Here is a 53,170-nt window from a genome sequence, read left to right on the forward strand (position 1 = left end):
TTCCCCATAAGAAACTTTTGCTTTGAATGCCTATTTTCTGTTGCTCCCAATAAAGCGTAAAAACACTTAGGCCTGTCAATATGAATAAATCAATGGTCATTACATGGACAAATTGAGAGTGGTTAAAGGCTTGAGCATAAAAAGTGAAATCACCCTGGAGAAGTCCATACATAATAAGCCAAGTAGTACCGATCAACAACAGCACATGAAGATAGAGAGAGTTTAACACCTTCCTTAGTATGCTCGGGATTCGGTTTCTGCGTTTCTTTTCAGCGGTAGATAAGAAGAAAAAAGGCAGTATAGCGAAAGCTCCCAATACAAATGAACCCGCAGCAAAAGGCCAGGCAGGAAGACGGCTATGATCATGAGTAAGTAAAAGGATTAAGAACGTTATCGGAAACAGACCAAGCAGACTGAAAACCGCTAAGAGCAATGGATCAGGATCATTCATCCTTATTAACTGATTTAAGTAACCTTCATTCCCGTTGGGCGCGACCAGCCAGGCATAGAGAATAAACGCCGACCAAACCAGAAAAAACACAACCTGTCGTGTCTTCATTCCTGTTCCCAGTCTTTTTTGAAACGCTCCATTTTAATTTGCAACTGTTGAATCATGTCCAAAACTCTATTGAAGTCATCCATATCTACTTCATCAGCGTCCATCGTAGACACAACTTGATTCAACATTTTGATTCTGTTTTTTATGTAATGAAATTGATCTGACGGATGTTGTGCAGCTTTCCCCATACCTATCCCTCCCCTGTTGATTTACTCTTATTTTACCTTGCTCTGATCATAAGGAAAACTTTAAAGGCTTAATCTTTCTGTATAACCCATTGAATTTCTATAGGCAGTAGAAGAGACTTTAGGGGGACGAGTTGTTTTACAGACCAAAAAGTGGCTTTTCAGAACCAATCTTAATACTCCTAAAAAAAACAATGGATTAAAATAAAAAGACCTGTAAGAAAATGGATCTTACAGGTCTGGCATTTACTTATTGGATTTTTTTGGTGATAAAAACCATCCCAGGGCAGCAATAATGACCAGAACAGTATAGAAGCTTACCTTCCAAAGTGCTGAGTGCGCAAAATGTTCATCAATAACCTGGATGTTTGGGTGAGCAAGGGTAGAAACAACTAGTTTCACCCCTACCCAGCCTACGATAACAAAAGCCGCTATTTCCAGGCCGGGTCTTGAATGCAAGAGATTGACAAATATATTGGCTGCAAATCTCATAATAATAATTCCAATCATCCCGCCGGTAAGAATGACGGCAAATTGACCGCCATCCAGACTTCCTACATTCGGAAGTCCTGTCTCAGGCAGTGCAACTGCGAGAGCCACAGCTGCTAAAATAGAGTCCACAGCAAAAGCAAGGTCCGCCAACTCAACTTTTAAAACAGTAGCCCAAAAGCCCTTTCCTTTTTGGTCTTCCTCTTCTTCATCATCTTCTTCTTCTGGTTGTTCTTCATCCTTAGAACGCCATTTATCCCATAAATGTTTCCCTGATATAAATAATAGATAAGCTGCCCCGAGGGCTTGAACCTGCCATACATCCACCAGGAATGAAATAATAAATAAGGACCCAAAGCGAAGTAGGAAAGCACCAAATAATCCGTAGAACAAAGCTTTCTTACGCTTTTTCTCAGGCAGGTGCTTAACCATAATAGCTAGTACGAGTGCATTATCTGCAGCTAAAATACCTTCCAGTCCCACTAATACGATTAATACCCATCCATATTCGAGTAACAACTGTGCATCCATGCTTCTATTCCCCTTCACTATACGAAATGGGCTTGTACCGGGTAAAGGTTGGGTGCCCTCTCGGAATAATGGGTTACTAGTCCAGCTATCCCTTTTAAGAAATGCGTAGCTCCTACAATCCTCGTAGCCCTAAGCCAGGATCTATCAACTGTATGCGGCCTGTTCTATTTCAAGTCATTATATTACAATTATACCTAATCCTGGTATTTTTGTATTCCTTTTATGAATAGAGATTCCCTTACCGTCATTAAACAAACGTTTAATTAACGGATAGAATGCTTCAGAATCAGGCTTTTTCTTCAAATAACCGAGCAATTTCTGCAATAACCTTCACCGCTTTTTCCATATGATCAAGAGAAATATATTCGTACTTGCCGTGGAAATTCTGTCCGCCTGTAAAGATGTTAGGCGTTGGCAGCCCCATATACGAAAGCTGAGAGCCGTCTGTCCCTCCTCGGATAGGTTTAATCAGCGGTTCAATAGAGAGAATTTCCATAGCTTCAGCAGCCGTATTTACAATTTCTTTAACGGGCTCAATTTTGTCTCCCATATTATAGTATTGATCAGTCATGTCTATAGATATACGTTCTGCCCCATACTTATCTTTCATATCTTCCACTAATTGAATAAGTCTGCTCTTTCTATTTTCGAATAAATTCTGATCGTGATCACGTACTAAGTACGTGAGTGAAGCATGTTCAACATCTCCTTGAAAAGTATTCAAATGATAAAAACCTTCATACTTCTCGGTATATTCGGGTGTCTCTTTTTTGGGAAGGTTTTCTTGAAACTCTATAGCCAGTTTTAAAGCATTGACCATCTTATCTTTCGCAGTACCAGGATGTACACTGTTCCCGTAAAAATCAACTTTTGCAGTTGCAGCATTAAAGCTCTCAAATTGAAGCTCTCCAATTGGTCCTCCATCTACTGTATAAGCATAAGAAGCAGCAAATTTCTCAATATTGAATTTGTGAGGTCCTCGTCCTATTTCTTCATCCGGTGTGAAAGCCACCCGAATTTTCCCGTGCTTTATTTCCGGATGCTGAATTAAGTAGTCCAGTGCCGTCATAATTTCAGTTACCCCTGCTTTATTATCGGCCCCCAGCAATGTCGTTCCATCTGTAGTAATTAAGGTATGTCCTTTATAATTGCTTAACTCAGGAAAATCCATAGGAGACAGTTTTACTTCCTCGTTTAAAGAAATATCTCCTCCATCATAGGATTCAACTACTTGAGGTCTCACATTTTCTCCTGTGAAGTCAACAGCAGTATCCATGTGAGCAAGGAAACCGATAACGGGTACATCCTTCTCCGTATTAGCCGGAAGCGTTGCCATTACGTATGCATACTCATCAATAGAAACTTCACTCATGCCGATTTCCTCAAGCTCTTTTACCAACTGACGAGCCAGGACCCACTGCCCCTCTGTTGATGGCGTATTTGGATTGTTTTCATCTGATTGAGTGTTCACCTTTACATAAGAACAGAACCGTTCTAAAATTTCATCTTTCATTGTTCATCCTCCTTACCATCTTATATAATCTTCTTCCCATTATAAGCGTATAATGGTTTACATGATGTAAATGTATAACTATTATCCATCAGTTCTGGTATTCTTAACTAGAGTTTTCCTTTTATATCTGGTTTTATTAAGGCATGATCGTTCATTTCATTTTTCAACTAATGGCCTTATACTGTTAGAATCAGTTTCAAATATTTCTAAAGCAGGATTCATTCAGGTGATACTCTCGTTTTTATATTACTGCTGTGTTTTAATAGAGCCTTTTATTTAAGAAGGGATTGCCCCTTCCAGTAACGAATATTCATAAGAGCAGTTAATTAAATTTTACATAAAGGTGTGTAGTCTTTGATTCATAAACGCTGGTTCCAAACCATTGTCGCAGGTATCTTAATCTCGCTTCTCATACTTCTCCTTCATGAAATCCAGTTCTTCTTTGAACCGGTATTTACGTATATAGGTGCCATTGCGCTCCCTTTAATCGGCGGAGGAATATTATTTTATATTTCCAGGCCTGTTCTGCATCTTCTGGAAATATACAAGATTCCCAGGCTGATTGCCATTCTAATCATCTTTTTACTTTATATTTTAATTGGCTTTATCATCGTTCAGTTTATTGCTCCGATTGCCCAGCAGCAATTTACAAGATTGATTAACAATCTCCCGGGCATGATTGATATGTTCGGGGATACAATCAGCTACTGGCAGCAAAATCAGGATATCATCCCAAGCCAGTTTGACAGTACAATAAACAACGTCGTGGAAAATCTTCAAAGCTATTTACAGGACGCTTCCAAAATCATTATTAATGTTATCAGTCAATTGATTGGATTTGTATTCGCTCTTGTCCTCATTCCTTTCTTCCTGTTTTTCATGTTGAAAGACGGGGACAAATTTGTTCCTTTTATCCAAAAGTTTCTTAGCAAACGTGCAGCCCGAAGCTTTGGAAAATTAGCTCACTCGGTTGATCACACCCTCAACGCTTTTATTCTCGGGCAGATGACTGTAAGTATTGTGGTGGGACTGTTGTTATTAGTCGGCTATTTAATCATCGACCTGGACTACTCTTTAACACTTGCTTTATTCGCTATGCTTATGAACGTTATTCCTTTTGTAGGGCCTTTTCTCGCTGTCATTCCTGCGATGCTTGTAGGACTTCTGCAAGAACCAATCTTAGCTCTATGGGTAGCTGTCATTATGGTCATTGCTCAGCAATTGGAAGGAAATTTCGTCTCTCCTAACGTTATGGGGAAAGCATTAAGTATTCACCCGTTGACGATCATTACATTAATTCTCGCGGCTGGAAGTTTGGCCGGTTTTCTTGGTCTATTATTTGCAATCCCTACCTACGCTGTCTTAAAAGCCATCATCAGCCACTTCTATGAAGAGTGGCTGGAAAGAAGAAAAGAAACGCATGATTAGCCAGCATTCTATTAACCTACCCCCACCAATCATTATAGGAAGTGGGGGTTTCTTATGAATTCTTTAGAAAATGAGGGATCCCAAATGCAGTCATCACTTCCCAAGTTATGGACATGGCCATTTATATTTTTAATACTTGGTAACTTGTTCACGTTTATGAGTTTTCAAATGCTATTGCCAAACTTACCACCTTACATAGAATCGATAGGGGGAAGCAGCCTGCAAATCGGTTTAATTACCACCATGTTTGCTTTTGCTGCTATCCTTATCCGCCCTTTCATAGGCCATCTGCTTATGACACGCGCTCGGAAAAAGCTCGTTCTTATTGGCTCCATTTCTCTGCTTATTATGACGACATTGTACCCGATCACTCAGATCGTGGTTGTCCTTTTAATCATCCGCTTTGTGCATGGTCTGGCCTGGGGATGGTCCACCACAGTGAATGGAACGGCAGCAGTAGATTTAATTCCCCGCCGCCGTGTCGGTGAAGGTATGGGATATTTTGGTCTGTCTGTTACGGTGGGCATGATTATGGCTCCAAGCTTAGGAATTTACCTGTATCAAAACTTTACCTTTCAGCTTCTCGTCTGGATTGCAGCGGCTTTAGGGGCTGTAGCTCTCATTTTACTTTCAGCGACCAGCTTTGTAACACCTGACAGCGTGTATCAAAATCAAAAGCAGCCTCCTCCCTTCTCCTTTATAGGTTCATTAGTAGAAAGCAGAAGCCGTTACCCTGCTCTTGTAACTTTCCTTAATACTTTCGGCTATGGAGCAGTTGTTACTTATCTTGTTATTTTCGGCAATGAACAAGGGTTATCCGGTACCTTTCTGTTTTATTTTTTTAATGCCGTGCTGGCTACCATTTCCCGGCCGATCACCGGAAAATATTTCGACCGCAAGGGACCCTGGATGCTGATCATGGTCTGTTCGGTCTTATCCTTTATTGCCATGTGGATCCTCTCCCTTGCCAGTACGAATGTTCACTTGATTATAGCCGGTGCTATTTTCGGCATTGGATTTGGCTCTATGATGCCCGCGCTTCAGGCCTGGGTAATCTCTAAGACCACTACGGAACGAAGTGGCATTGCCAATGGCATGTATTATTCCTGTATTGATCTTGGCATTGGGTCAAGCGCCCTTATCCTCGGCTTTATTTACCAATTTGTCGACACAGCCACACTGTTTAAGCTTTCAAGCTTCTTGTTCATTCTTGTGCTCATCCTTACGTATATGGATTATCGTAAGCAGACAAAGCCCTGGGAACCGGTACAATAAAAAAACCATCATGTCCTTAATCGGACATGATGGTTTTTAGCGAATAACGATCTATTCTCCAGCTGCTTCAATTTCTTCCTGGAGTTTATCAAGGATTTGTCCATCTACCGTAGAAACTTCATTACGATAATAGTCACGTACAGGCATCGCTTTATCTTTAAACATTTGACGCTGTTCATCAGTTAACTCAACAACCTCTGTTGGGTTCTCTGTGTCCTCTTTTATCGTTTTTAAATATTCTTCGTTTTGTTTCTTCTGCTCTTCAAATACCCATTCCTGCATTTCCTTAGTGGTTTCATCTACCATGGTTTTCATTTCATCATTCAGACCTTCATACCAGTCCGTATTTACAGTCGTCATCGCTACATAGTTGTTATGATTAGACAATGTCATGTAATCTTGTACTTCGTAGAATGAAGCATCTCCAATAAAGAAAATCGGATTTTCTTGTCCTTCTACTGTGCCGCGATCAAGGGCTGTATATAATTCTGACCAGCTCATCGGAGTCGGTTCGGCACCATAAGCTTTATAAGATTCTAGAATTAGTGGAGAGGTCTGAGTACGCATTTTAAAGTTCTCGAAATCCGCTGGTTCCGTAATTTCTTTACTGGATGTCCATTGCATTGCGCCCTCTGTCCAGAAAGAAAGCGGTGAAATACTGTGTTCTTCATACTTTTCACGAAGATCCGTGTTTAAAGCTTCACTGTCGTTCAAAATCTGCTGGGTTTTCTCAACACTTTCCGGGAATAAGAAATGCAGCGCAAAGATCTGTCCTTCTTTTACCATATTACCAGTAAAACCAGGAGACATAACCGCCATTTCAACAGTTCCACTCTGCAACTGCTCCACCTGGTCGGTTTCACTTCCTAATCCTCCAAATTCATAAACCTCAATGTTAACAGCTCCATCAGATTTCTCATTCATGCGCTTCGCAAATTCTTCTGCGTATTCATATTGTACTTGTCCATCCACTTCCTCAGTAACGAACTTCCAATTATATGTCTTTCCTTCTCCGCCGCTGGCATTGTCTCCGCCATCGCCATTGCCGCCACAGGCAGCTAACAAAAGACCTAATACAAACATCATGGCTAATCCAACCATACGTTTCTTTTTAATAATGATAATGACCTCCCAATTTTTTATATAAACTCCCTCTTCTTGTTAAATCAATAGAAGGGAAAGCTCTTCAAAGAATATCAGTAAGAATGAAATAACTACCATCATAATGATATAGGGCGGTGTGCCCTTAATCACTTCGAGATAAGGCTTATTAAACACAGCACTTGCCGTGAATATATCCACTCCAAACGGTGGTGTAGCCGAGCCTAAGGCAGCCTGGAAGGTAATAACGACTCCCAAGTGAATAGGATCAATTCCGGCATCCATTGCTGCAGGATAAAAGATCGGAGTTAATACCAGAATGACTACAATCGGATCAACAAACATACATCCGATGAAGAAAAATACTGTGACCATAAGTAATACATAAACCGCGCTGGGATCTGCTCCTAGAACCGTTTCTGTGATCATTTGCGGTATGCGTGCAAATGAAATCACCCATGTGAAGGCCTGTCCCCCTGCTACCAGTACGAACACGGCAGATGTGACTAGCCCTGTGGACCTGGCGATCTTAGGTAATTCTTTAATATGAATGGAGCGATAAATCAGCACTTCCAGGACAAAAGCATAGAGTACTGACATACCAGCAGCCTCAGTTGGACTGAAAATCCCCGTATAAATACCGCCAATAATAATAACTGGAAATCCTAATGGCAAAAGCGCCTTTCTGGTCAACCGCCAGCGTTCGCCCCAGGATACTTTATTTGCTAAAGGAATATCAGCTACTTTGGCGTAAATAATACTGTAAATCGCAAAACTTAAAAATACGATAATACCAGGGATAATACCTGCAATAAATAGTTTACCTACGGATGTACCGGAAACCAGACCATAGATAATCATCCCAATACTTGGTGGAACAAGTAACGCGACGTCACTTGAATTAATAATTAATGCCATAGCTGTGGGGTCCTTGTAACCGATTTTCAAAAGTCGTTCGCGCATTGGCTTACCAATCGCTACCACCGTAGCCTGGGTTGACCCCGAGATAGCCCCAAATAAGGTACAGGCCGCAGCTGTTGTAACGGCATATCCACCGCGAATATGACCGATAAATGAGCCAATGAAATCGAGCAGCCGATTAGACGTTTTCCCCGTCGTCATAATATCAGCCGCAAAAATGAATAGCGGAACCGCTAAAAGGACGTACGGTTCAATTCCTGTAGAAAATTGCTGCATTAGAATCATAGGATCCAAGTTGGGAAAATAAATGAACAATACAATTAATGGCGCCGCCATAAGCGGAATCATCATTGGAAAATTCAATAATAGAAGGACCACCATGATCGTTAGTAGTGTGGCAACCATATCGTTATCCTTTCTTCTGCTGTATTTATTTTATCTATAAGTGTGTGCCTTCGTGGATTTCATGTTTCTCTTGATCATTGTAGTCTTTCGCATCTGTTCCAAGATAAACCTCGTCCCGATATTTAATATTTATCCACATATTTCTAAGGAATTGTACTCCGCCCAGTAAGAATCCAATTGGAATGAAAATGTATAAATAGTAAGAGGGCATCTGAAGAGCTGATGTAACTCTGCCAGACTCATATACATCGTATACGTAAAGAGCTGAAAAGTAAGTAAGTACAAATAATACAAGCGCTGTAACCAGCGGTATGAATATGGCCAGAATTTTCCTGACCTTAAAAGGAGCTAGATCATAGAAAGCAGACATGCTGATATGTCTCCCTTTCCGGGCTGCATAACTAATCCCCATAAAAGTAGCGACTACAATCGCGATTTGACTAACCTCATCTGCAAAAGGCGGAGTGTAAGTGAAGATCGCTCGGCTTAAAGCCTTGCCTACTACCATTAAGGCAATGATGATTATCGCATAACTGAGAATGAATTCTTCAACTTTAAGTATAATTTTGTCGACGATCTTTAATGGATTCAACTCATTTAGCCCTCCTAAATTGGAAATAAGTGAGGTTTTTGAAGCTCACTTACTAAACATCATACCGAACAAATGGAGAACACTCAAATTAACTTATACAGAATTTTTTGTATATTGTGTTCAAATTTAATAATGTAATGAGATTGTAATCAAATTCCTTGTATATCATCTTTATAGCTTTCTATAGATAGTATTTTCTCCAGATTTAATCATTTTATTTCCATTTACTAGTCAATAAAATGATAAACAATTGAATTCCCTACCCATTCATAACCGATCTTCTTATAAATGGAGTTAGATGAATGGTTATCAAGATCCGTATATAGAGAACAAAACTGGTACCCCTGGTCCAATAACTTCTTCGTAAGCGTCCAAACAGCCTGCGTAGCATACCCTCTTCTTTTATATTCATCGGGTGTAAATACGGCATTAATAGTAACCCCATGTGGGGTAACGCGAGCTCTGGCAGCCATAGAGACTGCTTCTCCATTGACTATCCAAAGGTACATACGCCGTGTGCGAATCATTTCCTCTGCCATTTCAGCAGTTCGCTCTTTTATCGTTCCTTCATTGGTTTCTTCTCCAAACCATGTTAACCATTTCTTAACGAGTTCAAAGTCGCACTCCTTAGCTTCGACTAGTTCCCCTTCGCTCATATGAATGGGCCGCAATTCATTTAAACGGTAGATGCCCTGTCGCATATGTATGATAGGGTTCTCCCCAGTGATGTTGACCCATGCATCAATAAATTGCTGAACAGCTTCCCCTTCCCCAAGAATTCCAGGAACTTCAAATTGATTTTCAAACAAGTAACGAGCTAAACTCTTAATATGGCTGGAAGTAACGGTTGCGATGGACGGTAAAATCCAAAGATGGGGCGGGGTTCTCATCGTCATAAAAACGGGACGCCCTTCTTCTTCAATTTTAATTAATATAGAATTTTCATCTGAAGATGATTCCTGTAGCCGCTTTAAAATTCCTAACGGCAGGTTATTTTCAGCTTCTCTTTGGAGAAGAAGTTCTTGAATAGATGTAGTAAACGCTTCCACACTATGTTCTTGTATTATTTTCATTTTGCTCCCCGCCCTCTGCTATATTTTTGCTTCTGTTTGATAAAATTAGACAAATTAGAAAATTAATACTATTATACTTTCTTGAGAAGTCTTCTACAATAGAAGAAAGGAGAGAGAATTCATGAATAAGAAGGAAATTCAGGATCAAATCGCCTTTTTAAAAGCTGATTATATAAGAATCCAAGGAGATTTGGACAAGCTGGAAGCGAACGGAGCTAATGTGGAGAACGCTGAGGCGCAATTAGAACGCATGGAAAAAGAGTTGAAGGATTTGAAGGTGCAACTGGCTGAAGCTAACGCCTAAACTTAATAGACCTTACCGCATATTATGAAAAGTAAGAGAAAGGACCGCTTAAGCAGCGGTCCTTTCTCTTATTTTTTCTGCTTTTTATTTCCGCTTTCTTTTCTCTGCTCTTCAAGTTTTTCTTGTATTTTTTCAAATTCTTTACTAGGAGGAGTCAATGCTACTACCACATCTCCATTTTCAGCCCTATTTTCGACCTCTGGACTAAAGAACTCAATCTTCCCTGAAGGTTTTTTGATAAACAGAATGACCGCTTCGCTATCAATATTATTTAAATAGTTTTCATATTTATACTGTTCCGTTATATTTGTTTTCCGGAACACATAACCACTTTCAACCATAATGTTCAATTCCTCCCAGGAGGCTCCTTCTTTAAACAGAACTCTTCCCCCAATGGTATGAACAAGGTTTTCCAGATTATCTCCTTCACGGTCACTCAAGCTCAGCTGATACAGATTATTTCGACCGAACTCCGGAACGAATGTGGTACATACAAGCGCGTTATAGGAATCAAGCTCCGTTGCCGCTATAAGGTACTCATATGGCGTCATATCCAGATAGTATTCCGTTTGTTCTGATAAAATCTCTCCATGGTAAGATTTTATCCCTGCGGATCTGGTACGTGACAAGCGTTCCCAGGAGGAATCAGCAATGAGCACGGGGACTTTCAAATCCTCTAATGTCTTAGCCATTCCCGTAGCAAATTGACTTCCTCCTGAAATAAGCACGCCAGGCGGTCCTTCCATAGAGAGACCCAGCTTCTTAGAGAGCCAACCAATTGAAAATCCATGTGCTACCACCGTTGTAAACACAAGGGCAAATGTAAGGGAGATGAGGATTGAAGCATCTTCAAAACCTGACTCCAAAAGGATACTCGCGAAGTAGCTGGCTACAGTCAAAGCTACTATGCCGCGCGGAGCTATCCAGCCGACGAGTAATTTTTCCGATTTCGATAGATCGGTCCCCATGGTGGAGAGAAAAATGGATAAGGGACGAACGATAAACAACATTAGTAAAACAAAACCGATAATTTGTAAATTAAAGATTTCAACTAAAGTTTCCTGCGTCAAAGAAGCTGTCAACATAACAAATATCGTTGAAATCAGCAGCAAGGAAATATTTTCTTTGAAATGCCTCATATCTGCTATAGATGAAATATGCATATTAGCCAATGTCATCCCCATCGCCGTGACAGAGAGCAGCCCTGTTTCATGAGTGATTTCATCAGCGATGGTAAAGCAGGCAATAACCACGGTAAAGACCACAGGTGACTTTAAAAACTCTGGGACATATCCGGTTTCAAACATCCAACCTACTCCCTTGCCGCATGCCCAACCTAATATTACAGCAAATAAGGAAGCCAGGAAGAATAGAAGAAGTTCAGAAGGGTTAACGTTTGTTCCCATAATAAACTCGATAATTTCAAAGGCAAAAACAGCTAGCAATGCTCCAATTGGATCAACTATAATACCTTCCCATTTCAATATCTTAGCAGGTCTGGGCTTTAATTTAGCCTGTCTTAATAAAGGGAGAATAACGGTTGGACCAGTAACTATAAACAGACCGCCAATTACAAAGGCTACTGCCCATGAGAGCCCGGCTACGTAGTGAGCAGCCAATGCGCCCAGGATCCAGCTTAAAAAAGCTCCGAACGTAACAATACGAAAAACCGGCCGTCCAAGTCCCCGTACCTCTTTCATATCCAAATTTAAGCTACCTTCAAATAAAATAACAGCTACAGCCAAAGAAATAATGGGTTTATAAAGTTCTCCAAAATCCTGCTCCGGATTCAACAAACCGAAGACCGGACCTACTAAAAGACCTACGATCGACATCACAACAATTGCCGGTAGACGAAAACGCCAGGCTATCCACTGTGATCCAACCCCAAGACTTCCAATTAACATAAATTGTAACAATAGTGAATCAATCATTAACGTTTCCCTCATCTCCAGTATGTTTATACACTCCGCGTTATGATATAGCCATATTCTATATCCAGATCTTAGTTCTGTAAACTAAATTGGCCGCCCTATAAAAACAATCATTCATTAGAAAACCTACTACTTATTATATAAAGCTCCTACTCCTGGTGTTGAGCTTACAGTTTAGCTCCTGTTTGTTGAAGACTTGATTTCGCGATATTTGTTGAGCGGAAAGTCCTTGTTATAGAAGCATTAAAGGTTAATCCAGGATGCATAATACTTCTATAGAAATGTGCGTTGTTCCCTATTCCATCATAGGGTGGGGAAGGAAACGACGAGACTCCTGCGGGAGAAGAATCCAGGCTAGATCCCACAGGGAGTGATAACGACTGAGGAGGTTTTTGATAAAAAGAAAGATTGACTAAATTCGCCCCGTCCTTTAGCAACGTCGATTGACCCTACATCGTGTAGGGCCGCAGGAAAGTGTTCAAATGTGGAATCACCCCGAAAGACACGACCAGCATAAGCCGACCATCAATAGGATTGCGGTTTTTCAATCCGTTGATGAGCGGCTTATGTCTCGAGTGTCTGGGTGATGGAACAAGACGAGTTGTTACCGGAGCCAGCCTCCTCTCTAAATGAGCAACGGACCCAAATTATCTCGCAATCAAGTCTTCAACTAATCGGCGCATGAGTTTAATAAACCTCTTATAATAATTTCACCAATATTTAGCAGCTTCATTATTTAAATTAAAAGTATTGACATAATTTTTTGACATTGATAGTATTACGGCGTTGTATAAGAATTCGATTATTTGATCTTCCTACACCCTAGTATGGTCCTGGGCGCTCATTCTTGGTTCGGAAGGTCTTTTTTACGCACAATATATACAGACATCTTAGGAGGAGCATATTTATGAGAGCTAGAGATACAGTATTCATAGGGTTTACACTGTTCGCCTTGTTTTTTGGGGCCGGTAATCTTATTTACCCTATATCCCTGGGTATTGAATCAGGTACTTCCTACCTTCCGGCTATAGCTGGTTTTGTACTAACAGGGGTGGGTCTGCCTATTGTTACGGTTGCAGCCATCTCTTATTTTAGAAATGGAGCTACTGAACTCGCTGGAAGGGTTCACCCTTTATTCGGCCTATTGTTCACTGCCATGGTGTATTTAGTCATCGGTCCTTTCTTTGCGATCCCTAGAGCCGCTAACGTCGCTTTTGAGACTGGAGTAGTCCCATTTGTGAGTGGGGGCTCTTTAATGCTATTGATATTTTCTATTCTATTCTTTGCCATTGTGTACTTAGTCAGTCTAAATCCCTCTAAGCTTGTTGATCGAATTGGACAAATCTTAACTCCGGCTTTGTTTCTTGCTATTTTAGGATTGGTGATAGGAAGCTTCTTCTTACTGGATGGAACTGTTCAGCCAGCTGGAGAAAAATATGCATCCCAGCCGTTTTTCTCAGGCTTTGTTGAAGGATACTTAACAATGGATGCCATTGCTTCGCTGGCATTTGGTCTCATTGTAGTCACATCTTTCCGCGATCGCGGCGTGACAGACCAGAAAGAACTGACTTTACGGACTCTAAAAGCTGGTTTAGTTACGGCTGTTGGTCTCGCTAGTGTATATGTAGGAATTGGGTGGATCGGCACAAAAATGGCTACAGAAGGCACATATGACAATGGAAGTGCCATTTTATCGGGTGCCGCTGAAATTATGTATGGGTCTGCTGGTACGATTCTTCTTGGTGTCATTGTAAGCCTTGCCTGCTTTACCACCTGTGTAGGGCTCACCGTTGCCTGCGGTCAATTTTTCTCTAAACGTATAGAAACTTTATCTTATAAACAGGTAATCCTTATCGTGACATTGATCAGCTTTGGCATTTCCAATATCGGGCTCAGTCAGATCATTTCCTACTCAGTACCTGTTCTTGTATTTGTGTATCCTATCACTATTGTGCTTGTAGCTTTAACTTTCGCGGGAGGGTTCTTTAATCACTCCGCCTACGTGTATAGAGGAGCTATTATATTTACTTCATTTATTAGCCTCTATGATGGGCTTGCCGCCTTTGGAGTTGATGTTTCTGCGTTTAAGCCTATGGTTCAGAACCTTCCTCTATCAGAGCTTAACTTAAGCTGGGTTCTTCCTGCGCTTATTGGAGGGGCAATCGGGGGACTAGTCCAATACGCTAAACGAGACGCTTTACCTTCTAAGAACTATCAAAACTAATGATAAAAATCACCCTTCTTTATAAAGAAGGGTGATTTTTTGCTTTTACTGATCAACTAGTGTGACACTTACTTTTACATCAAGGTTTTGGCCGCCTCCCCGGTAGACTCCCTGAAGAGGACTTACATCTGCGTAGTCCCGGCCGCTTCCTATACGAATATGCTCTTCCAGAGCTTCTACATTATTGGTAGGATCCAGTCCTACCCACCCGACCCCCGGTATCATAACTTCTACCCAGGCGTGAGTAGCTGCATCTCCAATTAAGGCTGAACCTTCCCCCACATACAAATATCCACTTACGTAACGAGCCGGGATTCCTTTGTCTCTTAGTACAGCGATCATAACGTGCGCATAATCCTGACATACCCCTGCCTTTAAAGGCCAGGATTCGTAAGCTTTGGTATTCACTTGAGTTACTGTGCCATCATAAACAATGGATTGATGAATAAAGGCCATGAGATCAAGGGAGAATTGGATCGGATCGGAAGAATCCCCCACCACTTCTTCTATTTCCTTGATTTGCTCTTTATACATAAACGTGTAAGGCGTTTCATTTAAAAAAGCAAGGTAATGACTGCGAAATAAATCGGAATGAAAAATGGTGCGCATCTCATCTGAAAAGTGGATCATCTTAATGAGAGGACTCTTTTGAATACTGACTGTTGACTGGGTTTTGACAGTTAAATGCTGGTGCTTTTCCGGAATAAAGAAGGTTTCTACATAATTTCCCCAGTAATCGACATGTTCCTTCATCACTGAATTTGGGAGTACTTCTGAACGATAAGCAGATAGCCGCTGACATTCATCCGTTGTGGGTTTTAACCGTATATGATTCATACTTTGATCTACAAAATTCTCATAATAAAACGTGTTAATATGTTCGATTTCATACTTCATGAACTTTCCTCCTGCTAATGATAACCTACCTCACATGTACGGGCTCAATCAGATAATAAGTTTCAGAGAACATTCGGCTGACAGTAAGACAGCGATCCTGAAAATGATCCAGAAAACTCATCAGTTCCTCCATATCCATGTGCTCAATATCCGCTTCCTTTATTTCTTCCTGTATTGTTTCAAGCATTTGGAATAGATCTTTTGAGTAATGAGATATTTTCCCACCTTCAAGACGTTGAACAGCTTCCATCACGTGATCCATGCAATAGCGAATGGATCTTGGAAATGATCTTTCCTTGATCATGAAGTCAAGCACATGTCTCGACTCCATCGTAGGCGGATGTTCTTTAATATATGCATCATATCCATGCAGAAACTGAAGGGCTGTCAGCCAATAATAATAATTATTCGTTCCAAAGCTAGACTCTTTCCTATTTTTTTCACAGATAACATTTAAGACACGTGCCGTTTTATCAGCTCTCTCGATCCATTTTCCAACTTTTATAAAAGTATAAGGAATTCCCCTGCTCATTGTTGATTCGATAATACCTTGCGCCGTCATTGAAGTAGTTTTTACCTTTTTCAGATAATCCTGTGTATGCTGCCTTGTGTTTGGAAGCTCCTGCCAATCTTTCTGAGCTAAATGGAATTCGTTGAGAACTTCCCATAATTCATTAGGTATGATGTCTCGGGTAGCCCTCGCATTTTCCCTCGCATAATTCATACTGTTCATAAGAGAATTTACATTCATTGGACTAATGGTCAGATACTGAATAATGGTTTCCCGGTCAATACGTTCATAACGATCCATATAATCAAGCTTAGAAGCACAAATATCCAATACTTCACCCCAATCACGGTCCATGACCTCTTGATCAGATGCCTCCAGCATGTGGATTAGCTGTACACTAAGTACTCTGGAATTATTTTCAGCCCGTTCAATGTTACGAGCCATCCAATATAAGGAGTCTGCTACACGACTAAGCATGTGTCTCTCCTCCTTCCGACAAAATCCAAGTGTCTTTTCCTCCGCCGCCCTGCGAAGAGTTGACTACTAACGACCCCTCTTTAAGAGCTACTCTTGATAAGCCTCCAGGAATGACATGAGTATTATCTCCAGTCATCACAAACACACGTAAATCTACGTGACAAGGATAAAAACGACCTTCCTGATAAGCAGGAGCTCTTGAGAGTTTAATCGTCGGCTGGGCAATATACTGATGAGGAGCTTCAATAATTTTTCTTCTGAATTCATTTTGTTCTTCCGGCTCTGATTGCGGGCCAATCAACATATCGTATCCACCCGAAGCCCCTACATTTTTTATAACTAATTGATCAATGTTCTCAAGAACATACTCAAGTTTTTCAGGATCACTTAGGAAGTAAGTTTCTACATTAGGAATAATAGGCTCTTCGTCTAAATAAAAACGAATCATATCAGGGACATAGACATAAATAGCCTTATCATCCGCAACGCCATTGCCTATTCCATTCAGGATTGAAACATTCCCTTTTTTATAAGCCCTGAGTAAACCGGAGACTCCTAAAGCCGAATCCGGACGAAACGCCTCGGGATCAAGGAAATCATCATCAATGCGTCTGTAAATAATATCTACTCTCTTTAATCCGCGTATTGTCTTCATATAAACCACATCTTCTTTTACAATTAAATCTCTTCCTTCTACTAGCTCAATACCCATTTGCTGCGCCAAAAATACGTGATCATAATAGGCTGAGTTATAAATTCCCGGGGTCAGTAATACTGCCGTAGGGGTAGAATGGGGCTCTACATTTGGCGGGGTATGGCTAATAACTGCTTTATGAAGTTCAGAAACCTGATGTTCCAGGGTTTCAATTGAATGTTCAAAGAATAATTCCGGGTACACTTGTCTCATCACGTATCGATTCTGAAAAACATAAGACATCCCTGAAGGATTTCGCAGATTATCCTCCAGAACCCGGTAATCCCCGTTTTCATCCTTAATTAAGTCTACACCGGCCAGAAACACGTGATTATTTAAAGGGACGTTTACTCCCCCGATTTGTTTATTGTAATAATAAGAGTTATTTTCGATTAGGTCTCTAGGTATTATGCCTGCTTCTAAAATTTTTTGATCGTGGTAAATGTCTTCTAAAAACAGATTGAGGGCTTTTATTCGCTGCTTCATTCCTTCTTCAACTTTATTCCATTGAGGTTCAGGAATAATAATAGGCACAAAATCGAACGGCATCGTTCGCTCCGTACCCCCGGTATGATTATAAACCGTAAAAGTAATTCCCTGCCTCAGAAAATTTAACTGAGCCGTTTCATGCTTCTCGCGCAGCTCTTTTTCAGAAAAATTTTCCATTAATTGATAGAAGGATCTGTAATGACGTTTAGGATTTCCATTGTCCTCCATCATTTCGTCAAAAAATACTCCAGTATTATAGTGGTTTAGCAACAACCTCTCCTCCATTCTGACGATATGTTTACTACTTACCCTAAGTTTACCGCAACTACACAAAAATTGTAAGAAAATTTAAACAAAAACCACCTCCCGCTGTTATCATAAACAGCGGGAGGCGGGGTATTCACTGAGCCTATTCCATAGTAATAACTATTTTTCCTTTAGCGTGGTGACTTTCACTGGCTTCATGAGCTTTTCTTATGCCTTCTTCACTTAGTTTATAACGGTTTCCTATGACAGAAGTTAAACGGCCTTCTTCCATCATTTCTGCCATTTTAGAAAGACGTTCACCATTTGGTTCCAACCAGACAAATCCAGCTTTCACTCCGTGCTGCTTGGCTTTTTCTTCATCCGGTGGCTGAACAATTGAAGCTAATCGTCCGCCTTCTTTCAGAATACCAAAACTTTTCTCCTGGTTTTCTCCTCCTAAAGTGTCGAGCACAATATCAATTTCACTAAGCACCTCGGAGAAATCTTCTTGTTTGTAGTCAATAAAACGATCGACACCAAGCTCTTCTACCCAGGCCTGATTCTTGCCACTGGCCGTAGTTGCTACATAAGCCCCCATTTGCTTAGCCAGCTGGATGGCATAATGGCCCACACCGCCAGAACCTGCGTGTATAAGAACCCAGTCTCCTTCTTTAATCTGAGCAAAGTCCACTAGACACTGCCACGCTGTCATACCTGCAAGAGGCACTGCAGCCGCTTCCTCAAAAGGGATATTCTCAGGAATGCGGGCAAGTTGTTCTTCATCAATTACCGCGTATTCAGCATAAGTACCTAATCGCGTAGTAGCTGGACGTGCAAAAACTCGTTCTCCTACTTTGAATTGATCGACATCCTGACCGACTTCCTTAATTACTCCGGCTGCATCCCAGCCTAGAATAATTGGAAAATCAAAATCCAGCATCTCTTTCATATAACCTTCTCTTACTTTCCAATCGATCGGGTTAATTGAAGTTGCTTTCATTTCAACTAAAACCTGACCCGCTTCCGGTTGAGGGGTCTCTACTTGTTTCTCTATTAATTGGTCTTTACCGCCGTATTGTTCAATTACAATAGCTTTCATTTAATTACACTCCTTATTTATGAAGGGTTACACACCCCTCTGTTTTCCCCTATACTAAATTGTAAAACGTGATAAGATGAGGAAGGGTTCCAGTACTTATAATCACACAATTTATAGAATTTACACCTCTCTATTTTTCACATAAAAGGATGATCATAATGATGCAGCAGGCTGAGGAAATTTTACAAAAATACTACGGCTATTCTTCTTTTCGGAAAGGACAGAAAGAAGCGATCAGTCATGTACTCCACAACCGTAATACATTGGCTGTCATGCCTACAGGTGGAGGCAAATCGTTATGCTATCAAATTCCAGGCTTAAGTCTTGAGGGGACAGCTATTATTATCTCTCCGCTTATATCCTTAATGAAAGACCAGGTTGATGCACTGAATTCCTATGGAATTGCAGCAACTTATATTAATAGTTCTCTTTCAGCCGGTGAGCAGAGACAGCGTCTGCATGATTTAAGGCAAGGGAGTTATAAGTTTGTATATGTTGCTCCTGAACGATTTGATTCCCCTCAGTTTTTGTCAACGATCCAGAGTATCCCATTATCTCTCATAGCCTTTGATGAAGCCCATTGCATTTCGCAGTGGGGACATGATTTCAGACCCAGTTATCGTTCCATTGTACCCACCCTGTATCAAATCACTAATTTACCTGTTTTAATGGCGCTCACCGCTACGGCTACCCAAGAGGTAATACGGGATATTAAACACCTGATTGATGTACCAGAAGAATCGATCGTCAATACGGGATTTGCGAGGGACAATTTATCATTCCGCATTATAAAAGGCCGGGATAAAAGAGATTTTGTAGAAGAATATTTAAAAACCCGCCCTAATGAATCCGGCATTATCTACACCGCTACTAGAAAAGATGCGGACAGTTTACAGCACTACTTATCCAAAAAAGGGTACTCAGCCGGAAAATATCATGCTGGGATGACAGAAAACCAGAGGAAGCAGGCTCAAGTGGATTTTGTCCAGGATGAAATTACTACAATTATCGCAACCAATGCTTTCGGTATGGGGATCGATAAATCCAACGTGCGATATGTGATCCATTATTCAATGCCTATGAATATCGAATCCTATTACCAGGAAGCTGGACGTGCGGGTCGGGACGGTGAGCCGGGCGACTGCGCTCTTTTATTTTCCAGTCAGGATATAAATCTCCAGCGATTTTTAATTGACCAGTCTCCTTCAGAAGAAAAAAAGAAAGAGGAATATGCCAAGCTTCAGGCTATGATTAACTATTGTCATACCCATACATGTCTGCAGCAGTATATTCTCGATTATTTCGAAGACCCCTTTCCTTCAGAACCTTGTGGTAAATGTTCCAACTGTACACTCGTAGGCGAGATTCAGGACATGACCCTTGAAGCCCAGATGGTTTTATCCTGCGTTAAAAGAATGGGAGAACGTTTCGGTGCAGGTTTAACTGCTAAAGTACTGAAAGGGTCTTCCGATCAGAAAGTAAAACAATTCAGATTTAACACCCTCTCCACATATGGCATTATGTCCAGCTATACTGAGAAGGAACTGACACGGTTCATCCATTTTCTGACAGCGGAAGGATATCTCACTCCTGGACAAGGTCGTTATCCTGCTCTACAGCTGACAGATGAATCCATCGCGGTCCTTAAAGGGGATCAACCAGTGGAAATGCTCGTGGAGTCCACCACTGCTAAACATGAAAGCAACTACAATGCAGACTATTTTGAAGAGCTGCGGCAAATCCGAAAATCAATTGCAGATGAAGCTGGGCTTCCACCATATGTTATATTTTCGGATGCGACCCTTAAAGAATTCACCATTTATTTACCTGAAAACAAAAACGAAATGTTAGCTATAAAGGGAGTCGGAGAACGGAAGTTTGAGCAATACGGAGAAACGTTTTTAGAGGCCATTCGTCCATGGTCAAAGGAAACAGATTCTAAGCCCGTTCCTGACAAAAGTCCTTCTGTCTCCATTAGAAAAAAGGATTCGAATGATGAACGCCCAAGTTACCAGATTACATTCGAGATGTGGAAAGAAGAAAGCAAAGAGATCCAAGAAATTGCAAAAGAACGAGATTTAAGTTCTCAAACGATAGAAAACCACTTGTTCCGAAGTGCTCGAGAGGGACTGGAGCTAAATTGGGATCGCTGGTTTAACGAAGAGCAAGAGACAAAGATTCTTAAAAAACTTGAAGAAATGGAAGAAAAAAAATTGAAGCCATTGAAAGAGGCTTTGCCCGAAGATTACACGTATTCTATGATTAAAGCGGTACTGAACAAACATGAACTTATGAAGTGATTCATTTTATTCCACGGAGGGGATAGTATGACAAAATCTAAAATTACATTAGAGACGGCAGCAAAGCTCGATCAAAACGATGTGCTTCATAACTTTAAAAAGGAGTTCTACACAGACGACAATCGCTTTTATATGGATGGCAATTCCTTAGGTTTGCTCTCAAAAAGAGCAGAGAAATCTTTAGTTTCATCTCTTGAAGATTGGAAGACCCATGCAATTGGAGGATGGACTGAAGGAAAAGAACCCTGGTTTTATATGTCCGAAAAATTAGGCGCTAAAACAGCTCCACTGCTGGGGGCCAAGCCTGAAGAGGTCATCAGTACTGGTTCTATAACGTCCAACCTTCATCAACTACTGTCTACATTCTACCGCCCTCAAGGGCAGCGGACGAAAATTCTGGCCGACGAACTGAATTTTCCATCTGATATTTATGCTTTAAAAAGTCAACTGGAACTCCACGGAATGGACCCAGATGAACATCTAATTCAAGTAAAGAGTGACAATGGGGCTACGTTGTCGGAAGACAATATTATTAAGGAGATGAGGAGCGATATTGCTCTCCTTCTCCTCCCCTCTGTTCTTTATCGAAGCGGGCAGCTTCTGGATATTGAAAAGATTACAAAGGCAGCCCATGAGCAGGAAATTATGGTTGGCTTTGATTTAGCCCACTCTATAGGTGCTCTTCCCCATAATCTTGATGACTGGGGCGTCGACTTTGCGGTCTGGTGCACCTATAAATACTTGAACAGCGGGCCAGGTGGTGTTGGAGGCTTATATGTAAATGAAAAGCACCTGGGTAATAAACCTGGCCTTGCCGGGTGGTTCAGCTCAAATAAAGACAAGCAGTTTGACATGGCGCATGACTTAACCCATGCTGAAACAGCGGGTGCCTATCAAATGGGGACCCCGCACATTTTGAGTTCCGCTCCTCTTCTGGGTTCTTTAGATCTCTTTCAAGAGGCGGACATTAAAAATATCCGCTGCAAATCTCTTGGAATGACCAGGCTGATGCTCGACCTTGTTTATCAGGAACTCGATGGTTTAGGGTTTCGGATCATTACCCCATTGGAGGATGAGCGCCGCGGGGGACACATTAGTCTAGTCCATTCAGAAGCAGCAAGCATTTGTAAAGCTCTTAAAAAAGAGAATGTTGTGCCCGACTTCAGAGCTCCGGATGTCATTCGACTTGCTCCTGTGGCACTCTATACTACTTATAAGGAAGTATATGAAGTAATGATGATCTTAAAGGATATTATGGTTAACGAAACCTATAAGAAGTACAAAAATGAACGAGATATAATTGCTTAAGGAGGATTTCATGAAACTCATAGATATAACCATGACACTAAACAATGAAACACCAGCCTGGCCCGGTGATGAACATTTCCATTATGAACGCACGATGACAATGGAGCAAACTGGATCCGTTAACATCGGACAATTTAAAGCAAGCAATCACACAGGCACACATTTGGATGCCCCTTTCCACTACGATGACAATGGACTGAAAATAGCGGATCTCCCTCCTGAACGTTTTATCGGTGATGCCTTAGTTGTAAATATGGAAGGAAAAACCATCATTCAAGCAGAGGACCTTCGTGCATTTGAATACTCAGGTGTAACGAAGCTTCTCTTTCGTACAACAAGCTGGAACGACCGCAACGAATTTCCTGAGCATTATACCGTCATAAGCAGCGATGCAGCTGAATTTCTACATTCTCAAGGTATCGATCTTATTGGAATAGATACACCATCTGTGGATCCTGTAGAGAGTAAAGATCTTGCAGCTCATCACTCCTTATATAAACATGACATTTTGATTTTAGAAGGCTTGGAACTTGATCATGCAGCACCAGGTGTGTATGAATTAATGGCTTTCCCATTAAAAATGGGAGAAGCTGATGGCAGCCCAGTGCGAGCAATCTTACGGCAAAAATAAAACTCGAGCGCATATGAAAACCATATGCGCTCGAGTTTTTCTTATTTTTTCAGTAAATTTTGTTCTTTTGCCATTTGCTTAGCCACTTTTGGAGCCAGCCAAATCATTGGCAGTAAGAGAAGCGAAACTGGAACAGCTGTTACTACGATAAAGTTCTGAAGTTGTGTAATTCCGCTGTCCCCGGTAATGAGAAGTATAACCGCTACTGATCCCATTAAAATAGCCCAGAATACACGAACCCAGCTTTGAGGATTGCCTTCACCAGTTACGGCCATAGCAATCGTATAAGACATAGAATCACTCGTTGTAACAACAAATAGAATCGTTAAGATTAAAAACAACGGTGAAATTACGCTGGCAAGCGGAAACTGCTCTGTAATAGCAAACATGGCTGCCGGGTTACCTGCAGCATTAAGAGCATCCGATACAGATCCAGGATTATTTAGTTCAAAGAATATTCCAGATCCGCCTAATACGGTGAACCAGAATGTTGAAATGACTGGTGCAAATACGGATACCGCAATTATAATATCACGAATTGTACGGCCTCTGGAGATACGGCTGACAAGAATAGCCATCATTGGTCCATATCCAATAAACCAGCCCCAGAAAAAGACGGTCCATCCGGATAGCCAGCCTGTATCCCCGCGGAAGGTACTCATCGGAATAAACTGATCGATATAAGTTCCAAAACCTGAGATAAAGTGATTAAAGATAAATCCTCCAGGCCCGAAGATTACGATAAATATCATTAAACCAATGGCTAAGCGAACATTAAAACTACTTAGATATTGAATTCCTTTATAGAGTCCCGTTACTGCAGAAATAGTAGAAATTAATACCACAGCAAAAATAATGGTGAACTGAGTACTGAACTGGTTGGGAATACCGAATATTTCCTGTAGTCCGTAGCTTGCCTGCAGTCCAAGAAAACCTATCGGTCCAATAGTACCTGCGGCTACAGCTATAACAGAGAACGCATCAATTAATGTACCGAACCAGCCATGGCGGATCTTTTCACCAAAAACCGGATACAAGAGAGTACGTGGTTTCATCGGCATGCCTTTATGATAATGACCATACATCATAACAACGGCACTTATCGTTCCGAGGATGGCCCAGGCCAAGAAGCCCCAGTGCATAAAGCTTTGAGCAAGCGCAGGGTTAATAGCTGCCTGCGTTCCAGCTTCGATTCCTGATTGATGAGGAGGAACGGTGAGGAAGTGGTACATAGGTTCAGCTGCTGCCCAGAATACTCCTCCACCAGCAAGTAAGGTTGCCATAATAATGGACAACCATTTGTAGAGACCAATTTCAGGCTTATCCATATTCCCCATTTTAATGTTTCCGTATTTAGAGAAACCTAACCCAATACCCACGAAAAACGTTGCAAGCATAAGCACCTGCCAAAAAGCTCCGAAGTATTTCGCTGACCAGGCAAAGCTTTCATTAACAATTGTTTCTATTAAATTAATATCAATAAGTGCTACGACCACAAAGAGTACTAAAATTCCTCCACTGATCCCGAAGACCGGCCAATCAATTTGACCTGTTTGTTTGTTATTCATTGATGAACTCCTTTTTAGTATGATGGATGCTTTTAAACACAATTAAATACTCTAACACTATCCTTATTATGGTGTAAAGTTTAAACTTTTAGCCTTAATTAATGGAATGATGGAGCTTTAAACGTAAGTTGACCACGACAGTGTGTCGTGGCCGTAAATTATTCTGCTTCATCGTACTCTATATTTTTGTCCTTATGACGCTTTTGACATTCCTTACAAAGTTTAACTTCCGCCTCTTTTTTAGAGGTTAATAATTTACCACAATTACTGCATTTCCCAAACTCGTTAGGGTTTGCCTGGAAACCTGGAAGTTCGTTTTCTGGTCCTGGCATTCTCACCACTCCTCTCTGTAAATTTGGATATGTTTTTTCATTCCCATAATTCACTTTCTTCAATCATCTTGTTAGTTCTTCGGCTGCCATTAGCCCGGAAAGGGTTACTCCAAGGGTCCCAGCACCTGGGAAAACGGTATCTCCACATTGGTAAATACCTTTAATCCCGGTACGAATGGAATAGTTCCCAAGCCAGCTGTACTTACCGGTGGGCGCATATCCCCCTACTTTCCCCTGATCTCTTCGCAACCACTTCTGAAAAGTAACCGGTGAACCGGGTAACACAAGATCCAGATGATCGGAAAATCCAGGAAAGTAATGATTTACTGTTTCAATTAACCGTTGAGTCATGTCCTCTTTCGCAGCCTCATAATCTTCGCTCTCCCACCACTGAGATACGTTTGTATGAGTAGAAATCGTTAATGAGCGCATGCCTGGTGGCGCCATTTGAGGATCAGATGGATCTGACAGGGATAGTAAGAACTGCCCTCCATCATGCAAATCATCGGGGTGATTGGGATCGATAAATTGATGATAAAGCACATCGGTATCTTTAAAAACGTCTTCTTCCACTCCCGCGTGAATGATAAAGGCTCCCCATGCTTCTCTTGACTTTTCTTTTTCCGGCTTAATATAGGTTTGATCTCTTAATTCTTCTGACAATGTCTCATGTAAATTGTGAACAGAGTTATTTAAAATGACATAATCTGATTCAAACACCTTATTTCGTTTAGAATGCAAATAATAACCTGAACCATGCTTTTCCACTACACGGACAGGGTGGCGTAAAAATACCTCATTTCCCCTCTCTTTAATATACTTCGATAATTGTTCTGCTACAGAAGCCAGTCCTCCATGTACAGCAAACGCTCCTTTGTGAAACGTCTGTAAAGCCGTAAATCCCAGAAAAGCGGGACACCTTTCTACACTTGTTTGGACACTGTCCATTAATTCTCCATTTATAAAAATTTGAAAAAGCCGATTTTGGTGAAGGTTATATTTTTTCAATCGGTCATAGACGGTCTGTTTCATGTAAGGAAGTAATTGAATGGAGTTGCGACTGATCATGGGAGTTAATCGGATCCAGTCACTTAATGTTTTCGGCGGAAAAACAGGAAGCCTCTCAACCACAGCATCTACCATTTCTCCCACGCGAAAAACTTCATCATAGAAAGCTTGAATTCTGGAGGAATCTTCAGGGAAATGATGTTCAATTTCGTTATACCATTGTTCTTTCTTACTATAATAGTGGATGGTTCGATCGGGCATATGGATATCCATGATTGGGTTCAATAATGTCATGGGAGGTTTCTCTAAACCAAGAGAGGTGTACAAACGGTCAAAAACACCCCCTGGCTCAAACCCCATTCCCACAGTTGCTCCCGACTGAAATCGATAACCCCCTCGTTCATATTTGCCTGCACTGCCGCCTAATTCATTAGATGCTTCCAGGACGGCTACACTCATTCCTTTTCGAGTCAACTCTGCTGCTGCTGCGAGTCCACCAAAACCTGCTCCTACTATACAAACGTCATACTTCATTGTCATCGCCTTCCTTTGGTTTACTCTTTCCCTCTCTTTATTCATTTTAAATGAGTATGAGCCTATTGAAGATTCCTTGGGATTCTATCTTCCAGGGAAGAGGTTTTTATTTACTCTCTCCTCTCACAAAAATCATAAAAAGTGAACCAACAGGTACAAAAGCAATAAAGTTATACCACTATAGGGCCGGTTATTGTAGAACTCCGTTTCGAGATATTAGTTATAGTTAAGGACCTGCGGGGGACGATTCCACTTTCCGGCCCTGCCCGACGCAGGGCCGTAGGAAAGCGAGTTATTTCCCCACTAGCCCTCTTCCCCATAAAGTAACGGACCCATTTATCTCGAAACAGAGTCTTCAACAAACGGGAGTTTATCTTTAATATCAGCACATTCTAACAAAGCTGTGATTACCACACTCACAAAAAAGAAGACGACCTGGTTCTCTACCGGTCGTCTTCTCTGCTTCATTTTATTCGAAGGAAATAGCCCAGCTGCCTTGGCGCATGACAGCTTCTTTAGTTCCGTCTTCCAATATCCCATCAATATCCAGTTTGTCGGATCCCATCATAAAATCAACGTGAGACAAACTATGATTAATACCATTTTGATCTAGTTCCTCTTCACTCATATCAGAGCCGCCTGTCATATTGTTTGGATAGGCTTTTCCTAATGCTAAGTGACAGGAAGCATTTTCATCATACAAAGTATTGTAGAAAATTAACCCAGACTGAGAAATTGGTGACTCATGTGGTACAAGTGCCAATTCACCCAGGCGACGTGAACCCTCATCCGTATCAAGCAAATGCTTTAATGTCTCTTCTCCTTCTTCAGCAGAAAAGTCTGTCACTTTACCCTCTTTAAAAGTAAGAGTAAAGCCATCGATTACATTCCCTCCGTAGTTCAAAGGCTTCGTACAGGTTACTTTACCATCTACTCCGTATTTATGAGGAGCGGTGAACACTTCCTCAGTCGGCATATTTGGATTGAACTGAATATTTTCCTTCTCCGTTCTGGCAGGTCCGCCTTTCCAAATATGTCCTTTTGGAAGAGCTACCTCTAAATCAGTGCCAGGTGCCTTATAAACCAGCTTACTGTACTGTTTTTTATTTAAATATTCTCGGGCTTTAATCAATGTTTCATTGTGTTCTTCCCACGCAGCTATCGGATCTTTCTGATCGACGCGGACAATACTGAAGATCTGCTCCCACAGCTTATCCTGAGCCGTTTCTTCGCTTTCTCCCGGGAAAATCTTTTGGGCCCAAGCAGGAATTGGAATACTTACAATGGACCACTGTAGACGGTCGTTCATCGTGTAATTTCTGAATGTCGACATTGCTTCTGACCTTGCCTTATTAGCTGCTGCCACCTTACCTGCGTCGATACCTTTGAGTAGATCAGGGTCAGTAGAACGGATAGAAAGGATAGCCGCCCCTTGTTCAGCAAAATAAGTGAACTTTTGCTGCTGCCATTCTGGCACTTCGGATAATGTCTCTTGCGATGCATGTTCATACTTCATACGCGTGAGTTCATCGTCACTCCAATTAATATGTACATCCTCAGCTCCCATTTCAAAAGCTTTCCTTGCAACAACACGAGTAAATTCAGCACCTTCGATGGTAGAATTAATCATTAATTTTTGCTGCTCTTGTAAGTTGACTCCTGTTCTTAGAGCTAGTTCTGCATATTTTTCCAGTTTATCTTGGCTTGGCATTCTCATTTTGTACTTCCTCCCTATCGAATAATTGTATCCGTATTCATTATTCCATATTTACATTCCTATGTCACAATAAGAGACCCGGTATTGTCCGGGTCTCTTAGTATTATCCATCCTTCTCGATTTCTTCCACAATTAATGAAAGTTCTTCCCAGCGCTCCATCTTTACTTCTAAGTTGTTTTCCAATTCTTCTTGCTTTTTGTAAAGCTTTTGCACCTTGTCGAAGTCACTAGCTGCGCCTGAAATCTCTTCTTCCACTTCCTCAAGTTGAGTTTCTAAAGTGGCAATTTCATCTTCAATGGTTTCCCATTCTTGTTTTTCACGATAGGTAAGTTTACGTTTTCTGTTTGATCTTCTGGTTGCCTCCTGGGCAGACACATTTTTTCTTTTGCTATCCTCTTCTTTCGCTTCTTCGCGGCGCTGTTCTAGATACTCTGAATAGTTTCCATAAAAACGTCGGATTTTTTCCCCTTCAAATGCAACGATCTTGTCAATCGTCCTATCAAGGAAATAGCGGTCGTGAGAAACCGTAATAACGACTCCCGGAAATTGATCCAGATAATCTTCCAGTACACTAAGCGTTTCTGTATCTAAGTCGTTGGTAGGCTCATCTAAAAACAGCACATTTGGTTCACTCATGAGTACGCGAAGCAGGTAAAGTCTGCGGCGCTCTCCACCTGATAGGCGTTTAATATACGTCCATTGCTGAGGTCTCGGGAATAAAAAGCGCTCGAGCATCTGCTCCGCAGTAACTTCGTCACCATCAGCGGTAGTAATGACCTCAGCCACTTCTTTAATATATTCGATAACTTTAAGGGATTCGTCCAGTTCCTCGTGATCTTGAGTATAATACCCAATCTTAACAGTCGAACCAATCTTCACCTTACCAGCATCCGGCTTGATTCTTTCAGCCATAATGTTTAGAAGTGTCGTTTTTCCAGAACCATTAGCTCCTATAATTCCTAATCGCTCCCCTGGTACGACGAGATAATTAAAGTTCTCTACAATTTGGCGGGACCCAAATGCCAGAGATATGCCATCTAATTCAATGACTTGATTCCCTAGTCTTGTCGATCCGATGGCCATATCCACCTGCTCTGTCTGCGTATCAAACGTCTCATCCTTCATGGCTTCCACGCGCTGTTTTCTTGCTTTCTGTTTAGTTGTACGGGCTTTCACACCACTTTTAAGCCACGCTAATTCTCTTTTTAGTGTATTGCGGTGCTTTTGTTCAGCCTGACGTTCCCACTCTTCTCGTTCTGCCTTTTTCTCTAAGAAAGTTTCATAGTTTCCTTCATAAATATATAAACTTCCTTTATCCAGTTCATAAATTAAGTTGGTTACTCGATTTAAGAAATATCTATCGTGAGTAATGACCATTAATGCACCTTTATAAGAGGCCAAGTATTCTTCCAGCCATTCAATGGTTTCATTGTCTAGATGGTTGGTAGGTTCATCCAGCAGCAGCAAATCAGCAGGCTGGATCAGTGCCTTTGCGATAGCTACTCGCTTTTTCTGCCCGCCGGACAAGTCTTTCACCTGTTTCTGGTACGACTCAATTCCAAGCTTTGAAAGCACAGTCTTAGCCACGGTATTAGCTTCCCAAGCATTCTTTTCCTCCATTTTTTGCTGCAGGTCCAACATTCGCTGCTGAACATCGGGGTCTTCAGGATTTTCAGAAAGTTCAAGCATCACCTTCTCATACTTTCTCATCACCCTCATGATGTCTGAATCACCGTAATAGATCTGTTCAAGCACAGTCTTATCCTCTACCAGGTCTGGATCTTGAGGTAAATATTCAACCGTAAAATCTTTAGCATGATCGATCTGCCCACTATCCGCTGTTTCCAGTTTGGCCAGAATTTTCAACAAAGTAGACTTGCCTGTGCCATTTACTCCAATTAGCCCAATTCGCTGCTGATTGGTTATGGTAAAAGATATATCTTCAAATAAATCCTTATCTCCGAAACTTTTGCTCATATGATCAATTGATAAAATACTCATCACGCTCATCCTTTTTACACGAATCTTTTCCCATCATATCACATGAGCTCAGCTAAGTGCTGAGTGAAGCTCACCTGTGTAAGTTCTTCCTTGTAAGGACTAAAAACCCCAGGACTTTAAAAGTCCCGGGGCAATCCTTACCTTTGTTGAGCTTGTCTTTTTTCCGTTTCCTCTGCTTCAATCGGCTGATCACGTCTCCAGTACTCCATTCCTTCAACACCTGGAAGGTGATCCTGATAGAAGACCGGATCGTTCCCTGCCTTACGCTGCTTCCTGTAATCTTTTAATGCGTCGTAGGCAACGGAGGATAATCGGAAAATGGCGTAAAGGTTAATTAAAGCCATAATCCCCATTGTTAAATCTGCAAGCGACCAGACAAGACCAAATTCTGCAACCGCGCCAAACATTACCATAAACAATACAGCGATACGGTAGATGAAAATATTGGATGAACTGGATTTAATAAACTCAATATTTGTTTCACCATAATAATAATTTCCAATGATGGAACTGAAAGCAAATAAGAATATAGCGATCGCAATGAAGATCGAAGCCCATGTTCCTAATTCAGATTCAAACGCTGACTGGGTGAGCTGAATGCCATCAAGATCAGTACCTACATAATCACCTGCAAAAAGAATGATGACAGCAGTAGCACTACAGATAAGTAAAGTATCTGTAAACACACCAAGCGTCTGGATTAACCCCTGTTTTACAGGATGCGTCACTTCAGATGTAGCTGCGGCGTTAGGTGCACTCCCCATCCCCGCTTCGTTGGAGAATAGTCCGCGCTTAATACCTATTAAAATCATACCGCCGAAAGTACCGCCGGCTACCTCTCTAAACCCGAATGCTCCTTGAAAAATTTGCCCCACCATATTCGGGACTTGACCAAGATTAATGAAAAGCACATAAGCAGCAAGAATGATATAGAAGATTGCCATAACCGGAATAATGTACTGAGTAACCTGTGCAATGCGTTTTAATCCTCCAAAAATAATTAAAGCCACAATCAATGTTAAAATACCGCCCATTACCCATTTTTGAATATTAAATGAGTTTTCAAAAGCAAGGCGAATCGTATTCGACTGAACGGAACTAAAAACAAGACCATAAGTAAATGTAATCGTGATGGCAAAGAGAATACCCAGCTTACGGTTTTTCAGCCCTTTTTCCATATAATAAGCCGGACCGCCCCGATATTGATCATTATCGGGAATCTTATAAATTTGCGCCAGTGTACTCTCTATAAAGGCGGACGCTCCTCCAAGTATCGCTACAAGCCACATCCAGAACACAGCGCCTGGACCGCCTACGGTAATGGCAGCTGCCACACCAGCTAAGTTACCTGTTCCCACCCTGGAAGCCGTACTAATTGCAAATGCCTGGAACGGGGATGTACCTTTTTTCCCTTCTGCCGAAATTGACCGCTTATCAAACAACACCTTAATCATTTCAGGAATGTAGCGGAACTGCACAAAATTAAGTTTGATCGAAAACCATAACCCACAACCTAGCAGGGCAGCCACAAGTATGTAACCCCACATGTAAGTATTCAAGGTTTCAAGTAAAGCACCCACGCTTCTCCACCTCCACATTTTATTCAAATAATTGCCAATTATGGGACATTTCCCAATATAATAAAGAATTAAACCGCTTTCTAATTAAAACACCCTTATTAATCTACCAATAAACCCAGTTAGACTCAAATGAAAAATTTTTACAAACTCCGCTACGTAATTTTTCGTCATGAAAAGCAGACTTTAACAAAATAAGTTAGAGTTTAACCGTAAATGAATGAGCAAGATAGGTTTTAATTTTTCTATTGACTTGATAATTATTTTCATTACAATAGTAAATGGGATTGAAAATCATTTTCAATAAGGAAAAATAGTAGACTACATATGAGGTGAAGGAAATGAAAAACAAATGGTTTTTAGTAAGCATTATGCTGATTGTATCCATCTTTGCTTTAGCTGCATGCGGCAGCAGTAACGATGAAGGCTCCTCCAATGAAAGTGAGGATACTGAAGAAAGTACCTCTGATGAAGGTTCCTCTGAAGAGAACGCTTCTCAAGAATCAGAAACAGGGGGCGAAGTTAATCTATACACGGGCCGTCACTACGAAACAGATCAGGAGCTATACGATACATTTACAGAACAAACTGGTATTAAAGTTAATGTCATTAAAGGCGACGATGATGAACTGATTGCACGTCTTGATCGTGAAGGAAAGGCTTCAGAAGCTGACTTGTTAATGACTGCTGATGCAGGACGTTTATACAGAGCAAAATCTCAGGACCTCCTGCAAGAAGTCAGCAGTGATGTTCTAAATAACAATATTCCCGAGAAACTTCGCGATCAGGAAGGTCAATGGTTCGGACTTACAAAAAGAGCGAGAGTTATTGCCTATCATAAAGAGCGCGTAGATGAGGAAGACATTCAAACTTACATGGATCTTACAAAAGATCAATTCCAGGATAAAGTGCTGATCCGCTCTTCTTCTAACATTTATAATCAGTCTCTTCTTGCTTCTATGATTGCTTTAGAGGGTGAAGAGAAAGCAAAAGAATGGGCACAGGGGATCGTGGATAACATGGCACGCGAACCAAAAGGCGGAGACCGTGACCAAGCTAAAGCTGTTGCAGCCGGCGAAGGTGACGTAGCAGTTATGAACACTTATTATTTAGGAAAACTTCTGAAGTCTGAGGATCAAGAAGAAGTAAAAGTTGGAGAACAGCTTGGCGTTATCTTCCCTAACCAGGATTCCACAGGTACTCACGTTAATATCAGCGGAATCGGGATGACAGCCAGCAGTAAAAACAAAGAAAATGCACAGAAATTCATGGAATTTCTGACGACAGAAGAAGCGCAGAAACAATTCGCAGAAGCTAATTACGAATACCCTGTGAATCCAGATGTAGAGCCATCTGAGCTTCTTAAGAGCTGGGGAGAATTTAAAGAGCAGGACATTAATCTTTCTAAGCTTGGTGAAAACAACGACAAAGCAGTTAAGATTATGAACGAAGTAGGCTGGAAGTAATACCAATGCGCAAGTGCCGTACTCTTAGAGTACGGCACTTGGTATATATACAAAACAATTGAGAACTGTTATCATCTTTATAGGTGTTCACTCTTGAATCCACTAGACACAAGGCTGCCTGATGGATTGAGGATTGAACTCAACGATGCCCTAAAGGACGTGTCCCGATTGAAGCTGTTCCGTAAGCTGCCTGGGTATATGAACATATGGTCTCTGTTTAGCTTGATCATTGTCATACTCATCTTGCTTCCAAACCTAACTATTCTAATTAATTTTTTTACGCAAGAAGCTGATAACTGGGCTCACATTCAGGAGTTTATCCTTCCCGATCTGCTTAAAAATACAAGTTTGCTAATCATATTTACAGGAGCTCTCACGATTTTAATTGGAACGAGTTTAGCCTGGCTTGTCTCCGCTTATGATTTTCCTATGAAAAAGTTCTTTAAATGGGGTCTTATTCTCCCTTTAGCTATCCCGCCCTATATCGCGGGATACACGTACAATGGCATTCTGAATTATACGGGAGTCATCCAGTCAACTCTTCGAAATCAACTAGGATGGGAAGTCAACCAATCCTATTTTGATATATTAACTCTTCCAGGAGCCGTTTTTATCTTTACCCTCTTTCTGTTTCCTTATGTTTACACGATCACAAGAGGGTTTTTAATGAATCAATCTGCTTCTCTAGTTGAGAATGCCCGGCTGCTTGGTAGGAACCCCTGGGAAATCTTCTTCCGTGTGGTGCTACCGATTTCACGAAGTGCAATTGTCGGAGGCGTAAGCCTTGTCCTTTTGGAAGTATTGAATGATTACGGTGTTGTGCAATACTTTGGAATTCCTACTTTCAGTACGGCGATTTTCCAGACGTGGTTTGGAATGAACGACTTGAACTCAGCTATTAAATTATCTGCTACACTCATGTTTATTGTGTTTGGTATTCTCATTCTGGAAAAAGTTCTGCGAGGCCGTAAGAAGTACAGTTATTCTCAAGCTAAAGTGAGGCCGCTGGCTCCAATAAAACTTAAAGGAGCTAAAGCATGGTCCGCTTTCAGTTACAGTCTGATCATCTTTTTACTCGGGTTTTTGATTCCGTTTATTCAGTTAGTCGATTGGATGTTCCTAACATTTGATAAAATTGCCTCTCCGCAGTTTATGCAGCTTATTTGGAACTCGCTGCTCGTTTCCTTTACAGGAGCAACTGCCATAATCATATTTGCTGTGATCATTGCGAACTTTTCACGAATGCACCAAAGTATTCTCTCTAAGTCAGCCGCACGGGTTACCATACTGGGATACTCTATTCCAGGTGCAGTCATCGCTGTTGGAATAAGCACCGTTTTCATCCAGATTGATAACTTGTTGTTTAGTTTTTACGAATCTATTGGTATGGAACCTACTTTATTCTTAAGTACCAGCTTGTTCATGCTGGTTTCTGCATATGTGATTCGCTTTCTTGCTATTGGGTATAACTCTATGGAGTCTGGCTTTGAAAAGGTCGGCAACAAATTTACGGAAGCTTCCCGTATGCTCGGAATGAATTTAACTAAAACCTTCTTTAAAGTAGACCTTCGTATGGTTAAAGGTCCTCTAATCAGCGGATTTATTCTAGCTTTTATTGAAATATTAAAGGAACTGCCTTTAACTCTGATTTTAAGACCATTTAACTTTGATACTTTGTCTACTAAAGCCTTTCAATACGCAAGCGATGAACAAATCCATGAAGCTTCGCTCGCCTCTATTATTATCGTTCTTATTAGCGGAATCGCCATCTATATTTTCCATCAAGTATTAGAAAAGGAGCCAAATTGATATGTTTATCCAAATCGAAGATCTTTGCTTCAGCTATGGAAATTCAAAAAATAATACCATACAAAATTTCAATTTAACTATTGAACAAGGTGAAATCATCTCGATTCTTGGAGAGAGCGGCAGTGGTAAAAGTACAGTACTTCGATTACTTTGTGGACTGGAAACCCCAAGCTGCGGAAAAATTAAAATCAACGACCAAGTGATGACTGACGATCGCCGTTTTATATTACCCGAAAAGCGCGGCATTGGAATGGTATTTCAAGACTATGCTCTCTTTCCTCATATGAATGTGAGCGAAAATATCCAGTTTGGACTAAAAGGCTTTGGGCGGAAAGCTAAGCAAAAACGGGTTCAGGAGGTTCTTGAACTCGTTAATATGGAAAGTTATGCCAAGCGATATCCGCATGAATTAAGCGGTGGTCAGCAGCAGAGAATTGCTCTGGCTCGAGCACTTGCTCCTAAACCTTCTTTACTGCTTCTGGATGAACCTTTCAGCAACCTGGACGCGGATCTACAAATTAAGATACGCAATGAATTGAAAGAAATTATTAAGCAAACTGGAATTACTTCCATTTTTGTAACCCATGATCGTGAAGACTCAAGAGCTATAGCAGATCGCATTATAACGATGAGAGACGGAGCAGCTCACGACTGGAACTCCATTTGTACATCTCGTTACGACCAAAAAGCCAATCAAAAAGAGACCGTCACGATTACCTAGCTCCTTCCATACAAAAACGCTGCCGTGTTAAACGGCAGCGTTTTTATGTTATCTATTTCTTTTCCAAGGCAATTTAGTTCCGAATTTCTCCGCAAGCTCTTTGGACTCTTTCCTTCTTTCTTTGCGGTATTCATGACGTCTCTTCGCTCCGTCATGCAGCCACTGTTCTTCTTCTGTCTCTGGATAGACACCTGGTACAGTGGAAGGCTGGTTGTTGTCGTCTACCGCAACCATTGATAGAAAAGCAGTGGTACAAACTTTGCGGTCGCCTGATAGTAAATTTTCAGTAGTCGCTTTGACAAACACTTCCATTGAGGTGTTATGAGTGTAAGTAACAAAAGCCTCTACACAGATTGTATCCCCTTCTTGAACCGGCTGCAGAAAGTCAACTGAATCCGTTGAAGCTGTTACAACCGGCTTCCTGCAGTGTCGCACCGCAGCAATAGCGGCTACATCGTCAATATATGCCATTAACCTTCCTCCGAATAAAGTTCCGTGACTATTCGTGTCAGGTGGCAGTACGTGTGAGCTTTTTACAGTAAGTGAATCTATACATGGTTTTGCGTCCATTAATTTCGTCTCTCCTTTTCTATGGAATCGTTCTCTGATGATAGTATACCATGAACGTCTAAATTCAACCTTCAGGGGGCAAATGAATTTCGAATAAGGCCCCCGGCCGATCTGGGTTGTTTGCGGCTCGAATTTTCCCACCGCTCCGTTCAATAATGGCTCTTGAAATAGCCAGACCCAATCCTGTTTCCCCTTCTTTTCCTTTAATAAAACGTTCAAATAATTGAGGCAGGAGATCCTCAGAAATCCCTTCCCCATCATCACTGACATGAACTTTAAGACCTTTGTCGTCTCTGTACGTATGAATATGAATCTGATTTTGGGCGTGGCGGATAGCATTACTTAAAATATTTATAAAGGCTTGCAGTACCCTCTCCTGATCTACATTAGAGTAGAATAAATCATTTGTATCCACCTCAATTTCCACACCTTTTTCCTGAGCTAACGGCAAGAGCCTGTCCTTAGCCTGATGCACTAATTCTATAATCTCGGTGCGTTCAGGGTGATATACATCCTCACTGCTGTCCAATTTGGCGAGCAGAATCATTTCATTTACTATTTTTTTCAACCGATCCGTCTCACTAACCATCACATTCAATCCTTTTTCGGCCGCTTCTCCTTCGAACACACCATCACGTATCCCTTCCGCATAGCCTTGAATAGACATCAGCGGTGTTTTCAGTTCATGTGAAGCATTTTGAAAGAATTGTTTCTGAGAGTGTATATAGCGTGCCAGTTCCTCTGCCATATGACGAACACTTTGTTCTACTTCTTTAATTTCACCAGTAGCTTCTACAGGACGTACATCCTTGAATTGCCTTTTTTCAATTTTTTTGACTTCTTGTTTTAACTTCGTCAGCGGCGTCACCAGTCTCCGTGTCAGGAAGTAGCTGACTACTATAGCAAGAACCAACCCAATTAAGAAGACAACCACCATTCGAAAAGCAAATACCGATTGAACGGCCTGCAAATCATTTAGTGGTGTCGCCATCACTAGAACTTCATCATTTTCTTCAGATAATGGAAAGTCATAGATAACGTACTTCTCTCCCCCGCTTTCCCACACTTCCTGGTTTTTCAATTCACTTTCATATTCCTGCATCCACGTACGTGCTATTTGAGAAGGCATCGTACGAAACAATATGGTATTTTCATTCACATTGAACAATAGGATAGGATAATTTCGATCCTGAAGAAGCTGAGACAACTGCGGACTCCTGGAAGCGTCTTCTTCGTTAATGATATCAATTAGAAGTTCTGCTCTCGCTTTAAGTTGTCTTTGTTCATCCTGGATCAGCATGTCCATTAAAAGGGAATAGATAAAAAAAGCAGTAATTGACATGATAATAATGATCAAGGCAGTAAATGCTGCATTCAATTGATAAAGAAGTTTCATGAGGAGTGTCCTTTGTCACGCAGCCTATAGCCATATCCCCATACGGTTTCAAGGGGAAGCTGCTTCATCTTTTTGCGCAATCGCTTAACGAGATCATCAACGGCCCGGTCACTGCCGAAGTAGTCTTCTCCCCAAACTTTCACTAATAACTCCTCCCTGGAAAATGCACGGTTTACTTGAGAGGCTAAAATCCGGAGCATTTCGAATTCCTTCGTTGTTACCTCCACTTCTTCATCCTGAAAATAAGCTCTGCGTTCTTCTTCATGGAGAAGGAGTTCACCGCTTTCAATTCTATTTTCCATGGAATGCTGCTCTGGCTGCATTACTTCCCAGCGCTTTAAATGACGTTTTACTCTTGCCACAAGCTCACGAGGACTGAAAGGCTTGGTCAAGTAATCATCTCCGCCAAGTTCCAATCCAAGGATTTTATCTACTTCTTCATCCTTAGCTGAGATGATAATAATTGGAACCTGGGAGCTCTCTCTTACTTTTTTACAGAACTCATAGCCATCCATTCCAGGAAGCATAATATCCAGCACCCATAAATCAGGCGATTCCCTTTCAAATATTTCCCACGCTTTCTCTGCTGTCTCAACGGCTGTTACTTTCAATCCCTCTTTTTTTAAATATCCTTCTACTATATCTCTGATATTTGGATCATCTTCTACCAATCCCACGAATTGATTCATCCGGACCACCCTCCTAAAGATCAGGTTTCCTCTATCATCTCATATTTTTATTCTCTCCTCCCGTTTTACACACTTTTTCCACATTTTCTCCAAAATCATTCCATATATGAGTCGTAGAATAAGAATTGTACAAAGAAACGCAGCACGAATTAGTCAGCAGCACTTATTCCTTTAAGGGAGGTCATTGCATAAAATGATGGACGAAGAAAATAAAAATCAAGCTAAACGAAGTTATAAACGTACAGGATTAGCATTCAGTGTGTTAGGAGCAATTATTGCTGTTTTCATAGTAACCACAGTTTTTCAATGGAAAGGCGTTTCCATAAACGTTAATACAGATAAGCCTACCGCTCAAGCTGATGAATTGAACCTGGGCGAGGCTCAAAGCGCCACTACCCAGGCAATCAATGAGGCTTCCGAAGCAGTAGTTGGCGTCAGTAAAATGAAAGAAACGCCTCAGGGAACTCAAAAAGCCGGCACAGGTTCTGGGGTCATTTACAAAAAAGATGGTGATCAAGCTTATGTCGTAACAAACCATCACGTGGTAGAACAGGCTAGCAGTCTGGAAGTTGTCATAAGCGGAGGTAAAAAGGTAGAAGCCGAACTCAAAGGCAGTGACCCCTTAACAGACCTCGCCGTTTTACAAATAGATAGCGAACATGTCAAAAAGGTTGCCGATTTAGCTAAAGCAGAAGACGTAGAGGTCGGACAAACAGCCATAGCCATAGGTAATCCGCTTGGCATGGAATTCGCAGGTTCCGCTACGAAAGGTATTGTCAGTGGTCTTGAAAGAAATATCCCTGTAGATCTTAATGGAGACCAGCAGCCAGATTGGCAAACCGAAGTTATTCAAACGGACGCAGCGATTAACCCGGGAAACAGCGGTGGTGCGCTTGTTAACCTTCAAGGTGAAGTTATAGGTATCAACTCCATGAAAATCGCTAAAGAAGAAGTCGAAGGTATTGGCTTCTCCATTCCAATGAACGTAGCTAAACCAGTCATTGAAGATCTGGAGACAAATGGTGAAGTAAAACGTCCTTATATGGGTGTATCTCTTCAAGATCTCAGCCAAGTTCCCGGATCTATACTGCAGAGAGATCTAAACCTGCCTGCTGATGTAACTAAAGGCGTTATTGTTCAGGCAGTTGCTGAGAACTCTCCTGCTCAAAAAGCAAACCTAAGTCAATACGATGTAATTACTGAGATTGATGGCAATAAAATTGATTCACTTATGGATCTGCGCCAAATTCTCTATAACGATGTAAAAGATGGCGAAACTGTTGAGCTAACCGTTTACCGAGACGGAGAACCTATGAAAGTAGATCTTAAACTTTCTTCCCAATAGTTAATAAATCCGGTGGGAGACAATTGAAGGAAGTGGACTTAGCCCGGCACTTCTGAGGTAGTCGTCGTTCTTACCACCAGGCATGCTAACTATTTTCAAAAACCATAAAAACCTCTCTCTTGTAAGGGTATCCATCGATCGCTCGTGGATACCCTTTTTTTGTTCTGATAAACACAAAAAAAACCACTAGCCTGCGGGGGTAGTGGTTTATAGGTCTTCACTGCTTCTTATTTTCTCACTCGAATTCGCACTTCTCTCATTAGCTCATCTTCACGAGCCGTGATGAATACGTCCACGATCTGACGAATAAAAAAGGGACCTTCGGGATGATACCCTCTCTTTTTCACATACTCTAATAATTCTTCATACAAGGAGGTATTCATGCTATTTCTAGTATAAAGAGTGGCATACATTCCTTCTTTTAGTATGATTGTTCGGTCAGCGTTGATTTGTGTTTCTTCTGCAATAACGCTGTATATCCCTTCATATTCAGGAGAATCTTCATCTCCAATGTTTTCCAAAGACCTTATCAATCCAATACTCCCTGCCATTGAAGGTGAAAGTCCAGCTTCATATATTCTATTTTGAATGATCGTATTCAGATCATCGTTTGTCTTAATTCTGCCTTCATTTTCAATGAGTTTTGTTTCAGAGTAATATTGAATCCTTGGCTGATTTATATAATTAGTATTCGCTGCTTGCTTTAAGGCTTGAATTTTTCTATGCAGCTGTTCATTTCTTCTGGAAAGTTCTTCAATTTTGTCACGATTCACCTTTTCCTGTCTTTTTAATCCATTTATATAATCTTCTAATGTACGTTTCTTACCTGGATCAGGCATCGCTTCGTGTTCTTCATTTGAAGAAAAGGGTTTAATAGGAATGTTATAGAATTCTGAATTATGATCTATGCTGCTTTTCTCCACAATTCCACCCCCTTTAGGTTAGTATTCTCACTCTCTACTATATCCATAAACTAGTACATTTTATACGGATTCCACCTAAAAAAACACCAAAAGTTTACAATCACTGCCCTTCACTAACTTAGCCGACCATTTTCCCTTAAATATAATCCCGGTTATATCTCAAGAGTGATAGTTACACTAAAGCTCCCGTTTGTTGAAGACTTGGTTTCGAGGTATTTGTTGAGCGGAAGGTCCTCCGGGGGACGATTTCGCTTTTCGGCCCTGCACGATGCAGGGTCGTTCGACGTTGCCACAGGACGTGGCGATCTTAGTCGAACTTCTTATATGTGCTGAGCTTCCTCGGGCTTATCAGCCCTGCGGGATCTTACCGATCATGTTCATCCCACAGGAGTCTCCATCATCCCCCTCCTGACCTTGCGATATATGGAGCTCGAAATCTTATTCGAAACGCACCGGTTTATGGTGGAGATTAACTATTAAAAATAAGCGTACATGGGTGGATAATTCCCGTTATAGAAGCATTTGCGGCAGATCCAAGCACCTCTCCACCGCCTATAGAAGGGTCCGTTTACCAGATATTGCTGGGGTGGCGGAGAAAACAGCGAGACTCCCGCGGGAGAAGGAGCTAGGCGAGACCCCACAGGGAGTGATAACGACTGAGGAGGCTTGCCAGTTCCCCCGCAGGAAAGCGAGTTGTTTCCGTAGCCATCCTTCTCTCTTTCTTAGAAACGGACCAAATATATCTCGAAACTGAGTCTTCAACTAATCGGCCCTTTAGTGCAATAAGTATTTTATGAAAAATAATCCATAACGTTTATTGAAAAGAATTAAAAAACCAACAGTCCCCCTCTCATATGAGGGGGACTGTTGGTCGATTCCTGATAATATAAACTGTGTATGCTTATAATATGGGAGAAAGCAGCCTCGCAATAGCCTCCTTGAAGCGAATCCATTTAGAGCGCGAATGATATAACTTATCCGTAAGCTCGGTAGATTCAGTTAAATCCTCATGAAAACGATCGCTTAAAGCCTTGGCAATATTCGGATGGTAAACAAAAGCGTTCGCTTCAAAATTCAAACGGAAACTCCGCACATCAATATTAGCGGTACCAACAGAAGCAATATTACCGTCTACTACAATAGTTTTGGCGTGTAAAAAGCCCTTTTGGTAAATATAGATTTTTGCGCCTGCATTAAGCATATCCCCAATATTAGAAAATGTAGCCCAATAAACAAAAGGATGATCTGGCTTATTAGGGATCATAATTCGAACATCCACACCTGAGAGTACTGCTATTCTAAGTGCATCGAGCAGACTATCATCCGGTATGAAATAAGGGGTCTGGACGTACACATACTCTTTTGCGGACAAGATCATTTTAATGTATCCGTGTTTAATCTGTTCCCATTCCGAGTCAGGTCCGCTGGATACGATCTGAACTCCTGTACTTCCCTTCGGTTCCGCCTGATAATATCGATCTTCATAAACAATGTCTTTTCTTGACGCCTGGTTCCAGTCAAGAATAAACCTGGTCTGCATGTTACTGACCGCATTCCCTTCGACCCTCAAATGGGTGTCCCTCCAGTAACCGAACCTTTTGTTAAAACCTAAATATTCATCTCCAATATTAAATCCGCCAATATAACCTATTTTTCCGTCTATTATGGCTAACTTACGATGATTACGGTAATTTATTTTCAGATTCACTTTAGGAATAAAAGAAGGAAAAAAAGATTCTACTTCAACTCCGGCGTCCCTCAGTCTTTTGACAAACTTCCTTTTAAGTAATCGAGATCCCATATCATCATACAGAAGCTTAACTTCTACATTCTCTTGAGCTTTTCGAATCAATACGTCGGCCAGGCGGGTACCTAGTTTATCGTCCCTAACAATATAATAGAGCAAGTGAATATGGTCTTGAGCACTTTCAATATCCTGAATAAGTGCGTGAAACTTTTTTTGTCCATCAGTGAATACTTCAACTTCATTATTATCTGAATAAAGGGCATCATTATTTTTTAAATGTAAGTAGATAAGATCTTCGTAAGGAACAATATCTGGATGATTGATTTCTAGTCGGTCTTCTTTTATAGCTTGCAGTTGATCCTGTACAGCGGCTAATAAACCTAAACGGCTCTTTTTATCCCAAGTAAATATTTCTTTATTGCTTAAACGTCTTCCAAAAATTAAATAAAATATAAATCCTGCTATAGGTAAAAACAAAAGCACCATCAACCATGCCCAAGTGGCACTTGCATCCCTACGCTCTAAAAAGATGATGGCTAAAGCCAAGAGTACGTTTAAACCTAATATAATACTTAAAATATACGGGATAATATTCACCTGGTTCACCACCTTTTCCCTAAAAAACCATTGCTAATCAACTATATCATATTTGGATTTATTCACTATATAAAAAAGAGATATGCCGATCATACTCTAAGCATATCTCTTTTCCCAGTGTATCCACATTAATTTTTCATTAAAATGCCCGCTTGCCATAAAGCCTCTTCAGCTTCATCTAGAGCTTCCCTGCTATCTGCTGAAATTGTGTGGGTATGAATGCCATCGGTCAATTCTAGCAAGAATGAAGCATTTGTAGATTGAACCTCGTCAATAAATTTCTTAACATCACGCCGATTTGAAATTCTAAGCTGAGCCGTTAAATCTCCGTAGATGGGGTGCTCTACTACGACTTCGTATACATGCACTCCATGATCTACAAGAATATTAAGTTCTTCTTCTGTTTGCTCTGCGTTATGCTGACATACGATTGTCCTTTGATAAGCGAGACTTTCTTTGTTATCGGTCATATACATGTAGCCCTGACTCGTGGCTACTATTGGTTCATTCCTTGCTTTAAGTAATGAAACGTCCCCTACTATAACTTGTCTTGTAACGTTCATCTCTTCAGCAAGAGAACTACCCGTGATTGGATCATTTGTCTGCTTCAACAAGGACAAAATGTGCTCTCTTCTCTCACTTGCTTTCATTTTCTTAGAGGATGGGCTCATATAGACGGCTCCTTCATGCAATCTTCGTTTTCTTATTGTAGCATAAGTTAAACTTTCACTGGTAGAGCTTCAAAATTATGAAATTTTAAAGCCGCTAAGCTTCCATTGTTCAATAGAAAAGCTGCTTTCTCCAAGTGAAGTGAAGAGAATATCTTCCTCTTCAGGCTGAGGAAAGATCCTGGAAGTGAAAACTTCCTCTCCATTATTTACAAAGATTTCAAGAGAAGACTGATCAATAAATAAATGTAGATTCCTTAGTCCTTGTGGAAGCTCTACACGGCGGAATTCCGTCTTTTCCTTATTTTCTAGATGCGGTCTGGATAAGGTAAGAATTCCATCTTTATAACTAATAGCTGCATACTGAAATAATTCAACAGCAAATTGATCCTCAATCTGTTCAAATTCGAGATTCAGTTCTGTTGCTCTTCCTCCAATACCTCGCACAGCTTTTTGATCATTTTCAATCGTAATGGAAGCATGAATAAGAGCAGGCCCTCTCATTTCCTTCAGTTCATTAACTGGTTTCTGGATAATTTGCTCCCCGTTCCAAGTCAATTCCCTCGGTAGTGTTAAACAATGAACCCACTGCTTCTCTACGGTAGGATGTGCCTGCTCATACTGGTCAGGGACACCCATCCAGCCAATTAGAATTCTTCGGCCCTGCTCATCCATAGTTGTCTGAGGAGCATAGAATTCAAAACCACGGTCCAGCTCACGGAAAGGACCATGTTCAAGCTTAGGCTTTTCATAATTAAGTTTCCCAGCAAAATATCCACTCTGATACGTGTTGGCGTAGTGCATTCCTTCCTCTTCCAGGCCTTGAGGTGAAACCATTAATATATCCTGGTCTTCAAGCTCAAAGATGTCGGGGCACTCCCACATAAAACCGAATTCACCAAGGTTGTTTTCCAAACTTCCTGTAACAGAGCCAAGGTACTTCCAGTCGTATAAATTTTCTGATTGGAATAAGACGGCTTTTCCTTGGAGGTCTTTACTTTGAGCTCCTATTACCATATACCAGTGCTCGCCATTCTTCCAAACTTTAGGATCTCTGAAATGAGCGGTATAGCCTTCGGGAAGCTCAGCAATTACTCCCTGCTTTTCAAAATTCACCCCATCATCGGATACGGCCAGACATTGATAAGTTTCACGGTTTCCTTCCTCATCCTTTACATTCCCTGTATAGAATAAATATAGACGACCATTATGAGAAATGGCACTACCTGAATAGACACCATTTTTGTCATACCAGTCAGAAGGAGTTAAAGCTATATCTTCATGTACCCAGTTAACAAAGTCTTTCGATGTGTAATGACCCCAGAATTTCGCTCCGTGTCCTGTATCAAAAGGCATCCACTGATAGAATAAATGATACGTTCCCTTCCATTGCACAAACCCGTTTGGGTCATTCAGAAGCCCAACCGGCGGCATGTGATGGAAGAGAAGCCGGTATGGATCAGACTCTACTTCTTCTTTATACTTATCTATTTCTTCTGCTGCTGCCTGGCGCAGTTCCTGATCTCTTTCAGCCATCAAAAAATCCTCCTAATTCAAATAATCCTCAACTTCTTGTTTTGTAGGTAAGGCGGTCATTGCCCCTTTTGTTGAAGCAGCTAAAGCTCCTGATACGCTTGCAAAACGAGTGATGTCTTCCAGTTCTTTTAACGACAGCTTATCAACCGTACCATGTTCACTCAGTTGGTATAACAATCCCGACACAAAAGCATCTCCTGCTCCTGTCGTATCTACCGCTTCAACCTTCATGGCAGGCACCTGAGTATGACCTTCCCCTGTATAAACGTGACTTCCAAGTGCCCCAAGAGTTACATAAAGGACAGGAATATGATACTTTTGTAATTTTTGCACGCCCATTTCAATATCAGATTCTCCAGTTAGAAACTCCAGTTCTTCTTCCGATATTTTAACAAGGTCTGCTTCACCCATCATCGAAAGAATAGTGTCTCTAGCTTTTTCTTCTGAATCCCATAACCCCAGTCGCAGATTAGGATCATAAGAAACCATCAATCCTTTTTCTCTCGCCTTCTTTACCGCAGTTTTCGTTGCTGTTTTGGAAGGTTCATCTATCATGGAAATCGAACCAAAGTGAAGCACATTGTGGTTCTCAAAAATTGCTTCATCTACTTCCGACTCTTCAAGAAAACGATCAGCACTCGGATTGATATAAAAATCAAAGCTGCGTTCGCCTGACTGGTCCAGTGTAACAAAAACGACGCCCGTACGCGTATCTTGTGTTAAATACATATATTCTGTACTCACCCCATAATCACTCAGGGTCTTTTTCAGAAACTTACCCAGTACATCTTCTCCTACTTTACCTAGAAATGAAGATCTAGCTCCTAAACGAGCGAGTCCAACCGCTACGTTTGCAGGAGCTCCTCCTGGACTCTTTTGAAAGTTAATATTTTCATTATCCAGTGGTATAAAGTCTATTAAAGCTTCCCCTAGAGTAATAACACCTTTATTCAAAATAAGCACGCCCTTTCTGTATATAAAAAAGACCAGGTTCTTCCATTCACTCCCCTGATCCAATCTTTTAATTATTATACCTTTAATTCTCCCCTTCTTTCCATTCTCTCATCGATAAATTCAAGTATATACAAAAAAACCTAAAGCAAATGGCTTTAGGTTTTTGTCGGATTGTTTATTTTGTTTGAAGTGTTGCTATTTTTGTTTCTCCTGCACTAGCCGTGTCAGAATAAGCTGGATCAAAGCTCTCAACTGCATCATCAAAGTTCGTAATAATTACGGGAGTGATAGAACTTTTGGCTTTCTCCTCTACGAGTTGAGGGTCAAATGTAATGAGGTGATCCCCGGCATTCACTTTGTCACCCGTTTTCACGTGACCTTCGAACCCTTCACCTTCCATACTAACGGTTTCCAGACCAATATGAACTAATACTTCTACACCTGATTTCGTTTTAATTCCAACGGCGTGATTTGTAGGGAAGATTTGTACGATCTCTCCGCTGATTGGGCTGACTACTTTTCCATCTGTGGGCTGAATCGCCACACCATCGCCCATCATGCGCTGACTGAAAACGGGGTCATCAACTTCATCTAAAGAAACGACTTTTCCGTTCAATGGAGCCACTAATTCTTCTTCTACACTTTTTTTACCAAATAAATTCTTTAACAATATCTTCACCCTTCCTTTACCGAATAAAAATACTTTCTCATTATACAAGTGGTAGTCTACTAATGAAAGTGAAGCTAATTGTACTTTTCCCTAGATTAATATCGATAAACTCATCATTGAACTTTCATCAAAAAAAGCTTTGTAAATCTTTATTCTAATAAGCGACCTATTAAACTAAAGGGCCGTACAGTGGAAGACTCAGTTTCGAGACAACTCGGGTCCGTTACGATATGCGGAGAAGGGCTGGTGGGGAAATAGCTCGTCTTGTTCTATCACCCAGACACTCGAGACATAAGCCGTTCATCAACGGACGGAAAGACCACCGGCCTTTTGATGCTCGGCTTATGCTGGTCGTGTCTTGCGGGGTGATGCCACATTTGAACACTTTCCTATGGCCCTACACGACGTAGGGTCGATCGACCCTGCGTCGTGCAGGGCCGGAAAGCGAAATCGTCCTCCGCAGAACCTTCCGCTCAACAAATGTCTCGAAATCAAGTCTTCAACAAAAGGGAGATTAATTGGAAGATCAACTGGGGATTTAAAACAAAAAAAGAAACGGAGTATTACGTCCGTTTCTTTTTTCCTGCTCCTGCATTCAGGGCCTGTTCTAAGTCCTCCCAAATGTCGTCTACTGATTCAAGGCCTACAGATAATCGAATGAGATTATCTCCAATCCCCATCTTCTTCCTTTCTTCTTCGGGAACCACCGCGTGTGTCATCGATGCAGGGTGTTGAATAAGCGTTTCTGCATCTCCGAGGCTTACCGCAATTTTAATCAATTTTAATTGATCCATAACATGTTGGGCTTCCTCTTTCCCACCTTCAATATCAAAAGCAAGCACCCCTCCACCATCCGACATTTGTCCCTTTAAATTAGGACTTTCAATATCCGGATAATAAACTTCATTCACTAAAGGGTGGTGACTTAAATATTTAGCTATCTTTCCCGCGCTTGAGCTATGCCGGTCTAAACGGATATGGAGCGTCTTTAACCCTCTTATTAAAAGCCAGGCATCGAATGGAGAAAGTACACCTCCTATATCCTTCTGTTCATTCATTGCTAATTCATCCATAAAGTCCTTTTTTCCTATAACAAGCCCGGCAATTACGTCTCCGTGACCACCTATATATTTGGTAGCACTGTGAATAACGATATCACATCCTAACTCCAAAGGTCGTTGTAAGTAAGGTGTGCAAAAAGTGTTATCCACCACCACCGGTATATTATACTCTCCGGCTACTTTAGCAACCATCCGTAAATCAATGACTTTCATTGTTGGATTAATAGGAGTCTCTATAAATATGCATGCGGTAGAGTCAGTAATTCTATTTCTGAGCTCCTCTTCTGTCTCCATAAAGCTGAAATCATGCTGAATATTATATTTTTCTTTAAGTGTTGTCAGTAAACCATATGTGCATCCATATAGACCATTGGAACATAGAATATGGTCATTGGCTTTCGTTAAGGCAATAAGAACGGCAGAAACAGCTGCCATACCAGACGCAAAAGCCAATCCCTTTTCCCCTCCCTCTAGCACTGCCATTCTCTCTTCCAAAGCTTTTACAGTAGGATTTCCCAGTCTGCTGTAAATATAACCCTCTTCTTCTCCTGAAAAGCGGCGCTCCCCCTCTGAAGCGTTCTGAAATGAAAAAGTGGATGTTTGAAATATAGGCATGGATAAGCTTCTTAAGAACTCATCGGAATGCTTGCCTCCATGAATCATAGAGGTCTCCATACGTTTATCTTTTCTATTCACTTTTACTCCCCCTATTCCTTCAACTAATGCCCCTTAATATTGTAAGCGTTTTCAATTAATTCTAACAAAAAGGAAGGTGTTTCGCCCTCCTTCTTAATTACTATATTTCTAATTACCCAAATGGGTGTTCATTTTATAACTTTGTCCGTTTCGTTGTCAGAAAAGTGTTCTTGATATAATCGATCTGCCCATGCGATAGCCTGGCCATATATTTCAAATATTTCACTAAAGTCAATTCCTAATTCCTCCAGTGAACGATCAAGAATATCGAATTCAGCTGTTTCCATGGCTATCGCTATATCCAGTATCCTTCTGTATAAATTCCGGTCTCCGTTCAATGCATCTTTTATTTCTACATCAAGTGGCAGCGATTGAATAGCTTCTGAAGTGGTCTGCTTCGTTCCTACATCCACTAGTGACATAAATCCCGTTAAGAAACATCCATCTGATAGGAGGCCAGAACGCAGCTTAATTGCAACCTGCTCACACATCTTAGCCCGAAGCAGACTCGTCTTGACCAGAAACTGAGAAGCGCTGGAAGCCGCCCTTTCCGTTTGTTCGATGGAAAGCACGTACATCCATTTTTTTAATGCATCAGTCCCTAGAAGCATTACAGCCTGTTTAATGGACTGGATAGGAACATGAGAATGCTCGTGATTGGAAGAGTTGATCAGCCGTAACAATTTATAAGTTAGAGCCAGATCCTGCTCTAAGATATCAACCACTTTTTCTACATCTACTTCTCTGCCTGAGACAGATAGTTCCTCAATAATTTGAAAATATGTCGCTGTAAAAAAAGGAATATCTACTCCTGAAACGACCACCGGCTTACTATAATAATACCCTTGAAAGAGTTTGAACCCCTCCAGAACACAAGCCTGATGTTCTTCTCTCGTCTCTACTTTTTCAGCCAGCAGAGTAAGATCATATGCTTTAGCTAAAGAGATGATTTCTGTACGAAGTTTTGCAGGTACCGCTCGTATATCTACCTTAATAATATCTATGTATTGAAGCAGATGTGGATTGGAAAGCTGTTCCAGGGATATAACATCGTCCAGAGCAATCGTATATCCTTTTTCTTTTAAATCACGGCATTCTCCGATAAGGTCCTCAGAAAAGCGAACATCTTCCAGAATCTCTACAATTAGCTGGCCAGAGTTAAAATGCTTTGGAATCTGGTCTAAAAGTAATTTTTCCGTAAAATTTATAAAACAAGGTTTATTTTGGGAAAGTCGATCCAACCCTATCGTTAGGAAGCTGTTTACTAAGACCTCTGTGGTTGCTCGACTGGCATCGATCGCAGTGAACTGATTCACGTGACTGTCTCGGTATAAAAGTTCATAAGCATACACTTCTTCGTTCAAATTCAAGATTGGCTGCCGTGCCACGAAAACCTCCATCTGCTTTCTTCCCTTCTTCAACACTTGAGAACACTAGGTTAAGTATACTACACCACTTCTTCCATTGTCATAACGGTATGGGAAAAAATACATGAAATGCGACAAGAAGGAAACAATGAGATTAAAGACTTCTTCAGGAGGGACAACATGGATAAACAACAATGGACAAAGCCCCAGCCAATGTGGATGGAAGATACATCACTGCCTTCGTTCGATGAATTAAAAGAAGATACGTCTACAGATGTCGCTGTTATTGGCGGAGGCATTACTGGAATTACAACAGCTTATTTATTAGCTAAACAAGGGAAGCAAGTTATATTACTCGATTCTGATCACTTATTAAATGGAACAACAGGCCACACCACAGCTAAAGTAACCGCTCAGCATGGGTTAATATATTATGAATTAATGAAGCATTTCGGCAGTGAGGAAGCCTCTCTATACTATCAAGCTCAGATGAACGCATTTTCCTTAATTGAAGAATTGATTCAAAAATATGACATCTCCTGTGATTGGAAAAAAGAAGACGCGCTATTATATGCTACTACTCATAAGGGAGCACTTAAGCTTGATCAGGAATACGAAGCTTACAGAAAAATTGGTATTGAAGGATCCCTAATTGAATCCCTTCCTTTTGATGTTGAAGCAAAAAAAGCGCTTGTTATGCATAATCAGGCGCGCTTTCACCCTCTAAAATACTTATCCGCTTTAGTAGATGAGTTTATCAAGATGGGTGGAGAAATCTACGAAAATACAAAAGCCACTGATCTTAAAGAAGGATCCAAGCTTGAAATATACACGGGGTCTGGGGCAACCGTTACCTGTGATAAAGCCGTATCCTGCAGTCACTTCCCTTTCTACGACGGAAAAGGATTTTATTTCAGCCGAATGTACGCAGAACGTTCTTACCTTATGGCTATTGAACCCGAACGTGAAATACCTGATGGCATGTATCTTTCTGTTGATGAACCAAAACGCACCATTCGTACAGCAGAATACAACGGCAAACCCATTTTGCTTGTCGGAGGAGAAAGCCACAAAACAGGAATGGGAGTAAATACATCCTTTCACTATAATGCGATTGAGGAATTTGCTGCTCAAACCTTTGGAATTAAGAAGAAATTATTCCAATGGTCTGCCCAGGATTTGACGACGCTTGATAAAGTTCCTTATATTGGACCAATCACTCGGCGGAACGATCGTGTTTTTATAGCTACCGGGTTTAGAAAATGGGGCATGACGAATGGAACCCTTGCCGCTCAGCTTATTTCTCAATCTGTTGCAGGAGAGGATTCGCTTTTTCACTCTTTGTTCAAACCATCCCGGTTTAAAACGGATCCTAGTATGAAACAATTTCTTTCCCAAAATTTTGATGTCGCTGTTCATCTGGTAGAAGGAAAACTTGAGCTTGTCGCAGACCGTCCTCAAAATTTGAAAAAAGGTGAAGGATTAGTTGTGCAATGGAAAGGCGAGCGAGCGGGAGCTTTTAAAGATGAAGAAGATCAAATACACCTTCTGGATACTACCTGCACACACATGGGGTGCGAAGTGGAATGGAATGATGCGGAACGTACTTGGGACTGTCCGTGCCACGGTTCGAGGTTCTCGTTTGATGGTACAGTTGTAGAAGGCCCGGCTGACCAGCCACTTATGAAGATCGCTTTTCCTTACCCTGAACAACAGCAAATCACATCTGATGAGATAAATGCAGAAGAAGAACAACCGGATCAGCTATAACGTCAAAGCGCTGCCTGAGAATAGGCAGCGCTTTTCTATTTTTCCAGCATAAAGGGTGATATACTATACGAGTTGGAAAAGTTTATCAATTCCGCCTGGAATACTCACAGAAAGGATCAATTCTGTATGATCAGCGATCAAAAATTAGGAATTATTTATACAGCAGGTGCTTATATTTTATGGGGGTTCCTCCCCGTCTACTGGAAACTGATTCAACAGATTCCAGCCTTTGAGATTCTTGCCCACAGGATTGTATGGTCTTTTGTTTTTATGGCATTTTTAGTTATCGTCATAAATAAATGGAAGCCATTTATGAAAGAGCTTCGTGCCATCGTAAATAATAAAATCCGTTTAATTGGTATAACACTCGCTTCCATAACCATCAGCATAAATTGGGTCACCTACATATGGGCAGTAAATACCGATCATGTCGTTGAAGCCAGTCTCGGTTATTATATTAATCCGCTTGTCAGCATTCTTCTCGGAATGATTGTATTAAAAGAGACCTTTTCAAGAGCTCAATGGCTTGCTTTCTTTCTTGCTGGATGCGGTGTATTGTTTATGACCATTAACTTTGGTTCTGTGCCCTGGATTGCACTACTGCTTGCCTTCAGTTTTGGTTCTTACGGGTTACTAAAAAAGCTGGTACCTCTTAACGCTATGTATGGATTAACCATTGAAACGCTTATTGTGTCACCTGTTGCGCTTATCTATCTCTTAGGTCAGCAAAGCGGTCATTGGATGCAGATAGACTGGCTTTCTCTTACTACAGTCCTTGTCTTCGGAGCTGGAATTGTCACCGCAATCCCTTTGTTACTGTTCTCGGCAGGAGCCAAGCGGATTCCGCTTTCCATGGTTGGTTTTCTGCAGTATTTTGCCCCGACCATCATGCTGATTATTGGGGTTTTTCTATACAACGAGCCATTTACAGAAGTTCATGCTATATCGTTCACCCTTATATGGGCCGGTCTTGCCGTTTACACCGTAACTCGAATGAAACGTCTAAAAAAATATGAAGCAAAAGCGAGTTAGTGAAAGGCTTTGTTATAGTCTATTGTTGATTTTTCATAACGCTTATTACGCAATAGGGCCGGTTTGTTGAAGACTCAGTTTCGAGATATTGTGTGGAGAAAGGGGCTCCAGGGAACGGCTCGCTTTCCGCGGGCATGTGCTGAGCTTCCTCGGGCTTAACAGCCCTGCGGGATCTCACCGATCATGTTCATCCCGCAGGAGTCTTCACCGTTCCCTTCCGCCCCTTTAC

43 protein-coding genes (1 of these 43 cut by a window edge) are annotated in these 53,170 nt (G+C 41.2%); 13 read left to right on the plus strand and 30 right to left on the minus strand.

Translation table 11 applies throughout. From position 1 onward, the window contains the following. The 4 genes from LCM11_RS09635 to pepT form a co-directional block, all read right to left on the minus strand. Positions 1-559: the 5' portion of a hypothetical protein gene (locus tag LCM11_RS09635; protein ID WP_224894029.1), read on the minus strand. 74 nt of this gene lie to the left of the window's left edge; the window shows 559 of its 633 coding nt (coding positions 1-559); the start codon lies at positions 557-559; the stop codon falls past the left edge of the window. Further along, the gene (locus tag LCM11_RS09640; protein WP_224894030.1) at positions 556-747 is read right to left on the minus strand and encodes an SE1561 family protein; all 192 of its coding nucleotides are present in this window, start codon (positions 745-747) and stop codon (positions 556-558) included. The genes LCM11_RS09635 and LCM11_RS09640 overlap by 4 nt, the downstream gene beginning before the upstream one ends. A 243-nt stretch (positions 748-990) precedes the next feature. Continuing rightward, positions 991-1,764 (minus strand): TerC family protein, encoded by a 774-nt coding sequence (locus LCM11_RS09645; protein ID WP_224894031.1) that lies wholly within the window; start codon positions 1,762-1,764, stop codon positions 991-993. Between the two features lie 286 nt (positions 1,765-2,050). Then, on the minus strand, positions 2,051-3,277 hold the full coding sequence (pepT, locus tag LCM11_RS09650) for a peptidase T (protein ID WP_224894032.1): 1,227 nt from the start codon (positions 3,275-3,277) through the stop codon (positions 2,051-2,053). A gap of 354 nt (positions 3,278-3,631) precedes the next feature. Between pepT and LCM11_RS09655 the strand changes: the two genes are divergently transcribed. Together LCM11_RS09655 and LCM11_RS09660 are read left to right on the plus strand one after the other, a co-directional pair. Beyond that, positions 3,632-4,705 (plus strand): AI-2E family transporter, encoded by a 1,074-nt coding sequence (locus tag LCM11_RS09655; protein ID WP_224894033.1) that lies wholly within the window; start codon positions 3,632-3,634, stop codon positions 4,703-4,705. Between the two features lie 54 nt (positions 4,706-4,759). Continuing rightward, positions 4,760-5,980 (plus strand): MFS transporter, encoded by a 1,221-nt coding sequence (locus tag LCM11_RS09660; RefSeq protein ID WP_224894034.1) that lies wholly within the window; start codon positions 4,760-4,762, stop codon positions 5,978-5,980. A 51-nt stretch (positions 5,981-6,031) separates the two neighbouring features. On the opposite strand, the gene LCM11_RS09665 is transcribed toward LCM11_RS09660, so the two are convergent. From LCM11_RS09665 to LCM11_RS09680, 4 genes are all read right to left on the minus strand, one after another. Beyond that, a complete protein-coding gene (locus LCM11_RS09665; RefSeq protein WP_224894035.1) occupies positions 6,032-7,066 on the minus strand; it encodes a DctP family TRAP transporter solute-binding subunit in 1,035 nt (344 codons plus the stop codon). Positions 7,067-7,141: 75 nt separating this feature from the next. Then, positions 7,142-8,407, minus strand: coding sequence for a TRAP transporter large permease (locus LCM11_RS09670; RefSeq protein ID WP_224894036.1), 1,266 nt, complete (start codon positions 8,405-8,407; stop codon positions 7,142-7,144). Between the two features lie 34 nt (positions 8,408-8,441). Further along, on the minus strand, positions 8,442-8,999 hold the full coding sequence (locus tag LCM11_RS09675; protein WP_224894037.1) for a TRAP transporter small permease: 558 nt from the start codon (positions 8,997-8,999) through the stop codon (positions 8,442-8,444). A 227-nt stretch (positions 9,000-9,226) separates the two neighbouring features. Next, the gene (locus LCM11_RS09680; RefSeq protein WP_224894038.1) at positions 9,227-10,072 is read right to left on the minus strand and encodes a GNAT family N-acetyltransferase; all 846 of its coding nucleotides are present in this window, start codon (positions 10,070-10,072) and stop codon (positions 9,227-9,229) included. Positions 10,073-10,193: 121 nt separating this feature from the next. On the opposite strand from LCM11_RS09680, the gene LCM11_RS09685 reads away from it, so the two are divergent. Beyond that, positions 10,194-10,376, plus strand: a complete 183-nt coding sequence (locus LCM11_RS09685) for an SE1832 family protein (protein WP_224894039.1) — start codon at positions 10,194-10,196, stop codon at positions 10,374-10,376. 68 nt (positions 10,377-10,444) lie between these two features. Here LCM11_RS09685 and LCM11_RS09690 read toward each other — a convergent pair whose 3' ends face one another. Next, complete coding sequence (locus tag LCM11_RS09690) at positions 10,445-12,310, minus strand: cation:proton antiporter (protein WP_224894040.1); 1,866 nt, start codon at positions 12,308-12,310, stop codon at positions 10,445-10,447. Positions 12,311-13,217: 907 nt separating this feature from the next. Here LCM11_RS09690 and brnQ point away from each other — a divergent pair. Next, complete coding sequence (brnQ, locus tag LCM11_RS09695) at positions 13,218-14,534, plus strand: branched-chain amino acid transport system II carrier protein (protein WP_224894041.1); 1,317 nt, start codon at positions 13,218-13,220, stop codon at positions 14,532-14,534. Between the two features lie 45 nt (positions 14,535-14,579). Here the strand turns inward: brnQ and LCM11_RS09700 are convergent, their stop codons facing one another. The 4 genes from LCM11_RS09700 to LCM11_RS09715 form a co-directional block, all read right to left on the minus strand. Beyond that, positions 14,580-15,431 (minus strand): transglutaminase family protein, encoded by an 852-nt coding sequence (locus LCM11_RS09700; RefSeq protein WP_224894042.1) that lies wholly within the window; start codon positions 15,429-15,431, stop codon positions 14,580-14,582. A gap of 25 nt (positions 15,432-15,456) precedes the next feature. Continuing rightward, entirely contained in the window at positions 15,457-16,419 is a 963-nt protein-coding gene (locus LCM11_RS09705; RefSeq protein WP_224894043.1) for an alpha-E domain-containing protein, read from the minus strand. Next, entirely contained in the window at positions 16,412-17,872 is a 1,461-nt protein-coding gene (locus tag LCM11_RS09710) for a circularly permuted type 2 ATP-grasp protein (protein ID WP_224894044.1), read from the minus strand. Before LCM11_RS09710 ends, LCM11_RS09705 begins: the two co-directional genes overlap by 8 nt. Positions 17,873-18,011: 139 nt before the next feature. Next, positions 18,012-18,947 (minus strand): NADP-dependent oxidoreductase, encoded by a 936-nt coding sequence (locus tag LCM11_RS09715; RefSeq protein WP_224894045.1) that lies wholly within the window; start codon positions 18,945-18,947, stop codon positions 18,012-18,014. Between the two features lie 158 nt (positions 18,948-19,105). Between LCM11_RS09715 and recQ the strand changes: the two genes are divergently transcribed. The 3 genes from recQ to kynB are packed head-to-tail and all read left to right on the plus strand — an operon-like array spanning position 19,106 to position 23,186. Next, on the plus strand, positions 19,106-21,247 hold the full coding sequence (recQ, locus tag LCM11_RS09720) for a DNA helicase RecQ (RefSeq protein WP_224894046.1): 2,142 nt from the start codon (positions 19,106-19,108) through the stop codon (positions 21,245-21,247). 27 nt (positions 21,248-21,274) lie between these two features. Further along, complete coding sequence (kynU, locus tag LCM11_RS09725; RefSeq protein ID WP_224894047.1) at positions 21,275-22,555, plus strand: kynureninase; 1,281 nt, start codon at positions 21,275-21,277, stop codon at positions 22,553-22,555. A gap of 10 nt (positions 22,556-22,565) precedes the next feature. Further along, positions 22,566-23,186, plus strand: a complete 621-nt coding sequence (gene kynB, locus LCM11_RS09730) for an arylformamidase (protein ID WP_224894048.1) — start codon at positions 22,566-22,568, stop codon at positions 23,184-23,186. Positions 23,187-23,227: 41 nt separating this feature from the next. Here the strand turns inward: kynB and LCM11_RS09735 are convergent, their stop codons facing one another. From LCM11_RS09735 to LCM11_RS09760, 6 genes are all read right to left on the minus strand, one after another. After that, positions 23,228-24,754: a BCCT family transporter gene (locus LCM11_RS09735; protein ID WP_224894049.1), complete on the minus strand. Its 1,527-nt coding sequence runs from the start codon at positions 24,752-24,754 to the stop codon at positions 23,228-23,230. A gap of 158 nt (positions 24,755-24,912) precedes the next feature. Continuing rightward, positions 24,913-25,086 carry a hypothetical protein gene (locus LCM11_RS09740; RefSeq protein WP_173380438.1) on the minus strand — a complete coding sequence of 58 codons (174 nt, stop codon included), beginning with the start codon at positions 25,084-25,086 and terminating at the stop codon, positions 24,913-24,915. A 63-nt stretch (positions 25,087-25,149) separates the two neighbouring features. Beyond that, complete coding sequence (locus LCM11_RS09745; RefSeq protein ID WP_263622448.1) at positions 25,150-26,628, minus strand: phytoene desaturase family protein; 1,479 nt, start codon at positions 26,626-26,628, stop codon at positions 25,150-25,152. Between the two features lie 469 nt (positions 26,629-27,097). Next, entirely contained in the window at positions 27,098-28,345 is a 1,248-nt protein-coding gene (locus LCM11_RS09750; RefSeq protein WP_224894051.1) for an aminopeptidase, read from the minus strand. Positions 28,346-28,448: 103 nt separating this feature from the next. After that, positions 28,449-30,347 (minus strand): ABC-F family ATP-binding cassette domain-containing protein, encoded by a 1,899-nt coding sequence (locus tag LCM11_RS09755; RefSeq protein WP_224894052.1) that lies wholly within the window; start codon positions 30,345-30,347, stop codon positions 28,449-28,451. 137 nt (positions 30,348-30,484) lie between these two features. Continuing rightward, the gene (locus LCM11_RS09760) at positions 30,485-31,894 is read right to left on the minus strand and encodes an alanine/glycine:cation symporter family protein (protein WP_263622460.1); all 1,410 of its coding nucleotides are present in this window, start codon (positions 31,892-31,894) and stop codon (positions 30,485-30,487) included. Positions 31,895-32,265: 371 nt separating this feature from the next. Here LCM11_RS09760 and LCM11_RS09765 point away from each other — a divergent pair, with 371 nt between their 5' ends. The 3 genes from LCM11_RS09765 to LCM11_RS09775 all read left to right on the plus strand — a co-directional run bounded on the left by LCM11_RS09765 (position 32,266) and on the right by LCM11_RS09775 (position 35,920). Continuing rightward, positions 32,266-33,390, plus strand: a complete 1,125-nt coding sequence (locus tag LCM11_RS09765; protein ID WP_224894054.1) for a Fe(3+) ABC transporter substrate-binding protein — start codon at positions 32,266-32,268, stop codon at positions 33,388-33,390. A 198-nt stretch (positions 33,391-33,588) separates the two neighbouring features. After that, positions 33,589-35,199 (plus strand): ABC transporter permease, encoded by a 1,611-nt coding sequence (locus LCM11_RS09770; protein WP_224894077.1) that lies wholly within the window; start codon positions 33,589-33,591, stop codon positions 35,197-35,199. 1 nt (position 35,200) lies between these two features. Next, positions 35,201-35,920 carry an ABC transporter ATP-binding protein gene (locus LCM11_RS09775; protein WP_224894055.1) on the plus strand — a complete coding sequence of 240 codons (720 nt, stop codon included), beginning with the start codon at positions 35,201-35,203 and terminating at the stop codon, positions 35,918-35,920. Positions 35,921-35,968: 48 nt separating this feature from the next. On the opposite strand, the gene LCM11_RS09780 is transcribed toward LCM11_RS09775, so the two are convergent. The 3 genes from LCM11_RS09780 to LCM11_RS09790 all read right to left on the minus strand — a co-directional run bounded on the left by LCM11_RS09780 (position 35,969) and on the right by LCM11_RS09790 (position 38,575). Continuing rightward, on the minus strand, positions 35,969-36,490 hold the full coding sequence (locus LCM11_RS09780) for an acyl-CoA thioesterase (RefSeq protein ID WP_224894056.1): 522 nt from the start codon (positions 36,488-36,490) through the stop codon (positions 35,969-35,971). Positions 36,491-36,554: 64 nt separating this feature from the next. Beyond that, entirely contained in the window at positions 36,555-37,886 is a 1,332-nt protein-coding gene (locus LCM11_RS09785) for a sensor histidine kinase (RefSeq protein WP_224894057.1), read from the minus strand. Next, positions 37,883-38,575: a response regulator transcription factor gene (locus tag LCM11_RS09790; protein ID WP_224894058.1), complete on the minus strand. Its 693-nt coding sequence runs from the start codon at positions 38,573-38,575 to the stop codon at positions 37,883-37,885. Before LCM11_RS09790 ends, LCM11_RS09785 begins: the two co-directional genes overlap by 4 nt. Positions 38,576-38,768: 193 nt before the next feature. On the opposite strand from LCM11_RS09790, the gene LCM11_RS09795 reads away from it, so the two are divergent. Next, the gene (locus LCM11_RS09795; protein WP_224894059.1) at positions 38,769-39,920 is read left to right on the plus strand and encodes a S1C family serine protease; all 1,152 of its coding nucleotides are present in this window, start codon (positions 38,769-38,771) and stop codon (positions 39,918-39,920) included. 227 nt (positions 39,921-40,147) lie between these two features. Here LCM11_RS09795 and LCM11_RS09800 read toward each other — a convergent pair whose 3' ends face one another. The 8 genes from LCM11_RS09800 to LCM11_RS09835 form a co-directional block, all read right to left on the minus strand. Beyond that, positions 40,148-40,843 (minus strand): hypothetical protein, encoded by a 696-nt coding sequence (locus tag LCM11_RS09800; protein WP_224894060.1) that lies wholly within the window; start codon positions 40,841-40,843, stop codon positions 40,148-40,150. A 901-nt stretch (positions 40,844-41,744) separates the two neighbouring features. Beyond that, positions 41,745-43,187 (minus strand): cardiolipin synthase, encoded by a 1,443-nt coding sequence (gene cls / locus LCM11_RS09805; protein WP_224894061.1) that lies wholly within the window; start codon positions 43,185-43,187, stop codon positions 41,745-41,747. A 128-nt stretch (positions 43,188-43,315) separates the two neighbouring features. Beyond that, complete coding sequence (locus tag LCM11_RS09810; protein WP_224894062.1) at positions 43,316-43,858, minus strand: transcription repressor NadR; 543 nt, start codon at positions 43,856-43,858, stop codon at positions 43,316-43,318. Between the two features lie 75 nt (positions 43,859-43,933). Beyond that, positions 43,934-45,391, minus strand: a complete 1,458-nt coding sequence (locus tag LCM11_RS09815) for a glycoside hydrolase family 32 protein (protein WP_224894063.1) — start codon at positions 45,389-45,391, stop codon at positions 43,934-43,936. 12 nt (positions 45,392-45,403) lie between these two features. Further along, the gene (locus tag LCM11_RS09820; protein WP_224894064.1) at positions 45,404-46,345 is read right to left on the minus strand and encodes an aminoimidazole riboside kinase; all 942 of its coding nucleotides are present in this window, start codon (positions 46,343-46,345) and stop codon (positions 45,404-45,406) included. A gap of 175 nt (positions 46,346-46,520) precedes the next feature. Next, a complete protein-coding gene (locus LCM11_RS09825; RefSeq protein WP_224894065.1) occupies positions 46,521-47,015 on the minus strand; it encodes a PTS glucose transporter subunit IIA in 495 nt (164 codons plus the stop codon). Positions 47,016-47,578: 563 nt separating this feature from the next. Further along, positions 47,579-48,772, minus strand: a complete 1,194-nt coding sequence (gene megL, locus LCM11_RS09830; protein ID WP_224894066.1) for a methionine gamma-lyase — start codon at positions 48,770-48,772, stop codon at positions 47,579-47,581. Positions 48,773-48,900: 128 nt separating this feature from the next. Beyond that, entirely contained in the window at positions 48,901-50,172 is a 1,272-nt protein-coding gene (locus LCM11_RS09835; RefSeq protein ID WP_224894067.1) for an EAL and HDOD domain-containing protein, read from the minus strand. Between the two features lie 147 nt (positions 50,173-50,319). Between LCM11_RS09835 and LCM11_RS09840 the strand changes: the two genes are divergently transcribed. Together LCM11_RS09840 and rarD are read left to right on the plus strand one after the other, a co-directional pair. After that, entirely contained in the window at positions 50,320-51,909 is a 1,590-nt protein-coding gene (locus tag LCM11_RS09840; protein ID WP_224894068.1) for an FAD-dependent oxidoreductase, read from the plus strand. Between the two features lie 126 nt (positions 51,910-52,035). Next, positions 52,036-52,941 (plus strand): EamA family transporter RarD, encoded by a 906-nt coding sequence (gene rarD / locus LCM11_RS09845; RefSeq protein WP_224894069.1) that lies wholly within the window; start codon positions 52,036-52,038, stop codon positions 52,939-52,941. Positions 52,942-53,170 lie beyond the last annotated feature (229 nt).

The sequence above is a fragment of the Halobacillus halophilus genome, assembly GCF_020171985.1.
GTDB classification, from domain to species: Bacteria; Bacillota; Bacilli; order Bacillales; family Halobacillaceae; genus Halobacillus; species Halobacillus halophilus_A.

What these genes read in the sequence shown, in the direction of transcription:
- LCM11_RS09640 (WP_224894030.1), bottom strand. Translation starts at nt 747, where the DNA reads ATGGGGAAAGCTGCACAACATCCGTCAGATCAATTTCATTACATAAAA.
- LCM11_RS09645 (WP_224894031.1), bottom strand. Translation starts at nt 1,764, where the DNA reads ATGGATGCACAGTTGTTACTCGAATATGGATGGGTATTAATCGTATTA.
- pepT (WP_224894032.1), bottom strand. Translation starts at nt 3,277, where the DNA reads ATGAAAGATGAAATTTTAGAACGGTTCTGTTCTTATGTAAAGGTGAAC.
- LCM11_RS09660 (WP_224894034.1), top strand. Translation starts at nt 4,760, where the DNA reads ATGAATTCTTTAGAAAATGAGGGATCCCAAATGCAGTCATCACTTCCC.
- LCM11_RS09665 (WP_224894035.1), bottom strand. Translation starts at nt 7,066, where the DNA reads ATGATGTTTGTATTAGGTCTTTTGTTAGCTGCCTGTGGCGGCAATGGC.
- LCM11_RS09670 (WP_224894036.1), bottom strand. Translation starts at nt 8,407, where the DNA reads ATGGTTGCCACACTACTAACGATCATGGTGGTCCTTCTATTATTGAAT.
- LCM11_RS09680 (WP_224894038.1), bottom strand. Translation starts at nt 10,072, where the DNA reads ATGAAAATAATACAAGAACATAGTGTGGAAGCGTTTACTACATCTATT.
- LCM11_RS09685 (WP_224894039.1), top strand. Translation starts at nt 10,194, where the DNA reads ATGAATAAGAAGGAAATTCAGGATCAAATCGCCTTTTTAAAAGCTGAT.
- LCM11_RS09690 (WP_224894040.1), bottom strand. Translation starts at nt 12,310, where the DNA reads ATGATTGATTCACTATTGTTACAATTTATGTTAATTGGAAGTCTTGGG.
- brnQ (WP_224894041.1), top strand. Translation starts at nt 13,218, where the DNA reads ATGAGAGCTAGAGATACAGTATTCATAGGGTTTACACTGTTCGCCTTG.
- LCM11_RS09700 (WP_224894042.1), bottom strand. Translation starts at nt 15,431, where the DNA reads ATGAAGTATGAAATCGAACATATTAACACGTTTTATTATGAGAATTTT.
- LCM11_RS09705 (WP_224894043.1), bottom strand. Translation starts at nt 16,419, where the DNA reads ATGCTTAGTCGTGTAGCAGACTCCTTATATTGGATGGCTCGTAACATT.
- LCM11_RS09715 (WP_224894045.1), bottom strand. Translation starts at nt 18,947, where the DNA reads ATGAAAGCTATTGTAATTGAACAATACGGCGGTAAAGACCAATTAATA.
- recQ (WP_224894046.1), top strand. Translation starts at nt 19,106, where the DNA reads ATGATGCAGCAGGCTGAGGAAATTTTACAAAAATACTACGGCTATTCT.
- kynU (WP_224894047.1), top strand. Translation starts at nt 21,275, where the DNA reads ATGACAAAATCTAAAATTACATTAGAGACGGCAGCAAAGCTCGATCAA.
- kynB (WP_224894048.1), top strand. Translation starts at nt 22,566, where the DNA reads ATGAAACTCATAGATATAACCATGACACTAAACAATGAAACACCAGCC.
- LCM11_RS09735 (WP_224894049.1), bottom strand. Translation starts at nt 24,754, where the DNA reads ATGAATAACAAACAAACAGGTCAAATTGATTGGCCGGTCTTCGGGATC.
- LCM11_RS09740 (WP_173380438.1), bottom strand. Translation starts at nt 25,086, where the DNA reads ATGCCAGGACCAGAAAACGAACTTCCAGGTTTCCAGGCAAACCCTAAC.
- LCM11_RS09745 (WP_263622448.1), bottom strand. Translation starts at nt 26,628, where the DNA reads ATGAAGTATGACGTTTGTATAGTAGGAGCAGGTTTTGGTGGACTCGCA.
- LCM11_RS09750 (WP_224894051.1), bottom strand. Translation starts at nt 28,345, where the DNA reads ATGAGAATGCCAAGCCAAGATAAACTGGAAAAATATGCAGAACTAGCT.
- LCM11_RS09755 (WP_224894052.1), bottom strand. Translation starts at nt 30,347, where the DNA reads ATGAGTATTTTATCAATTGATCATATGAGCAAAAGTTTCGGAGATAAG.
- LCM11_RS09760 (WP_263622460.1), bottom strand. Translation starts at nt 31,894, where the DNA reads ATGTGGGGTTACATACTTGTGGCTGCCCTGCTAGGTTGTGGGTTATGG.
- LCM11_RS09765 (WP_224894054.1), top strand. Translation starts at nt 32,266, where the DNA reads ATGAAAAACAAATGGTTTTTAGTAAGCATTATGCTGATTGTATCCATC.
- LCM11_RS09770 (WP_224894077.1), top strand. Translation starts at nt 33,589, where the DNA reads ATGAACATATGGTCTCTGTTTAGCTTGATCATTGTCATACTCATCTTG.
- LCM11_RS09775 (WP_224894055.1), top strand. Translation starts at nt 35,201, where the DNA reads ATGTTTATCCAAATCGAAGATCTTTGCTTCAGCTATGGAAATTCAAAA.
- LCM11_RS09780 (WP_224894056.1), bottom strand. Translation starts at nt 36,490, where the DNA reads ATGGACGCAAAACCATGTATAGATTCACTTACTGTAAAAAGCTCACAC.
- LCM11_RS09785 (WP_224894057.1), bottom strand. Translation starts at nt 37,886, where the DNA reads ATGAAACTTCTTTATCAATTGAATGCAGCATTTACTGCCTTGATCATT.
- LCM11_RS09790 (WP_224894058.1), bottom strand. Translation starts at nt 38,575, where the DNA reads ATGAATCAATTCGTGGGATTGGTAGAAGATGATCCAAATATCAGAGAT.
- LCM11_RS09795 (WP_224894059.1), top strand. Translation starts at nt 38,769, where the DNA reads ATGATGGACGAAGAAAATAAAAATCAAGCTAAACGAAGTTATAAACGT.
- LCM11_RS09810 (WP_224894062.1), bottom strand. Translation starts at nt 43,858, where the DNA reads ATGAGCCCATCCTCTAAGAAAATGAAAGCAAGTGAGAGAAGAGAGCAC.
- LCM11_RS09815 (WP_224894063.1), bottom strand. Translation starts at nt 45,391, where the DNA reads ATGGCTGAAAGAGATCAGGAACTGCGCCAGGCAGCAGCAGAAGAAATA.
- LCM11_RS09835 (WP_224894067.1), bottom strand. Translation starts at nt 50,172, where the DNA reads ATGGAGGTTTTCGTGGCACGGCAGCCAATCTTGAATTTGAACGAAGAA.
- LCM11_RS09840 (WP_224894068.1), top strand. Translation starts at nt 50,320, where the DNA reads ATGGATAAACAACAATGGACAAAGCCCCAGCCAATGTGGATGGAAGAT.
- rarD (WP_224894069.1), top strand. Translation starts at nt 52,036, where the DNA reads ATGATCAGCGATCAAAAATTAGGAATTATTTATACAGCAGGTGCTTAT.